This window comes from Citrobacter sp. Cpo109 (assembly GCF_030332565.1).
Classification (GTDB): Bacteria; Pseudomonadota; Gammaproteobacteria; order Enterobacterales; family Enterobacteriaceae; genus Citrobacter; species Citrobacter portucalensis.
In genome coordinates this window covers 172,651-230,321 of sequence record NZ_JAOWHQ010000069.1, presented here as the reverse complement: position 1 = coordinate 230,321, position 57,671 = coordinate 172,651, and the positions used below count along the sequence as shown (strand labels likewise).

Here is a 57,671-nt window from a genome sequence, read left to right as displayed (position 1 = left end):
AAAAGCCTGCGAGCAATTAACGCCGCAGCTTATTGCCGGTTTATATAATGTTGAGCCTGAGTTTATTCACAATATCGTCTGGTTCGATCCAGCGAATGCCGTAAAAATCGTCATGCCACGGGATATTATTTCCGGCAATGTCGGTGACAATGATGTTTATGGTGCGCAGCAACACGCTCCATTATTAAGTATTGAGTTTGACTTGTAACAAAAAAAACACAATAACAACCATTGGAGCACAGAATTCAGCTGTATCACAGTGCTTCGAATTATTCATGCGGTTGGTCACAACAGGCGTGCGTCTGAGCTGCTGTCCAGGTTCAGGCGCACGCCACCCTACACAATTCCAATTACCAGCCTTTATCCGATGGAGTACACATGAAGAAAATTAGTTTAACGAAGATGATCATATTAGGCCTGATACTCGGCATGATTGCCGGGGTGGCCATAAATAATATGGCCGCGGCTGAAACAGCAAAATCTTATGCAGCAGATATTTCCATTTTTACCACTATATTCTTACGTATGGTGAAAATGATTATCGCTCCATTGGTTATTTCAACTCTGGTTGTGGGTATTGCCAAAATGGGCGATGCCAAAACGCTGGGACGTATATTTTCGAAAACCTTCTTCCTGTTTATTTGCGCCTCTCTGGTGTCAATTGCACTGGGTCTGGTTATCGTTAATATCTTCCAGCCAGGCGCAGGTATCAACTTTGTGCCACATGACGTCGGAGCCGTTGCCGCCGTTAAGTCAGAGCCATTCACGCTGAAAGTATTCATCTCACACGCGGTACCGACCAGTATTGTCGATGCGATGGCGCGTAACGAAATTCTGCAGATCGTCGTGTTCTCAATCTTCCTCGGTTGCAGCCTCGCTGCGATTGGTGAAAAAGCCGATCCTATCGTGAAAGTGCTGGATTCACTGGTGCACGTCATGCTGAAGCTGACGGGTTACGTCATGCTGTTTGCACCACTGACCGTTTTTGCCGCTATTTCAGGTCTGATTGCCGAACGTGGTCTGGGTGTGATGGTTAGCGCCGGGATCTTCATGGGTGAGTTCTACCTGACATTGGGTATGCTGTGGGCAATCCTGATTGGCCTGTCTACTATGATCGTCGGGCCTTGCATCGCACGGTTAACTAAATCAATCCTCGAACCCGCTCTGCTGGCCTTTACCACTTCAAGCTCTGAAGCCGCCTTCCCGGGTACGCTGGACAAGCTGGAAAAATTCGGTGTTTCTTCAAAAATCGCCAGCTTCGTTCTGCCTATCGGTTATTCCTTTAACCTGGTCGGTTCCATGGCTTATTGCTCATTTGCCACCGTCTTTATTGCCCAGGCGTGCAACATCGAACTGAGCATGGGCGAGCAAATCACCATGCTGTTGATCCTGATGCTGACCTCAAAAGGAATGGCAGGCGTACCGCGCGCATCAATGGTGGTTATCGCTGCAACCCTGAACCAGTTCAACATTCCAGAAGCTGGCCTGATTCTGCTGATGGGCGTCGATCCGTTCCTCGATATGGGTCGTTCCGCCACCAACGTTATGAGTAACGCAATGGGTGCTGCCATCGTGGGCCGTTGGGAAGGCGAACACTACGGCCAGGGTTGCCGTGGAACTGCGCCGGTGAAGACCCCGGAACAAGAACGTCCAGTTACCGAAACGGAAGTCGCTTTGTCCTGACAGTAGAAGAACGACTAATCGTAGGCCGGATAAAACGCGTCAGCGTTGCCATCCGGCAATTATACCGTGTTAACGCCGGATGGCGGCGTGAACGCCTTATCCGGCCTACAGGATAGTTTTCCCAACAACACCAACAGGAATGCATAATGAATAAAACAATTCTCGGCGTGAGTCTCTTTTCTTTCAGCGTCTTGTTTAGCGCAACCACATTCGCGCAAACCACGCCCGACTACGCCAAGCTGATAGAACAGGCTCATCAGAAGTACAAAAGTAACAATGATGGAAAAGTCGCCGACTACATCCCTGCTCTGGCGACCTATAGCCCGAAAAATTTTGCCATCACCATTGCGACGGTGGACGGCAAGATCTACCAGGTTGGCGATGTTAACAAACCTTTCCCAATGGAATCCCTGAGTAAAGTGTTCACCATGGCGCTCGCCATGGAGCAGCACGGTCCTCAGGTAGTGCTGGATAAACTTGGCGCCAATGCCACCGGTATGCCATTCAACTCAGGTTTAGCCGTTGAACTGACCAAAGGCGCGCCTGAAAACCCGCTGGTAAACGCCGGGGCCATGAGCACCGTTAGCCTGATCGAAGCCAAAGACAAAACCGATCGTTGGAACAAAATTCTCGACAACCTGAACGTCTGGGCCGATGCCACTCTCACCGTGAACGAACCGGTTTTCAAATCTGAAATGGAAACCAACCAGCACAATCAGGCGCTGGCCAAGCTGATGGAATCCTATAACAGCTTCTATGGCAACACTGACGAAGCCGTCGAAATTTATACCCGCCAGTGCTCGGTGGATATCACCGTTGAGCAACTGGCCAAAATGGGTGCCGTACTCGCGAACAAAGGCAAATCTCCGTTCAACGGCAAGCAGTTGCTGAACGAGGAATATGTTCCGCAGGTGCTGGCAGAAATGGCAATCGCCGGGCTTTACGATGGTAGCGGTAAATGGCTGTACACCGTTGGCATCCCGGCGAAAAGCGGCGTCGGCGGCGGCATGGTTGCCGTTGTCCCTGGCGAATATGCGATTGCGGTCTATTCTCCGCCGCTGGATGCAGCCGGTAACAGCGTTCGAGCCCAGCAAACTATCGAATATGTCGCCGAAGCGACAAAAGCCAATGTCTTTTTAGCCAAATAACTTTACGCCGGATGGCGCTTCGCTTATCCGGCCTACGATTAGCGCATTTATTTACGCCGTCATCCGGCAAAATGAAAAGGTGAGAAGTACTATGTCTAAACCATTTGTCTGGCAGGAACTCTTTGTTCAGAGTAAAGATAGTACCGAGTATGAATTACTGAGTAACCAGCACGTTACGGTAACGGAGTTAGACGGAGAGGAAGTGATCAAGGTTGCACCGGAAGCGTTAACCTTGTTAGCACAGCAGGCGTTTTATGAGGCTTCATTTTTCCTGCGCGCCGGACATTTAAAACAGATTGCCAGCATTTTGCACGACCCACAGGCCAGCAGTAACGATAAGTACGTCGCATTGCAGCTGCTGCGCAATGCAGAGGTTTCAGCTAAAGGCGTACTGCCCAACTGCCAGGATACCGGGACGGCAACCATTGTGGCCAGCAAAGGACAACATGTCTGGACCGGCGGCGATGACGCAGAAGCATTAAGCAAAGGCGTGTATTCCACCTTTACCGAAAACAACCTGCGTTACTCGCAAAATGCCCCGCTGGATATGTATACCGAGGTCAATACCCAGACCAACCTGCCCGCACAAATCGATATTAGCGCCACCCCAGGTAACGAATACCGTTTCCTGTTCGTCAATAAAGGTGGCGGCTCAGCTAACAAAGCGGCACTGTACCAGGAAACCAAATCCATTCTACAGCCGGAAAAACTCACTGCGTTCCTGATCGAAAAAATGAAATCACTGGGTACAGCCGCTTGCCCGCCATATCACATCGCTTTTGTGGTTGGGGGCTTATCCGCCGACCAGGCGCTGAAAGTCGCCAAACTGGCTTCAACCAAATATTACGATAATCTGCCCACCAGCGGGAACGAGCTGGGCCAGGCGTTCCGTGATACGGCGCTGGAAGCCGAGTTGCTCAATGCCAGCCGCGAGTTTGGCATCGGGGCGCAGTTTGGCGGCAAATACTTTGCCCACGATATCCGCGTAATTCGCTTACCGCGCCACGGCGGCTCCTGCCCAATCGCGATGGCCCTCTCCTGCTCTGCCGACCGCAACATTAAGGCCAAAATTAATAAACACGGTATCTGGCTGGAAAAACTCGAGCATAATCCGGGCAAATTTATCCCCGATTCTCACCGGGTAGAAAACGGCGCTCAGACCGTACAACTGGATCTGAACCGTCCGCTGCGTGACATCCTGCATGACCTTTCCGCTCTGCCCATTGGTACACGCCTGTCGTTAAGCGGCCCGATTGTTGTCGCTCGCGATATCGCCCACGCGAACATCAAAGCGCGACTGGATAACGGCGAACCTATGCCGGAATACATGAAAAAGCATATCGTTTACTACGCTGGTCCCGCCAAAACCCCGGAAAATCAGGCCTGTGGCTCGATGGGGCCCACCACCGGCGGGCGCATGGATGGGTATGTCGATGCTTTCCAGGCACAAGGCGGCAGCCTCATTATGCTCACCAAGGGTAACCGCAGCCAGCAGGTCACTGATGCCTGTCACAAACACGGTGGATTTAGCCTCGGCAGCATTGGCGGTGCCGCAGCCCTGCTGGCTCAGCAGTACGTGAAAAGCCTGCAGTGCCTTGAATATCCCGAACTGGGAATGGAAGCCGTATGGATGATGGAAGTTAAAAATATGCCGGCCTTCGTATTAGTGGATGACAAAGGCAATAACTTCTTTAGCCAGTTCGAGCAGCAGCATCGCTGCGCAACTTGTCCGGCAGGGCATTAAGGAGTTTCCATGGAAGCGCGCGCCAATAACGACAGACACCGCCAGCGTCAGCAGAAACTGAAAGAACAGGTTGATACCCGCGTAGCGGCTGCAACGGAGAAGAAAGGGATCCTGATTGTCTTCACCGGCAACGGAAAAGGAAAATCAACCGCAGCCTTTGGCACGGCAACGCGCGCAGTGGGTCACGGAAAAACCGTTGGCATCGCGCAGTTTATTAAAGGTCAGTGGGATAATGGCGAGTACAACACACTGCACCCCCTCGGTGTCGAGTTCCATATTATGGGCACCGGATTTACCTGGGAAACCCAAAATCGGCAAGCAGATATCGAGGCGGCAACGGTCGTATGGCAGGAAAGTAAGCGCATGCTGGCTGATGCGCATTACGATTTAGTGATACTTGATGAGCTTACTTACATGTTGGCTTACCACTACCTTGATACGCAGGAGGTTATCAACGCCATCGAAAATCGCCCTGCGGAGCAAAGCGTCATCGTTACCGGACGCGGATGCCATACGCTGCTACTGGAACTGGCCGATACGGTCAGTGAAATTCGTCCGGTCAAGCACGCGTTTGACAGCGGGATTCAGGCGCAGGTTGGGATCGACTGGTAATCACTCGGCCTACAGTTCGCAGAGCTGTAGGCCGGTTCCAATGTTATGCCATCGCCATCAAACAGGCGACACCACCGATTTATTCAACAGCCAGTTACGAAAGATCTGTAAATGTTCGGACTCTGATTTCTCTTCACGCCACGTCATAATAAATCGATTCCCGGTACGCATTGGAACATCGCAAGGAATGACCATATCACCACTGTCCAGATCGTGCTGAATGGCAAAACGCGGGAGCAGCGCAACGCCCAGATTAGAACGGACCGCCGCGATCAGCATCGATAACAAATCAAATCTCGGACCTTTATTCACCAGCGGACTGCTGATATCTGACAGCGCAAACCACTCCTGCCACCCTTTGATGCGCGTACTTTGGTGCAAGAGCGGAAATTCGTTTAGTAATTCGTTCACCGCCAGTTTTCGTTCCGGTTCGGCCAGCAAACAGCGGCTGCATACCGGCAGAATTTCCTCTTCAAACAGGTACTCAACCCCTGACCATGGCGAATAAAAGTCTTCACGCATAATTGCCGCGTCATACTCTCGATTGAGAAAATCACCAATATTCGCCAGGGAATGAATGTTCACGATAATATCAGGATTAAGTTTGTTAAATTCACGCAGGTTTGGGATCAGCCAGTGCGTGCTGAACGTCGGATTCACCGCCAGCTCAATAACCTGTACCGTTGGCTGCCAGGTCATTATCGTCGTCGTATCTCGTTCAAGTTTATTTAACGTTTCTTTAACGATACTTAAATAGTGTTTGCCAGCCGCATTTAAAAAAATGCGTTTTTTGGCATGATTAAATAGCGCGGTATTGAGAAAATCCTCCAGTGCATTTACCTGGCGGAAAACAGCACTTTGTGTTAAAGCCAGCTCTTCAGCTGCCCGGGTATAACTTTCGTGACGCGCAACAACTTCAAAAGTTACCAGCAACTCCGTCTTAGGTATTTTTCCTCTCATAACCTCTTCCATATGCAGCGTGCAAAAATAGTTTAATTTATAAAAAATAATTCAAGATACCCAGATAAGCACCGAGAGTTATATTTTATTTCATCCATTAATGTCATTGATCCAATCCATGATTTGCTCACACTGATGGCGGATAAATATTAACCGATAATACTCAAGGGCAACAATAAACACAATTTAAATAAGGTTAAACCCAAGCAAATAGTGCCAATAAGTTCTTAATAATTTTTCAAGTTATCTTGTTTATTGAAGAAAAAACTTTGCGAGATTAATCAATATTATCAGTGCGATAATTTTGGATAATTTCACGTTATAACTTACGGGCAAACGACTGCTTTTTATCATTCCTTGATGTAGTTTCTGCCTTTTTTTGAATGATGTGATAAAGGACACAATGTGAAAGCTTTCGGAAAGGTCTGGCTCGTTGGGGCAGGTCCCGGTGATATTTCATTACTTACCCTCAAAGCAATGATGTGCATTAAACAGGCTGATGTCATTATTTACGATCGGCTGGTCAATCCTAAAATTTTGGAATGGGCATTACCTGATTGTCTGCTTATCAATGTCGGCAAAAACCCAGGCTTCCATTGTGTACCGCAGGATGAAATCAATGCACTGCTTGTCCGGTATGCCCAAACGCACAATAATATTGTGCGTCTGAAAGGCGGCGATCCGTATGTTTTTGGACGTGGGGCTGAAGAAGTTGAGGATCTTGTCGAGACGGGAATCCCGTTTGAAGTGGTGCCGGGTATCAGCTCAACTATTGGTGGCCTGACCTATGCCGGGATTCCGGTAACACACCGCGATTTCGCCTCGGGATTTCACGTGGTAACCGGTCATACGCGGGAGGGCAACCAACAGCAGGACTGGCGTCAGCTGGCCAAACTGAATGGTACGCTGGTTATCGTCATGGGTATCGCCAATCTGGCGTTTATCTGTGAGGAATTATTGATGGGTGGAAAATCGGCAGATACACCTGCAGCGCTAATTATGTCCGCCACCCGGGATAACCAACGCCGACTGACCTGTACGCTCGGTTCACTACTGAGCAAGGCGCAGGAAGCTAACATTCTCCCCCCTGCGCTGATAGTGATTGGTGATGTGGTAACCCTGAGCGATCGGCTCTCTTTTATCCCTGAAGCCATCACGCTGCCAGAAAACCTTTACTGCGACAGTCTGGCATGACGAAAAGACTGGGGCGACGTTTGATGCGCCGCCCGGAAAACGCGGCAAAAGTAACTGGTTTGTGCGTATTGGAGTTTCCGGGCAATGCTGTCTATTGAATGAATGGGATCGTGCAATAACTCCCCCGCTTTTTGCATTTTTTTCTGATTCACCCAGGTTTTAAAGTTAACGCCCTGCCGTTTCTTAAAAAAACGGCTGAAATAGTTTGCGCTTAAGCAGACATGAGCCGCTACGGATTCCAGAGATAATTCACTATATAAATTCTCATCAATATAACGCAACGCTGCCAGAAGCTTTTTTTCGTGTCGGGAAGGTTCTGTAAAATAATGACGCGTGTAACTGGTCGGCGGAATAACAAACTCATCCGATTGCTGCTGTTCTGTCTCGAAATTATCAATAATAAAACTTAATAAATTAGCTGATGCCACCAGCGCATTATTATCTACTACCGCTACCTGACTCCATTCAGCTTTTATTTTTGGTTCATCCATCCATGAGCATTCATTATCAATAACGATAGTTTTATATTCCTGATATTTTGCCCGCACCTGCCCACAGAGCATAAAACCGTACAGATGCCCCTCACGAATTAATGGCATAGAAAACAGACTTAGCCCTGCGTGACAGCTGAGTATTCTGGGTTTAAGGTGTTTTAATCCTTCAAAAGCACAATACTTGTCGCACTTTTGGCAACTCACACAATAGCGTTCATCCGCCCGCATTAATGTGCAGAACGAATTAAAGTTATGGCAATCCGAGAGAGTTTTTCCGCTAACATCAACCACAACAGTGGCTAATCCAGTCGCACTGGAGAATACTTTTGCTATCGAGAAAAAACGTTGTAGGTAATCATCCTGGATTTTCAACGACACGGTATCCTCCGGCATTAATGAAATTAAAGCCGGTAATATGCAGAATTTCATCAGGAGAAAGAATGATGCTCACCGCAAAAAATAATCTCATTTATGCAGATGATTATGATCAAATTGCAAGATAAATATTGAATGCCATGATGGTTATTACCTACAGAAGAAAAATCGTATAGCTTTAAGCAGGTTATAAAAATAACGCACAGACAAAAGATGAATTGCAGACATAAAAAAGGCCATCATCAGATGGCCAACCATGTCGAAACGGGACCAGCCCTTAACTATGCAGAGAGTCAGGGCTGTTTTTTTATTTCTTACTTAATAACGGTTTTCAGCGCTTCGCCGATATCGGCCAGGCTACGAACAGTTTTCACGCCTGCAGCTTCCAGCGCAGCGAATTTCTCATCCGCTGTACCTTTACCACCCGCGATGATCGCACCCGCGTGCCCCATACGCTTACCTTTCGGCGCAGTCACACCCGCGATGTAACCTACAACCGGCTTGGTTACATGATCTTTGATGTAAGCAGCCGCTTCTTCTTCCGCGCTACCGCCGATCTCACCGATCATGACGATCGCTTCAGTCTGCGGATCTTCCTGGAACAGCTTCAGGATGTCGATGAAGTTAGAGCCTGGGATCGGGTCACCACCGATGCCTACACAGGTAGACTGGCCGAAACCATAGTCGGTAGTCTGCTTAACCGCTTCATAGGTCAGGGTACCTGAACGGGAAACGATACCCACTTTACCCGGCTTGTGAATGTGGCCCGGCATGATACCGATTTTACATTCACCCGGAGTGATAACGCCTGGGCAGTTCGGGCCGATCATGCGTACGCCAGCTTCATCCAGCTTCACTTTCACGGTCAGCATATCCAGCGTTGGGATACCTTCGGTGATGGTGATAATCAGTTTGATGCCTGCATCGATTGCTTCCAGAATGGAGTCTTTGCAGAACGGGGCCGGAACGTAGATAACGGTGGCGGTTGCGCCGGTCGCTTCTACCGCTTCACGTACGGTGTTGAACACTGGCAGACCCAGATGCGTGGTGCCGCCTTTGCCCGGCGTAACGCCACCGACCATTTGCGTACCGTAAGCGATCGCTTGTTCAGAGTGGAATGTCCCCTGGCTACCGGTGAAGCCCTGGCAGATAACCTTGGTATCTTTATTAATTAAAACTGACATTATTTCCCCTCCACTGCGGCAACAACCTGCTGAGCTGCATCCGTCAGACTTTTCGCTGCAATAATATTCAGGCCGCTATCAGCCAGTTTTTTCGCGCCGAGTTCAGCGTTGTTACCTTCCAGACGTACCACGACCGGAACGTTTACACCTACTTCTGCTACCGCGCCGATGATACCGTCAGCGATCAGGTCACAACGTACGATACCGCCGAAGATGTTAACCAGTACGGCTTTAACATTGTCATCAGAGAGGATAATTTTGAACGCTTCGGTTACACGCTCTTTGGTCGCACCGCCGCCAACGTCGAGGAAGTTAGCCGGTTCGCCGCCGTGCAGCTTAACGATGTCCATGGTGCCCATTGCCAGGCCCGCACCGTTAACCATACAACCGATGTTGCCGTCCAGCGCAACGTAGTTCAGTTCCCACTGTGCAGCCTGCGCTTCACGCGGATCTTCCTGAGACTGGTCGCGCATTTCGCGCAGGTCAGCCTGGCGGAACAGTGCGTTGCCGTCAGCGCCCAGTTTGCCGTCGAGGCAGATCAGGTCACCCTGCTTGGTCACAACCAGCGGGTTGATTTCGATCAGCGCCAGATCGCGCTCCAGGAAGATAGTCGCCAGACCCATGAAGATCTTGGTGAACTGCTGAACCTGTTTACCTTCCAGACCCAGTTTGAACGCCAGCTCACGCCCCTGGTAAGGCATCGGGCCTGCCAGCGGATCGAGCGCCACTTTGTGGATCAGATGCGGGGTTTCTTCCGCCACTTTTTCGATTTCCACGCCGCCTTCGGTAGAGGCCATGAAGACCACGCGACGGGAGCTACGGTCAACAACTGCGCCGAGGTAGAGTTCTTTACCAATGTCGGTCGCGGCTTCAACCAGAATCTGATTTACCGGTTGACCATGGGCGTCTGTCTGGTAAGTAACCAGACGTTTACCCAGCCAGTGCTCAGCAAAAGCGCGAATGTCTTCTTTGCTGTTTACCACCTTCACACCGCCCGCTTTACCACGGCCACCAGCGTGAACCTGACATTTCACTACCCACGGGCCAGCACCGATTTTAGATGCAGCTTCTTCGGCTTCACGCGGAGTAGTACAGGCATAACCCACCGGTGCCGGTAAGCCATAGCGGGCAAAAAGTTGTTTTGCCTGATATTCATGTAAGTTCATGTGTTCTGTCCATCCTTCAGGTAATCGTTATCTTTTACCCGTAGGTCTGATAAGCGTCCAGACCTACGGGGCAGGTGATACTCTTATTAACTACACGTCCAGCAGCAGACGCGTTGGATCTTCCAGCAACTCTTTAATGGTTACCAGGAAGCCTACTGACTCACGACCATCGATCAGACGGTGGTCATAAGACAGCGCCAGATACATCATCGGCAGGATTTCAACCTTGCCGTCTACCGCCATCGGACGATCTTTGATGGCATGCATACCCAGGATGGCGCTCTGCGGTGGGTTGATGATCGGCGTAGACATCAGGGAACCGAACACACCACCGTTAGTGATGGTGAAGTTACCACCCGTCAGATCTTCGACCGTCAACTTGCCGTCGCGACCTTTAACTGCCAGTTCTTTAATATTCTTCTCAATGTCAGCCATACCCAGCAGATCCACATCACGCAGGACCGGCGTGACCAGGCCACGCGGCGTGGAGACCGCCATGCTGACATCAAAGTAGTTGTGGTAAACCACGTCATCGCCGTCGATGGACGCGTTCACTTCCGGATAGCGTTTCAGCGCTTCAACAACCGCTTTCACGTAGAAAGACATAAAGCCCAGACGGATACCGTGGCGTTTCTCGAACGCATCACCGTATTGCTTACGCAGGTCCATGATTGGCTTCATGTTGACTTCGTTGAACGTGGTCAGCATGGCGGTAGAATTTTTCGCTTCCAGCAGACGCTCTGCTACGCGTTTGCGCAGACGAGTCATCGGAACACGTTTTTCGCCACGCGCGCCCAGTTGAGCCTGCGGTGCAGGTGCTGCAGCCGGGGCTTTTGCTTCGGCTTTCGCAGCCGGAGCTTTCGCCAGATGTTTTTCAACATCTTCACGGGTGATACGACCGCCGACACCGGTGCCGTTGATAGCGCTGGCTTCGAGGTTATGCTCACCCAGCAGGCGACGGATCGCCGGACTCAGGGCATCGTTGTTCTGCTCAGCAAGAGACGCCTGCTGGCGCTGTGCCGGAGTAGAATCTTTCTCTTCAGACTTAGCACTGGTTTCTTTACCGGTGCTATTGCCTTCACGCAGGCGACCGAGGATCTGGCGAGAAGTGACGGTTGTCCCTTCATCTTCCAGAACCGCATCAAGAATACCGTCCGCTGATGCCGGTACTTCCAGTACCACTTTGTCAGTTTCGATTTCTACCAGTACTTCATCACGACGTACTGCATCGCCCGGTTTTTTGTGCCAGGTTGCAACCGTTGCATCCGCTACGGATTCAGGCAGGTCGGGAACAAGAATATCTACGCTACTCATTATTTATCCTTTATTTAATCGACGTTCAGCGCGTCATTTACCAGATCTTGTTGCTGCTTCTGGTGAACGGACATATACCCTACTGCCGGAGAGGCAGAGGCCGGGCGACCTGCATAACGCAGAGCTGACCCAAATGGAATTACTTCACGGAAATGATGCTGGCTGCAGTACCATGCGCCCTGGTTGAGCGGCTCTTCCTGGCACCAGACAAAATCATGTACGTGAGCAAATGGTTTCAGCGCTTCCTGCACCGCTTTATGCGGGAACGGATAGAGCTGTTCGATGCGCACAATGGCGACATCTTTTTGGTCGTTCTTGCGGCGTTGCTCCAGCAGGTCGTAATAAACCTTACCAGAACACATCACGACACGCTTCACGCCTTTAGGATCAAGTTCATCTACTTCGCCAATGGCTGGCAGGAAAGTACCATTTGCCAGTTCGTCCAGCGTAGACACCGCCAGCGGATGACGCAGCAGCGACTTCGGTGACATCACCACCAGCGGACGACGCATACCTCGCAGCGCCTGACGACGCAGCATGTGGTAAACCTGCGCCGGGGTAGACGGGACGCAAACCTGCATGTTTTGCTCAGCGCAAAGTTGCAGATAACGTTCCAGACGCGCGGAGGAGTGCTCCGGACCCTGACCTTCATAGCCGTGCGGCAGCAGCATAACCAGACCGCACATACGGCCCCATTTCTGCTCACCGGAAGAGATGAACTGGTCGATAACGACCTGCGCACCGTTGGCGAAGTCGCCGAACTGTGCTTCCCAGATGGTTAGCGTGCGCGGTTCTGCTGTGGCATAACCATACTCGAACGCCAGCACGGCTTCTTCAGACAGTACGGAGTCCCATACGCGGAAGGTGCCTTGTCCGTTATGCACATGCTGCAGCGGAGTGTAGGTTGAACCGTTGGCCTGGTTATGAATTACCGCGTGACGGTGGAAGAAGGTTCCGCGACCGGAGTCTTCACCAGACAGACGGACCGGAATGCCTTCGTCAACCAGCGTGGCGTAAGCCAGATTCTCTGCACCACCCCAGTCAAACAGCTTCTCGCCTGCGGCCATGGCCTGACGGTCGCCGTAAATCTTGGCAACACGCGACTGCATTTCAACCGCTTCAGGTACAGTGCTGATGCGTTTTGCCAGCTCCTGCAGACGCTTCATCTCAACTTTGTTCGGGTAGTTTTCATCCCACTCGTGGTTGAGGTACGGCGACCAGGTGAAGGAGTGCATGTTCATTGGACGCCACTCTTTCACTACGCATTCGCCAGCATCCAGCGCGTCACGGTACAGATTGACCATTTCAGTCGCATCTTCCAGCGTGGCGACCTTGTCCGCTTCCAGCTTATCAGCGTAGATTTTGCGCGGGGTCGGATGCTTTTTGATTTTCTGATACATCAGCGGCTGGGTTGCGCTCGGCTCGTCGGCTTCGTTGTGGCCGTGACGGCGGTAGCACACCAGATCGATGAAGACATCGCGTTTAAAGGTATTACGGAAATCCAGCGCCAGGCGGGTCACGAAAGCGACCGCTTCCGGGTCATCCGCGTTCACGTGGAAAATCGGCGCCTGAACCATCTTACCGATGTCGGTACAGTACGGTGTAGAACGCGCATCCAGCGGGTTAGACGTAGTGAAGCCCACCTGGTTGTTGATAACGATGCGAACGGTACCGCCCACTTCGTAACCACGCGCTTTCGACATGTTCAGGGTTTCCTGAACCACGCCCTGCCCGGTAACTGCCGCATCACCGTGAATGGTGATTGGCAGGACTTTATTGCTGCTCGGCTCGTCCAGACGATCCAGACGTGCACGTACGGAACCGATAACTACCGGGCTAACGATTTCCAGGTGCGACGGGTTAAACGCCAGCGCCAGGTGTACCAGGCCGCCTTCGGTTTCGATATCAGACGAGAAGCCCATATGGTACTTCACGTCACCGGTGCCGAGGTGTTCTTTATGTTTGCCCGCAAATTCGTCGAACAGTTCCTGCGGGCGTTTGCCCAGTACGTTAACCAGAACGTTCAGACGACCACGGTGCGCCATGCCCAGTACCACTTCACGGGTACCGCTGTTACCGGCGTGGCGGATCATCTCTTTGAGCATTGGGATTAACGCATCACCGCCTTCCAGCGAGAAGCGTTTTGCACCCGGGAACTTAGCGCCCAGGTAGCGTTCCAGACCTTCTGCTGCAGTCAGTTCGCTAAGGAAGCGTTTCTTCTCTTCGCTACTGAATGCGGCACGGCCAGACTCGATACGCTGCTGAAGCCAGCGTTTTTCTTCGGTGCTGGTGATGTGCATATACTCGGCGCCAATTGGGCCGCAGTAGGTTTGTTTCAGCGCGACAACCAGGTCGCTCAGCTTCATCGTGTCTTTGCCGCCGGCAAAAGAACCTACGTTAAAGCTTTCCTGGAAATCCGCATCGGTCAGATCGTGGAAAGACGGGTCCAGATCGGCCACATTTTCTTGTTGCCACAGTCCCAGCGGATCGAGATTCGCATGCTGATGACCGCGGAAACGATAGGCGTTAATGAGCTGCAGGACTTTAACCTGCTTCACATTGGCATCAGGGTCGGAAATAGAAGAAGAGTAACGTGGGGTAATCAACGCCTGTCGACGGAAATAATCACGTGTTTTTGAGTGGAGTTGATCCGGTTTGACTCCGGTACCAGGTAACTGCTGGAACGTCGAACGCCAGTTAGCATCTACCGAGTCAGGGTCGGTTAAGAAGTCTTCATAGAGCTGTTCTATCCAGCTCTGGTTAGAACCAGAGAGGTAAGAAGAGTCCAACCAGGCTTTCAAAGCGCTGTTCTGCATCGTGATCCCTTAAGCATTTGTATGCTTACTTCGCCGTGGATACTACCACGCACACCGATGTGCGTGCCGGGGTTCACTTGTTGCGGACTGTCGTGTTTTCTGCGTCCGCTAAGGAACCTTTAAAAACTGTCTAATAATGTGGCAGTTTTTAGAGGTTTCCTGCACTTATATTGCCTGATGGCGCTTCACTTATCAGGCCTACAAGGTACATAACCCGTAGGCCGGATAAGACGCTACGTCGCCATCCGGCAACCACTACAACAACTTACGCACTACGTTTGAGCAGCATCGACTTAATATGGCCGATGGCACGCGTCGGGTTCAGTCCTTTCGGACATACGCTGACGCAGTTCATGATGCTATGGCAGCGGAATACGCTGAAAGCATCGCTTAAACCTTCCAGGCGGCTGTCGGTCTCGGTATCGCGGCTATCAATTAAGAAGCGATACGCTGCCAGCAGGCCTGCCGGGCCAATAAACTTGTCCGGGTTCCACCAGAATGATGGGCAGGACGTTGAGCAGCATGCACACAAAATACATTCATACAGCCCATCGAGCTTCTCACGCTGCTCTGGCATTTGTAAATGCTCACGAGCTGGCGGATTTTTCCCATTATTCAACAAGTAAGGCTTAATCTTCTCATACTGTGCGTAGAATTGCCCCATGTCTACCACCAAATCGCGCACAACCGGTAAACCCGGCAGCGGGCGAATGACAATTTTTTTGCCCGGCTGATTCAGCGCAGAAATAGGAGTGATACAGGCCAGTCCATTTTTGCCGTTCATATTCAGACCGTCGGAGCCACAAACCCCTTCACGGCAGGAGCGACGAAACGACAGCGACGGATCTTTTTCTTTCAGCTGCATCAAGGCATCCAGCAGCATCATGTCACGCCCTTCTTCCGCCTCCAGGGTGTAATCCTGCATGCGCGGAGCGTCGTCAACATCCGGGTTATAGCGATAAACTGAAAACTCGAGTTTCATTGTCCTGTCTCCGCATTAATAAGTACGAATCTTCGGCGGGAATGCCGGGCGCAGCTTCGGTTCCATATTGACTTGACGTCGCGTCATGGATTCCGATTCTGGCAGGTACAGGGAATGGCACAGCCAGTTTTCATCATCACGTTCCGGGAAGTCGAAGCGGCTATGCGCGCCACGGCTTTCGGTACGGAAGTTTGCAGATACTGCAGTGGCGTACGCGGTCTCCATCAGGTTATCCAACTCCAGACACTCAACGCGCTGGGTGTTGAACTCGCTGGAGGTATCGTCCAGACGGGCATTTTTCAGGCGTTCGCGGATCGCTTTCAGCTCTTCCAGACCTTTCGCCATCGCATCGCCTTCGCGGAATACCGAGAAGTTATGCTGCATACATTCTTGCAGCGCTTTGCGAATCGCCACCGGGTCTTCACCGTTACGGTTACCGTTCCAGCGGTTCAGACGCGCCAGAGAAGCGTCGATTTCATCTTCGGTCGCATCCAGCAGGTCACCCTGCTCAGCGATAGATTCCTGCAGGTGCAGACCAACCGCACGACCAAATACGACCAGGTCCAGCAGCGAGTTGCCGCCAAGACGGTTGGCGCCGTGAACCGATACGCAGGCGATTTCGCCGACGGCAAACAGCCCAGGGATCACCACATCTTCACCCTGCTCATTCACGGTCAGCGCCTGGCCAGTGACTTTGGTCGGAATACCGCCCATCATATAGTGGCAGGTTGGGATAACCGGAATCGGCTCTTTGACCGGGTCAACGTGAGCAAAGGTACGAGACAGTTCGAGAATGCCCGGCAGACGGGATTCCAGCACTTCTTTACCCAGGTGGTCGAGTTTCAGTTTGGCGTGTGGACCCCACGGGCCGTCGCAGCCGCGACCTTCGCGAATTTCGATCATGATGGAACGCGCCACCACGTCACGACCCGCCAGGTCTTTCGCATTCGGGGCATAACGCTCCATGAAGCGCTCACCGTGTTTGTTCAGCAGGTAGCCACCTTCACCACGGCAGCCTTCTGTTACCAGAACGCCAGCACCGGCGATACCGGTTGGGTGAAACTGCCACATCTCCATATCCTGCACCGGCACGCCAGCGCGGATAGCCATACCAACACCGTCACCGGTATTGATGTGGGCATTAGTAGTGGACTGATAAATACGGCCAGCACCGCCGGTGGCCAGCACGGTCGCACGGGCTTTGAAGTAAACCACTTCACCGGTTTCGATACACAGCGCGGTACAACCGACAACTGCGCCATCGGCGTTTTTCACCAGGTCCAGCGCATACCACTCGGAGAAGATGGTGGTATGGTTTTTCAGGTTCTGCTGATACAGCGTGTGCAATAGTGCATGACCGGTACGGTCGGCCGCTGCCGCTGTACGAGCCGCCTGCTCGCCGCCGAAGTTCTTCGACTGGCCGCCAAACGGACGTTGATAAATTGTGCCATTGTCGAGGCGAGAGAACGGCAGCCCCATGTGGTCCAGCTCCAGAATCGCTTCCGGACCGGTTTTACACATATATTCAATAGCGTCTTGGTCACCAATGTAGTCCGACCCTTTAACGGTGTCGTACATGTGCCATTCCCAGTTATCTTCATGGGTATTACCGAGCGCAACGGTGATGCCACCCTGCGCGGATACGGTATGGGAACGGGTTGGGAACACTTTGGAGAGCAGCGCACAGGTCTGACCGCTCTGGGAAATTTGCAGCGCCGCGCGCATACCTGCGCCGCCGGCACCAATCACAACAGCATCAAATTCTCTGACTGGCAGTTTCATTACACACCCCACACCACAACAAATCCATAAATGACGTAAACCACCAGCGCAACGACGATAGCCAGTTGCAGAATCAGGCGCACAGCCAGAGGTTTAACGTAGTCGGTCAACACCTGCCACATGCCGATCCAGGCATGAATCAAGATGGAGAAAAGTGCCAGCAGGGTGAAGACTTTGGTGAATGCCGATGAGAAGAAACCGGTCCAGACTTCATACGTCAGCTCGCCGCTGGTGGCGAAGAAACCGACCATATAGATGATGTATAACGTCAGAACGATAGCGGTAGCACGGACCAGAATGAAGTCATGTACGCCGTTGCGTCCTAATGCGGAGGCGTTGCTTACCATACGAGGACTCCTGCGAGAAGTGAAAGCACGACAATGATAACGAAACAAATTTTGGCGGAGCGTGTCCCTGCTTCGAGGGTTTCTTCGATATAGCCAAAATCCATCAACAGATGGCGAATGCCCATTACGGCGTGATATGCCAGCGCAATCAGGATCCCCCACAGAATTAACTCTACAAAGAAGTTATTCATAATGGATGACGCGGTGAGGAAACCTTCAGGGGAGGAAAGGCTGGTACCCAATAACCACAACAGAATCCCGACCGCCACGAAGGTGATCACTCCGGATACGCGATGGAGAATGGACGCTATCGCCGTGATTGGGAACCGGATCGTTTGCAGATCCAGATTGACAGGTCTTTGTTTTTTCACATTTCTTATCATGAATAACGCCCACATGCTGTTCTTATTATTCCCTTTAGACTTCGGGTACAGAAGATGAAGACACCTGTAGCCTGAAAGACGACGGGATTTCCTTCCTCCGGTCTGCGTGCGGGTCAGACAGCGTCCTTACTATAACTACGCGTCATATAAAACACTGCTTCCAGATGCTAAAACGACACGTTACAACGCTGGTTGGCTCGGGATTGCAGGGTATTCCGGAGACCTGGCGGCAGTATAGGACGTTCACAAAATCATTACAATTAACCTACATATAGTTTGTCGGGTTTTATCCCGAACAGTGACATAGGTCACGATAACAACATTATTTTAATTTTTAATCATCTGATTTGACAATCATTAAACAAAGTTGTTACAAACGACACCAGAAAAAGCATATAATGCGTAAAAGTTATGGGGTCACTCTTTCACCGGAGATTTAGTTATGTAACAGTGTGGAAGTATTGACCAATACCTTCAGGACAGTTATTAGTGATAGACAGGTTAAATAATTCGGATTGCTAAGTTCTTGATTTGCAGTTTATTCGCCATGAAAAGACCGTTTTACCTGCAAGCGCCCATAGCTCTGTACCCAGGTCATCCCCTCTTTCGCAGAGCGGCGAGCCAAATAACAAACTGGTAACGGTTTATTGATGCACGAAGGCAAATTTAAGTTCCGGCAGTCTTAAGCAATAAGGCGCTAAGGAGACCGTAAATGGCTGATACTAAAGCAAAACTCACTCTAAATGGTGACGCTGCTATTGAACTGGATGTGCTGAAAGGTACGCTCGGTCAAGATGTTATTGATATTCGTAGCCTTGGCTCAAAAGGGATGTTTACTTTTGACCCAGGTTTCACCTCTACCGCATCCTGCGAATCCAAAATTACTTTCATCGACGGTGACGAAGGTGTTTTGCTCCATCGCGGCTTCCCGATTGACCAGTTGGCGACCGAGTCCAACTATCTGGAAGTGTGTTATATCCTGCTGTACGGCGAAAAACCGACGCAGGAAGAGTACGACGAGTTCAAAACCACAGTCACTCGCCATACCATGATCCACGAGCAGATCACCCGTCTGTTCCACGGTTTCCGCCGCGACTCTCACCCGATGGCCGTTATGTGCGGTGTAACCGGAGCGCTGGCAGCGTTCTATCATGACTCGCTGGATGTAAACAACGCGCGTCACCGTGAAATCGCCGCCTTCCGCCTGCTGTCCAAAATGCCAACCATGGCAGCGATGTGCTACAAATATTCCATCGGGCAGCCGTTCGTGTACCCACGTAACGATCTCTCCTACGCCGGTAACTTCCTGAACATGATGTTCTCTACGCCGTGCGAAAAATACGAAGTGAATCCTATCCTGGAACGCGCAATGGACCGTATCTTAATCCTGCACGCTGACCACGAACAGAACGCCTCAACCTCTACCGTACGTACCGCGGGCTCTTCTGGCGCTAACCCGTTTGCCTGCATCGCAGCCGGTATTGCTTCCCTGTGGGGACCGGCTCACGGTGGCGCAAACGAAGCTGCGCTGAAAATGCTGGAAGAAATCAGCTCTGTTAAACACATTCCGGAATTTGTTCGCCGCGCGAAAGACAAGAATGATTCCTTCCGCCTGATGGGCTTTGGTCACCGTGTTTATAAAAACTATGACCCGCGCGCTACCGTCATGCGTGAAACCTGCCACGAAGTGCTGAAAGAACTGGGTACCAAAGATGATCTGCTGGAAGTGGCGATGGAACTTGAGCACATTGCGCTCAACGACCCGTACTTCATCGAGAAGAAACTCTACCCGAACGTAGACTTCTACTCCGGCATCATCCTGAAAGCGATGGGCATTCCGTCCTCCATGTTCACCGTGATCTTCGCCATGGCACGTACCGTTGGCTGGATTGCACACTGGAACGAAATGCACACCGACGGCATGAAAATCGCGCGTCCGCGTCAGCTGTACACCGGCTACGACAAGCGCGATTTTAAGTCTGATATTAAGCGTTAATTGTCTGCCGGATGGCGCTAGCGCTTGTCCGGCTTAAAGTTATAAACGCTCCCAGGCCGGATAAAGCAGTGATACCTATGTCCGGCCTGTTTTTATTTGATCCACATTATTTTATTCTTATCGTGCTTTCTCTATGATTTACTGAGATTTCTCACATTTTACTCAGGAGCATGGGATGCCTGTTTTGCAGTGGAGCCTGTTGTTTGTGCTATCGCTCCTTCTTTCCCTGCTCTTTCTGTTTATCCATCTTCCAGGCCCCTTGCTGCTCGGTTCGATGATCGTCGGCATCATTTTCAGTATGCGCGGCATCTCGCTGCATCCTCCTCGCTGCACATTTCTTGGCGCACAGGCGATTCTCGGCTGCATGATTGCCCAAAATCTGACCGGTTCAATCTTTACAACCCTTGCAGCCCACTGGCCGATGGTGATTGTTATCCTGCTGGCAACCCTTATCAGCAGCGCGATAATCGGCTGGCTGCTGGTTCGCTACAGTAATCTACCGGGGAATACCGGTGCGTGGGGCTCGTCGCCAGGCGGTGCAGCGGCAATGGTCGCAATGGCCCAAGATTATGGAGCCGACATCCGGCTGGTGGCATTTATGCAGTATCTGCGCGTACTGCTGGTGGTCGGCGCGGCTGCGCTGGTCACCCGGCTGGTGATGGGCGACCAGGCCCAAACGATCAGTGAACAAATCATCTGGTTTCCGCCGCTAAGCGGCAATCTTTTCAACACTCTGATGCTGGCCGCCATTGCCGGCACGGCTGGACGCCTACTGCGTATTCCCTCTGGCGTTATGCTATTGCCAATGCTGGTGGGTGCCATGCTGAATGCAAGCGGAGTGATGGTGATTGAACTGCCGGAGTGGCTGCTGGCGATAGCCTACATGTCAATTGGCTGGCAAATCGGTCTTGGCTTTGATAAGCAGATCTTTTTAATGGCATTACGACCACTGCCGCAGATCCTGTTGTCCATTTTTTCACTGATGGCGATCTGCGCCGCCATGGCCTGGGGGCTGGCGCATTACATGCAGATCGACTTTCTCACTGCCTATCTGGCAACCAGTCCTGGAGGAGTGGATTCTGTTGCGGTGATCGCCGCAGGAAGCCACGCTGATATGGCGCTCATCATGGCGATGCAAACCCTGCGACTGTTCAGCATTTTGTTAACTGGCCCCGCAGTCGCGCGCTTTATTTCGGTGCACGCGCCAAAACAGCCCGCTTAGTGCTGACATCCCGGACACCAGTAAAAGGGGCGCGAAGAGAGCATCGTTTTTTCGATGATTCCACCACAGCGCTCACAGGCTTCACCGTCCAGATGAAAGACCTTGAAGCGAAACAACGCACCGTGATGTTTGTTTTCATCGACCAGGCCACGGGTGTTATAAGACAGGCGCGGAATATCAAGCAGCGCATGTGCCAGTTTATCCAGTTGCTCATCACTAAGCTGCGACGCTTTATGCTGCCCGGTCAACCCAACCTGCCAAAGGATCTCTACCCGCAGGTAGTTACCTAATCCCGCCAGAAACGCCTGGTCCAGTAGCAGACCAGAAAACTGGCGATTGCGAAAACGCGGAGATAACAGACGCGCTTTAACCTCATCGGGCGTTAAACGTAAATCCAGTACATCCGGCCCTACCCGTTGCAGGAACGGATGGGTGGTGAGCTGTTCTGGCGTCAGCATTTCGATATCAGATGCGCTATAGAGCAGAATTGTTTTGTCGTGTGTTTGCAGACTGACGCGCAGTACCCGCGAAGTTTGCGGAATTTTGCCGGTATCCACCACTCGCCACACACCATAGAGCTGATTGTGACTGTACAGCGTCAGGCCATTAGAAAAATGGGTCAGCAATGCTTTACCCCGCGTTTCAAGCTGGGTAACACGTTGCCCAATCAGTTGAGATTGATACGGTTTTAACTGCTCAAAGGCAAACCAGACATCCGTCAGGGGTTTGCCTTTGACTGCCGCCTCCAGGTTATCCGCCGCGCGGCGGATCTCCGGGCCTTCAGGCATAATACTTTCCTTTGTTAATGTGTTGCGCCGCCCGTCACTGCGATATCGCTTTCCACCTGCAAGGCGGTGGCAATCGCAATCTCCAGCGCACGGCGCACCGTTTCTGTCGCCATACTTGGCGCCCCGGGATGCTGTGCAGCCTGTTGCGGCAAATAAGGGATATGAATAAAGCCGCCCTTCACCGCCGGTACGTCGCGTAGTTTATGCAGCAGGCCATACATCACGTGGTTACACACGAAAGTGCCCGCAGTCTGGGAAACCGAGGCCGGAATTCCCGCGTTGCGCATGGCGACAACCATCGCTTTGATCGGCAGCGTACTAAACCATGCCGCCGGGCCATCGACTACAATCGGCACATCGACCGGCTGTTGTCCCTGGTTATCTGCAATACGCGCATCGTCAACGTTAATCGCCACGCGTTCCACGGTGATATCCGTGCGACCACCCGCCTGCCCCACCGCCAGCACCAGAGATGGCGACAACGCGTCAATCGCGGCATTGAGTACGGCGAGAGACTCGCCAAAGACGCACGGCAGCTGGCGGGCAATAACGCGGCATCCGCCGATAATAGCATTGTCGAGGCTCGAGACCACTTCCCAGGAAGGGTTAACTGACTCGCCGCCAAAGGGTTCAAATCCCGTGATGAGTACTGTTTTCATCCTTCCTCCTTACAGGAACATCAGGAAATACATCAGGAACACGTTGACCAGTAGCAGCAGTACGCCGGTTGGCACCTGCGCTTTAATCACCGCGTTTTTGTCCGGTAGCTCCAGCAGCGCTGCTGGAACAATATTAAAGTTCGCCGCCATTGGCGTCATCAACGTCCCGCAATAGCCAGAGAACATACCAATCGCCGCCATTACCGCTGGATTGCCGCCGTGTTGCAGTACGAGGATCGGAATACCAATCCCAGCAGTCACGATTGGGAAAGCAGCAAACGCATTACCCATGACCATGGTCAGCAATGCCATGCCGATGGTGTACACCGCCACCGCGATAAAGCGACTATCCACCGCCAGATATTCCTGCGTCAGATATGAAATGCCGCTACCCACACCGGCCGCTGTAAACAGCAGCCCGAGCGTAGCCAGAATCTGCGGCAGAATGAACGCCCAGCCAATGGAGTCCAGCAGACGGCGCGCCTCCTGAATCGGTTGATGCACCCGCTCATGGGTCATTTTTATCGCCATCGCCAGACCAATCAACGAGCCCGCTGTCATTGAAAAGAGCGTCACCAGCGTGGCGTGATTACCCGGCCCGAACAGCGCATCCTGTAAGCCCGGAATATGGTTGAACATCAGTACGCCAATGACCGTTACCACCGGGATCGCTAATGCCGGGAAAAACAGGCGGTTGCCCAGGCGGCTGGCGCTTTCTTCGCGCTGTTGCTGCGTGCGTTGATGGTAGCTTCCCAGCTTCACACCGCCAAAACCCGCGATCAGGGCCAGCACGACCACCGCAACGCCAACGGCAATATGCACTGCGCGTTTATCGCCAAACAGCGAGTATGTCCAGTCACCAAGCAGAAACAGTACGCCATATATGCCCCAAAACAGGCCTGTGGTAAAGCGGCGCGGGTTTGCTTTGTCCTGCCAGGACATCAGCGCCACAATCAGTAATACCGCACCTGCCAGCCAGTAGAGATAGCTTTGTTGAAAATTCATTTCGCTTCCCCTTTCGCTGCGGCATTCGCTTTCGCCACCTCACGTTGCAAATAGCTATCCAGACGCCACAAACGCGTGCCGTGGATCAGGAAAGCACAAATTGCCGTTGGGATCCCCCACAAGGCGATATGCAGCGGTTCGGTCTGGATCCCACCAGACTCCAGCATAAAGTTGTGCATGAATATGATCGCGCCGAAGGCAACAAAGATATCTTCACCGAAAAACAGCCCAACGTTATCGGTCGCAGCTGACATTGCGCGCAGGCGATAGCGAACCGCGCCGGGTATCTCGCCGTGATTTTTCTCGGCGGCCCCTTCCGCCATTGGCGCCAGCAGCGGGCGCACCATCTGCGGATGCCCCCCCAGACTGGTCAACCCTAACGCAGCAGTCGCTTCGCGAATGAACAGATAGACAATAAGCAGACGGCCACTGGTGGCACTGCGGATTTTAGCAATCCACGCCTGAGCACGCTCTTTGAGTCCGTGGCGTTCCAGCAGGCCAATAACCGCCAGCGGGATCAGCAGGATAAACGGCAGGTTGCGGGTGTTAAGAAAACCTTCACCCAGCTTCTCGAGGATGGTGGCGATCGGCATATGCGCCGCCAGTCCCGTGACGATCCCGGCAATAATAACCACCAATACCGGATTAAAACGTAAAAAAAATCCGACCACGATGACGGCGATCCCCGTCAATGGCCAGAGAGATATCACCTCTCCCATAATTCATTCCCGTATATGTTGTTGTGTAATATATTGTTGTTTTATATGGTAAATCTTATGCACCAATTTCAATATTGCATGCATTAAAGGCGCTACGCAAGCGACGGGCAAAAGCGAGTGCGTGCTCGCCATCCCCATGAATGCATACCGTCTGGGCGGTCACGCTTGCCCATGTTCCACTTTGGCTTTTTACTCTGCCGGATTGCACCATTTCTAACGTTTGCGCCAGCGCCTGCTCTTCATCCTCAATCAGTGCGCCCGGCTGGTTACGTGGCACCAGACTGCCATCGGCCTGATAACCCCGATCGGCAAAAACCTCCTGACGCGTTATCAAGCCATAGTGTTCTCCAGCGCGAATCAGTTCGCTTCCCGCCAGCCCGACCAGAACCAGCGACGGATCGCAGGCATGAACCGCTTTCGCAATCGCATCGGCCAATTGAGGATCTTTCGCCGCCTGGTTATAGAGCATGCCATGCGGTTTGACATGGCGCATCACGCCACCTTCTGCCCTCGTGATGGCAGCCAGCGCGCCAATTTGATACAGCGTCTGTGCATACACCGTTTGTGCAGGCAGAGTCATGGCGATACGACCAAAATTTTCCCGATCCGGAAAGCTGGGATGCGCGCCTACCGCCACACCATTTTTTAACGCATCACGCACGCTTGAGAGCATAGTTTGCGCATCGCCGGCGTGAAACCCACAGGCGATGTTGGCCGATGACACCAATTGCAGCAACGCTGCATCGTTCGCACATCCCTCACCGAGGTCTGCATTGAGATCAATTTTCATTGTTAAGTCGCCATGCTAACTGTTCCAGATAACGCTGCTGGTCGTACCGCGCCTTCAGCGCTTCCTCCAGCGAACACTGCACAAAATGAATCGGCTGACCGAGCGGGATCTGCGCCAGATGATACATATCTGCCTCGATAATACAGGCGATGCGCGGATAGCCACCCGTCGTCTGAGCATCGTTCATCAGCACGATTGGCTGGCCATTATGCGGAACCTGCAACACGCCGGGGAGCAAACCATGCGACAGCAACTCGCGATCGGTCGTGCGCGTCAGCGGCTGCCCCTGAAGACGATACCCCATACGGTTACTTTGTGGGCTAAGCTGCCACGGCGAGCGCCAGAAAGAGGCCTGCGATACCTCATCAAACTCCTGATACTCAGGGCCGGGCAGTGCGCGAATGAGATTACCCCACATCAGTTGTTTTACACCTTGTGGCCCGCTGAATTGCCGGGTCGATACGCCAATCGCCAGTCGATCGCCATCACGCAGCAGACGCCCTTCAAACCCACCAATGCCCACTTTCAGATCGGTACTACGCGAGCCCATCACTTCGGGAACATCAATACCGCCCGCTACCGCCAGATAACTGCGCATGCCATGAAGCGGGCGTTTTAGCGTCAGGCGCTGCCCGGCTTTTACCGGTAACCGCCATCCGCTCCATACGGGAGTTCGATCCAGATGCGCTTCGCATCCGGCACCGGTCAGGGCAAACCAGCCATCGGCTTCAAACTCCACCACCAGTTGCCCCAGCGTGATTTCCAGCGCTGCGGCATTCGCATCATTACCCACCAGCAGGTTAGCCACGTTCAGCGCCGGTTTATCCAGCGCGCCGCAGTGACTAATTCCGGATTGACGAAAACTATGGCGTCCCCCGTCCTGTACTGAGGTGTACATGCCAGCGCGGATGATGTTTAACATATCCCCTCCTTCTGCGGGACAAAACGCACGGTATCGCCAGCCCGTAACAGAATCGGCTCCTCCCGTTTTGGATCAAATAACGAAACGGAGGTACGCCCAATCAATTGCCACCCACCGGGTGTTGCAAGCGGGTAGATCCCCGTTTGAGATCCACCGATACCGACAGAACCTGCCGGAACAAGCAAACGCGGTTCCGCACGTCTGGGGGTATGCAGCTGTTCAGGTAAGCTCCCGAGATAGGGAAATCCCGGCTGAAAACCGATAAACCACACCACATAGTCAACTGACGCATGAAGTTCGACGACCTGCTTGTCGCTTAATCCACTGTGTCGGGCGACCTCTGCCAGATCAGGGCCAAACTCACCACCATAGGTCACAGGTATTTCAATAAAGCGTGAATCCGGCTCCAGTGCTTCACTCTCTTCCCACCAGCGCTGCAGGCGTTCAATCGCATCCAGCGCCAGTGTTTGCGGGTCGCGCAGGGTAACCGTGATATTGTTCATTCCCGGAATAGCTTCAAGCACATTCGGGGCGTCAACTAAACGCTGAGCCAGACGCCAGATGCGTTTCTGAGTCGCCAGCGTGATGGGGGGCTCCAGTTCAAGAACCACCGCCGTTTCACCTAACAGATAACAACGCGCTCGCTGCACTTTCATCCCTCTTTTATTACGCTGGATTAGGAATATCGATAAAGGTTACGTCCAGATCGGTATTTTCATTCAGCCATTCGCTTAATGCGCGAATGCCGCCGCGTTCGGTCGCATGGTGACCGGCAGCATAAAAATGCAGCCCCTGCTCGCGGGCTGAGTGAATGGTTTGCTCAGAGACTTCACCGGTAATAAAGGCGTCGACACCAAATCGGGCTGCGCTATCAATAAAACTTTGCCCCCCCCCGGTACACCAGGCAACGCGCTGAACTTTCTCCGGCCCGGTATCACCGCACCATAACGGTTTACGACCTAAACGCGCTTCAATCCACGATGCCAGCTCCAGCCCCGGAACCGGCATGGAGAGTTCGCCCCATGGCACCAGCGGTTCAATTTCACCCATCACGGTGATTCCTAACAGCGCGGCCAACTGCGCGTTATTCCCCAATTCCGGGTGTGCATCCAGCGGCAAGTGCCAGCCATACAGGTTGATATCATTTTCTAACAGCGTTTTCAGACGATTGCGCTTCATGCCGCGAATAACCGGAGATTCGCCTTTCCAGAAATAACCGTGGTGAACGATAACCGCATCCGCTTGCTGGCGTACCGCCTCGTCCAGCAATGCCTGGCTTGCAGTCACACCGGTCACGATTTTATGCACCGTCTCTTTGCCCTCAACCTGCAAACCATTCGGCGCATAATCGCTAATGGCGGCGCTGTTTAGTTTGTCGTTGATCAGTTGTTCCAGTTCGGTGTTTTTCATCATCGTCCTCGTAGTCATCATTTCTGCCTGCCCAATCAGCAACACAGCTTAGGTTAAAATAGCGTCCCCGCCTGCGTTCGTCGATAGCCATTTCACTGACACATAAAGAAACAATCACACCCGCTTTGAACGTGATTTGCTTACCACTACGCGATCTAATTCATGTATATTTATGCAATCAGACAGCATATTGCAAAAATAATCAGATCTGTATCAAAGTTACAACTTTAAGGAAACACACTCGCGCAGCACGTTCAGCCAGTCGCGAGGCATTTACTTCGAGAAAATAATGAATAAACAAGCATCTCAACCACGGGCGATATACTACGTTGTCGCGCTACAAATCTGGGAATACTTCAGTTTTTACGGCATGCGTGCGCTGCTGATCCTGTATCTCACTAACCAGCTTAAGTACGACGATAATCACGCATATGAACTGTTCAGCGCCTACTGCTCGCTGGTCTATGTCACCCCTATTCTCGGGGGATACCTGGCCGATAAAGTGCTCGGCAATCGAATGGCGGTGATGATCGGCGCATTTTTAATGGCGGTGGGACATCTGGTTTTGGGTGCCAGTGAAATGGCCCCGGCGTTCCTCTATTTGTCGCTGGCGATAATTGTCTGCGGTTACGGTCTGTTTAAATCAAATATCAGTTGCCTGCTTGGCGAGTTATATCAACCTGAAGACCCACGTCGCGATGGTGGATTCTCTCTGCTCTACGCCGCCGGTAACATCGGTTCGATCATCGCACCAATTGCCTGCGGATACGTGCAGGAAGAGTACAGTTGGGCGATGGGCTTTGCGCTGGCTGCCATCGGCATGCTGGCAGGGCTGGTGATATTCTTATGTGGTAATCGCCATTTCGCCCACACCACCGGCGTCAACAAGGCCGTTCTGTGTGCTAAAACCTTTATTCTGCCAAACTGGGCCTGGCTGTTAGTTTTGTTGGTTGCCGCACCGCTGCTGATTACCGTGCTGTTCTGGAAAGAGTGGTCCGTTTACGCACTGATTGTTGCCACCATTATTGGTCTGGCAGTTCTGGCGAAGATTTATCGCCAGGCACAGACGCAGAAACAACGCAAAGAGCTGGGGCTTATCGTCACGCTGACCTTCTTCAGCCTGTTGTTTTGGGCCTTTGCTCAACAGGGCGGCAGTTCGATCAGCCTGTATATCGACCGCTTCGTTAACCGCGATATTCTGGGGTATTCCGTCCCTACCGCGATGTTCCAGTCGGTTAACGCTTTTGCCGTTATGCTGTGCGGTATCGTACTGGCGTGGGTAGTCAAAGAAAGCGTGAGTGGCAATCGTACCGTACGTATCTGGGGTAAATTTGCCCTTGGCCTCGGCTTAATGAGCGCTGGGTTCTGTATTCTAACCTTGAGCGCTCGCTGGTCCGCTGCTTACGGCCACTCTTCGATGCCGCTGATGGTACTTGGGTTGGCGGTCATGGGCTTTGCCGAACTGTTTATCGATCCGGTGGCAATGTCACAAATTACGCGTATTGAGATCCCTGGTGTTACCGGCGTATTAACCGGCATTTATATGCTGCTTTCCGGTGCCATCGCCAACTACCTGGCAGGCGTTATCGCCGATCAGACCTCACAAGGCTCGTTTGATGCTGCGGGCGCTATCAACTACTCCATCAATGCCTATATTGATGTCTTTAGTGAAATTACCTGGGGCGCGCTGGCCTGTGTGGTGCTGGTGCTGATGATTTGGCTGTACCAGTCGCTTAAGTTCAGAAACCGTTCACTGGCGGTAGAATCCTGAGTGTAGGGGCCCGATGATGTAATCTGATTCGGGCTTTTTTCAGGAATTACGCATGACTGGCAGTCAACTCCTCTTCAGAAAGACCTGTAACCAGAAGCACCATGTTGCGATCTATTCCCTGCTCCAACATAGTTTGCGCTATACGTAATGCGGCTTCTCGTTTGCCTCGCTGCAACCCTTCCTGTAATCCATCTAAGCGTAACCGCTCGGCAATCGTCATCAGCTTCTCCTTGTGTTGGGGGATCCGTTGCGCCATCTCTTGTATAAATTCATTAAAGTGAGATTCATCGCCGGATTGCAGGATGTAATTAAACATCGCCTGTAGTTGTGTGTCATTAGCGCACCCTGTAAGTAACAGCGTGGCAAGCTGATCTACCAGTCCCAGCAAATCCCGCTGACGGATATGTTTTTGCAGATCTGCTGGAAGGTATTACGCAGAAATCCGCTGCGCGCTTATCCCTTACGCGCCGCCTCATATGCCGCCAGCGTCGCCAGCCTCGCCTGTTTATGATCCACAATCGGGCGAGGATAACTTAGTGTCACCTGCGCTTTTTCAGCCCACGACCACGGTTCATGAATGGCTTTACCCGGCACGTCGCGCAGTTCCGGCACCCACTGGCGGATAAACTCACCGTCACGGTCGAATTTTTCGCCCTGCGTCGTGGGGTTAAAGATACGGAAATACGGTGCGGCGTCGGTTCCGGTTGAGGCTGCCCATTGCCAGCCGCCGTTATTGGCCGCCAGGTCGCCATCGATCAGTTGCGACATAAAATACTGTTCGCCTTTACGCCAGTCGATCAGCAGGTCTTTCACTAAAAAACTGGCGGTAATCATGCGTAAACGATTATGCATCCAGCCCGTTGCGTTAAGCTGACGCATGGCCGCATCCACAATGGGGTAGCCCGTATTCCCTGTTTTCCAGGCCTGCAAATGCGTCGGATTATTCTGCCATTGCACGCGATCGGTCCAGCGAATAAAAGGTTGATACCGACACAGCGACGGATGGTAAGTCATTAGATGACGATAAAATTCACGCCAGATAAGCTCATTCAACCAAACGCTACCTGCCCCATCCTCAAGCGCCTGCGGCTGCTCCACGAGCAGTCGATTCAGGCACTGGCGCGGTGATAGTCCTCCTGTCGCCAGGCTTGCGGATAATCGACTGGTTCCGTCAATCGCCGGAAAGTCACGCAGTTGTTCATATTCTCCGGCGGCCTGCTGGCAAAAATGGCGTAACTGCGCGATGGCCAATTTTTCTTCTGCCGGAAATTGCTGCGTATCAAAATCCTGCTGCGGGTAGCTCAACGAGATGGATGTTAATGGAGAGTCAAGAGCACCGCTTTCTCTCACCTTCGGCGCACTGACACATTCTGGGATCCCGTCTTTTATCCGCTTCAGCCAGGCATTTTTAAACGGCGTAAAGACTTTATACATCTCGTGATTACCGGTCATGACCGCCCCCGGAGGCAGGATCACGCTGTCGTCAAACCCTTCGCACACCACCTGAGGTAATAACTTTTCGACGGCAACATCACGCTGGCGTTCGTTTATTTCATATTGATAGTTATAAAATATTCGACTGACGCCATGCTGTACGCAGACGTTTTTGACGGTTTCCACACTGGTCGCAAAATCAGCAACTTCATGAAACAGAAGCGGGATGCCCTTTTCTGCCAGCGCCGTTTGCAACGCGTTCAGCTGCGCATTAACCAATGCCGCCTGACGTGGGGCCATATCATGCGCCTTCCACTGTTCAGGCGTGGAAATATAGAGCGCGAGTACATGTGCAGAACGATCCCGACAAGCCGCCGCCAGCGCGAGATTGTCGTGCAGACGCAAATCACGCCGAAACCAGACCAGATGCGTGGTCATAACACTCCCTGATAAAATTAATCATTGCCCTGTAAACGCCAAATCGCAGGCCAGAGTTCAAAATAACGTTGCCCGGACAACCAGGTGTTCGGGTGCTCAGCCATATAGTGTTTGAGGAGCATTAAGGGTGCAAGTAGCGGCTGCGCCTCGCGTCGATAGTTATCGATTATCGAGGTCAATTCCTGACGTTGACGCAGATCGAGCTGATTACGGAAATAGCCCTGTACGTGCATCAATACATTGGTATGGTTACGCCGGGTAGCAGGATTTAATAACAGATGGGTCAATCGTAGGCGATACTCGGTAAAAAAAGCATCGAGATCTTGCCATTCATGGATTGCGGCAACGAAGGGGCCAAGCTCCCGATACTCTGGCTGGGAATGCGCCAGTAGTACCAGTTTGTAGCGAGTATGATAGTCAATTAATGCGCCCCGCGTTAATTTTCGCTGACGCAGGCGGTGCAATTCATGCAAAGCGTAAACACGTATTAATGTATTTTCGTCGAACTGAGGTGCCTCACTCGCTTCTGTGGTCAGACAGGTGCGGATACCAACAGGAATTCTCGTGCTCATCGCCACTCCTTATCCGTTACTCAGATAAGTGTAGACGTCGGCGTATAAAAAAACCGCCACATTGCTGTTAGCGGTTTTCTTGAACAATAACGACAACTTAATAGAAGTCGCAGGTGGCTTTTTCAGCCTGCTCCATCCACACCGGTTTATCACTGGTTTTGGACCAGACGCGGTGCAGATAGCTGTAAAAACGGGCGCGGTCTTTCCAGAACAACATGACCGGCAGCGCCAGCACGCCCGCCACAACGGCAAAGGTACGGCGCAAGAAAACAATGTGTGCTGGATATTCTTTATAAAAGTCCATAATCCTCTCCCATATATCTGTTCGGTGAATCGCACCGGAAAAATAAACTTGGTTAACTGATGAAAATAATACCGCCTTGTGTGTAATTTTGCTACTCATCCGACCACTTATTTTTATCTATTGATGCTCCGTTTAGCTAAAAACCGTAATTAAGTTACATAAAAGTTAAATTAATACTAATCATTAGTTAAATAATGGTCTTTGCCATTTTTATACTTTTTTTACACCCCTCCCACTGATTTTTGCGAAATCTTTGCAAGCAAAAATCTACGCTCTGGTTATCACATTTATGCCACTGGAGGTGCACCGTGAGTGCAGGCGTGATAACCGGCATTGTGCTGGTCTTTTTATTATTAGGTTATCTGGTGTATGCCCTGATTAATGCGGAGGCGTTCTGATGGCGGCCCAAGGATTTTTACTCATTGCCAGTTTCTTGCTGGTACTGTTTATCATCGCCAGACCGCTGGGTTTTGGCTTGGTTCGGCTGATCAATAATACGTCCCTGCCGGGCCTGGCTGGCGTGGAACATCTGCTCTGGCGCGGTCTGGGCATCTCGCAGCAGGAGATGAACTGGCGGCAGTATCTGTTGGCGATCCTCGCGCTCAATGTGCTGGGGTTGCTGGTCCTGTTTTCAATGCTGATGGCGCAAAACCTGCTGCCGCTAAATCCGCAACAGCTACCTGGGCTTTCGTGGGATTTAGCGCTCAACACGGCGGTAAGTTTTGTCACCAACACCAACTGGCAATCCTATGCTGGCGAAACCACCTTAAGCTACTTCAGCCAGATGGTCGGGCTGACCGTGCAGAACTTCCTGTCAGCGGCAACCGGGATTGCGGTGATTTTTGCCCTGGCTCGTGCCTTTACTCGCCAGAGTATGAACACGCTGGGCAACGCCTGGGTCGATCTGGTTCGCATTACGCTGTGGATCCTGCTCCCCATTGCATTGCTCATTGCGTTGTTCTTCATTCAGCAAGGTGTGCTGCAAAACGTGTTGCCCTATCAGCCCATTACTACCCTTGAAGGGGTGAAACAGCTGCTGCCGATGGGGCCCGTCGCCTCACAGGAAGCGATTAAGATGCTTGGCACTAACGGGGGCGGGTTCTTTAACGCTAACTCATCACATCCGTTTGAAAACCCTACCGCGTTGACCAATCTGGTACAGATGTTGGCCATTTTCTTAATTCCTACCGCGCTGTGTTTTGCCTTTGGTGATGTGGTTGGCGATCGTCGCCAGGGGCGGACCCTGCTGTGGGCCATGTCGCTGATATTTGTGGTCTGCGTAGCCGTGGTGATGTGGGCCGAAGTTCAAGGCAACCCGCACCTGATGGCATTCGGTACAGACAGTAATATCAACATGGAAGGCAAAGAAAGCCGCTTTGGCGTGCTGGCTACGAGTCTTTTTTCCGTCGTGACGACAGCGGCATCTTGCGGCGCTGTCGATGCGATGCATGACTCCTTCACCGCGCTGGGTGGGATGGTGCCGATGTGGCTAATGCAGATTGGCGAAGTGGTCTTCGGTGGTGTCGGTTCGGGCCTGTACGGCATGCTGCTGTTCGTGTTGTTGGCGGTGTTTATCGCGGGCCTGATGATTGGTCGCACGCCGGAATATCTGGGTAAGAAAATAGACGTGCGTGAAATGAAAATGACCGCACTGGCGATTCTGGTCACCCCTGCGCTGGTGCTGCTCGGTACGGCGATAGCGATGATGAGCGATGCCGGACGCAGCGCCATGCTCAACCCTGGTCCACATGGCTTTAGTGAAGTGTTGTACGCCGTATCGTCTGCCGCGAACAACAACGGTAGCGCCTTCGCCGGATTAAGCGCCAACAGCCCGTTCTGGAACTGTCTGTTGGCCCTGTGCATGTTCTTCGGCCGTTTCGGCGTGATCATTCCCGTGATGGCAATTGCCGGATCGCTGGTCAGTAAAAAGATCCAGCCAGCAAGCCCTGGCACGCTGCCTACTCACGGTGCACTGTTTGTCGGGTTGTTAATCGGTACGGTGTTACTGGTTGGCGCCCTCACCTTTGTTCCTGCCCTGGCACTTGGCCCGGTCGCAGAATACCTGTCATTACACTGAGTGATGCGGAGCACATGACTATGAGTCGCAAGCAACTGGCGCTGTTCGAACCCTCTCTGGTCGCACAGGCGCTGATGGACGCCGTGAAAAAATTAAGCCCACATACCCAGTGGCGCAATCCGGTGATGTTTATCGTCTGGCTGGGCAGTCTGCTGACAACCCTGTTAACGCTGGCAATGGCCACAGGCCATATGCAAGGCAATCCGTGGTTTACCGGCGCGATAAGTCTGTGGCTGTGGATTACCGTTCTGTTCGCCAACTTTGCCGAAGCGCTGGCGGAAGGACGCAGTAAGGCTCAGGCTAACAGTCTGAAAGGAGTTAAAAAAACCGCTTTTGCTCGCAAACTCCGCGAACCGAAATACGGTGCCGCCATGGATCACGTTCCGGCGGAGGATTTGCGCAAAGGAGATATCGTGTTAGTAGAAGCGGGCGATATTATCCCGTGTGACGGCGAGGTCATCGAAGGTGGCGCATCGGTGGATGAAAGCGCCATTACCGGTGAATCCGCGCCGGTCATTCGTGAATCCGGTGGTGATTTCGCCTCCGTCACCGGCGGGACCCGCATCCTCTCCGACTGGCTGGTGATCGAATGTAGCGTGAACCCTGGTGAAACGTTCCTCGACCGGATGATCGCCATGGTTGAAGGCGCGCAGCGGCGTAAAACGCCGAATGAAATCGCCCTGACGATCCTGTTGATAGCCCTGACCATCGTTTTTCTGCTGGCGACCGCCACGCTGTGGCCGTTTTCCGCCTGGGGTGGTAGCGCGGTTAGCGTCACGGTACTGGTTGCCCTGCTGGTGTGTCTGATCCCCACCACCATCGGTGGGTTGCTCTCTGCTATTGGCGTCGCCGGGATGAGCCGCATGTTGGGCGCGAACGTCATCGCCACCAGCGGACGTGCAGTGGAAGCGGCGGGTGACGTGGACGTACTGCTGCTGGACAAAACCGGCACCATTACGCTGGGCAACCGCCAGGCTTCAGATTTTCTGCCCGCCCAGGGGGTGGATGAAAAGACGCTGGCCGACGCCGCGCAGCTTTCATCACTGGCCGATGAAACCCCTGAAGGCCGCAGTATCGTGATTCTGGCAAAACAGCGCTTTAATCTGCGTATTCGCGACGTGCAATCGCTGCACGCCACCTTTGTACCGTTTACCGCCCAAAGCCGAATGAGCGGGATCAACATCGACAACCGCATGATCCGCAAAGGGTCGGTCGATGCTATTCGTCGTCACGTCGAAGCCAACGGCGGCCACTTCCCTGCCGACGTGGAGCAGAAGGTCGAAAACGTCGCACGCCTTGGCGCTACGCCGCTGGTGGTTGCCGAAGGCTCCCACGTGCTGGGCGTGATTGCCCTGAAAGATATCGTAAAAGGCGGAACCAAAGAACGTTTTGCCCAACTACGCAAAATGGGCATCAAAACGGTGATGATCACCGGCGATAACCGCCTGACCGCCGCCGCGATTGCGGCAGAAGCCGGGGTAGATGACTTCTTAGCTGAAGCCACGCCGGAAGCCAAGCTGGCGCTGATTCGTCAGTATCAGGCGGAAGGTCGTCTGGTGGCGATGACCGGCGATGGAACCAATGACGCCCCGGCGCTGGCGCAAGCCGACGTGGCGGTCGCCATGAACTCCGGGACCCAAGCGGCGAAAGAAGCAGGCAACATGGTGGATCTCGACTCTAACCCCACCAAGCTGATTGAAGTGGTGCACATTGGTAAACAGATGCTGATGACGCGTGGTTCGCTGACCACCTTCAGTATCGCCAACGACGTGGCGAAGTATTTCGCCATTATCCCGGCCGCGTTTGCCGCCACCTACCCGCAGCTCAATGCGCTTAACGTGATGGGTCTGCATTCGCCGGATTCGGCGATCCTCAGCGCGGTTATCTTTAATGCGCTGGTTATCGTCTTTCTGATCCCGCTGGCGCTTAAAGGCGTGAGCTACAAACCGTTATCCGCATCCGCAATGCTGCGCCGTAATTTGTGGATCTATGGTCTGGGTGGTCTGGTTGTGCCGTTTATCGGTATCAAAGCAATTGATTTACTGCTGACCCTGCTGGGTCTGGTGTGAGGTTTCAGATGAGTGGATTACGTCCTGCATTATCAACATTGATTTTCCTGACGCTTATCACCGGCGGGGCTTACCCGTTGTTGACCACCGCGTTGGGGCAGTGGTGGTTTCCCCACCAGGCTAACGGCTCGCTTCTACGCGAAGATCAAGTCGTTCGCGGCTCTGCGCTCATTGGGCAACATTTTACCGCGGCCGGTTATTTTCAGGGACGTCCGTCAGCTACAGCAGAAATGCCCTATAATCCAATGGCTTCAGGCGGCAGTAACCTGGCAGCCAGCAATCCGGAACTGGATAAACAGCTGCAAAGCCGGATAGCCGCACTGCGTGCTGCTAACCCGCAGGCAAATCCTGTCGTTCCGGTAGAGCTGGTAACGGCTTCTGCCAGCGGGTTGGATAACAATCTGACGCCAGCCGCGGTGGCCTGGCAAATCCCCCGCGTGGCGCAGGCTCGCAATCTCAGCGTTGAAGAGGTCACGCGCCTGGTTGCACAATACACGCAAAAGCCGTTGGTCAGTTTTATCGGCCAGCCGGTGGTGAACCTGGTAGAACTTAATTTAGCGCTGGATAAGCACTGAGAAAAAGGACATGCATAACGAACCCTTACGCCCCGACCCCGATCGCCTGCTGGAGCAGACCGCTGCCCCGCACCGCGGAAAACTGAAAATTTTCTTCGGCGCGTGTGCAGGCGTCGGTAAAACCTGGGCCATGCTGGCAGAGGCCCAACGGTTGCGGGCGCAGGGGTTAGATGTGCTGATTGGGGTGGTGGAAACCCACGGACGCAAAGAGACCGCCGCGTTGCTGGACGGTCTCAGCATCCTGCCGCTAAAGAGACAGGCGCGCCATGGTCGTCATATTAGCGAGTTCGATCTCGACGCGGCGCTGGCCCGCCGTCCGGCGCTCATTTTGATGGATGAACTGGCGCACAGTAATGCGCCTGGCTCACGCCACCCTAAGCGTTGGCAAGACATTGAAGAGCTGCTCGAAGCCGGTATTGACGTTTTTACTACCGTCAACGTGCAGCATCTGGAAAGCCTCAATGATGTGGTCAGCGGCGTCACCGGCATTCAGGTTCGCGAAACCGTCCCCGATCCTTTTTTCGATGCCGCCGACGATGTGGTGCTGGTCGATCTTCCCCCCGATGATTTGCGCCAACGCCTGAACGAAGGCAAGGTCTATATCGCCGGTCAGGCGGAAAGAGCCATCGAGCATTTCTTTCGCAAAGGGAACTTGATCGCGCTACGTGAGCTGGCCCTGCGCCGCACGGCCGATCGGGTTGACGATCAGATGCGTGCCTGGCGAGGGCGTCCGGGGGAAGAAAAAGTCTGGCATACCCGTGACGCCATTTTACTGTGCATTGGACACAATACCGGCAGCGAAAAGCTGGTTCGTGCTGCCGCGCGTCTGGCAGCGCGCCTCGGCAGCGTCTGGCATGCAGTGTATGTCGAAACGCCAGCGCTGCACCGACTGCACGAAAAACAGCGCCGCGCAATTTTAAGCGCTCTGCGGTTAGCCCAGGAGCTGGGTGCAGAAACCGCCACCCTTTCCGATCCCGCTGAAGACAAGGCTGTAATCCGCTACGCCCGTGAGCATAATCTGGGAAAAATTGTCCTCGGACGTCCGGCTACACGACGCTGGTGGCGCAGTGATTCTTTTGCTGACAAACTGGCCCATCGCGCACCGGATCTCGACCTGATGATTGTTGCGCTCGATGAGCCACCTTCGCGCCCTGTGCTACAAACTGCAGATAACCGCACCTTTAAGGATAAATGGCGGGTACAAATTCAGGGTTGTGTGGTTGCCGTCGCGCTGTGCGCCATCATTACGTTGATTGCCATGCAGTGGTTGATGGCCTTTGACGCCGCTAACCTGGTGATGATCTATTTATTGGGCGTGGTGGTTATCGCCCTCTTTTACGGACGCTGGCCGTCGGTGCTGGCAACTTTTATTAACGTCGCCAGCTTCGATCTCTTCTTTATTGCTCCGCGTGGCACGCTGGCCGTTTCCGATGTCCAGTACCTGCTCACCTTCGCCGTGATGCTAACGGTAGGGCTGGTTATTGGTAATCTGACCGCCGGAGTGCGTTATCAGGCGCGGGTGGCCCGTTATCGTGAACAACGTACGCGCCATTTGTATGAGATGTCGAAAGCGCTGGCCGTTGGGCGTAGTCAGCAAGATATCGCCGCCACCAGCGAACAATTTATTGCCTCAACGTTCCAGGCCCGCAGCCAGGTTTTACTGCCCGGTGAGAACGGTAAGCTGGCCCCTCTCACCCATCAACAGGGCATGACGCCGTGGGATGATGCCATTGCCCAATGGAGCTTTGATAAAGGGCAACCGGCTGGCGCAGGTACTGACACGTTGCCAGGAGTGCCGTATCAAATTTTACCGTTAAAAAGTGCCGACAAAACGCATGGGCTGCTGGTTGTGGAACCGGGAAATTTACGCCAGCTGATGATCCCCGAACAGCAACGCCTGCTGGAAACTTTCACTTTACTGGTCGCCAGTGCGCTGGAGCGTCTGACGCTAACCGCCAGCGAAGAGCAGGCCCGGTTTGCCAGCGAGCGCGAAAGCATTCGCAACGCGCTGCTCGCCGCCCTTTCCCACGATTTACGTACGCCGCTAACGGTGCTGTTTGGTCAGGCTGAGATCTTAACGTTGGATCTGGCAAGCGAAGGATCGCCGCACGCGCGCCAGGCCAGTGAGATTCGCCAGCACGTCCTTAATACGACCCGACTGGTTAATAACCTGCTGGATATGGCGCGAATTCAGTCTGGCGGCTTTAATCTTAAGAAGGAGTGGTTAACACTGGAAGAGGTGGTCGGCAGCGCCCTGCAGATGCTGGAGCCAGGACTCTCTGCTCCTATTAATTTATCGCTACCAGCACCGTTGACGCTGATCCACGTCGATGGCCCACTCTTTGAACGGGTGCTAATTAATCTGCTGGAAAATGCCGTTAAATACGCAGGTCCAGCGGCGCAAATCGGTATTGATGCCTGCGTCGATGGCGAGCACCTGCAACTGGACGTCTGGGATAATGGCCCCGGCATTCCATCGGGTATGGAGCAGCGAGTTTTTGACAAGTTTTCCCGGGGAAACAAAGAGTCATCGGTACCGGGCGTTGGGCTGGGGCTGGCAATCTGTCAGGCCATTGTGGACGTGCACGGCGGTACGATTTCCGTCCACAATCGCGCACAGGGAGGAGCATGTTTCCGTGTTACACTGCCCCAGGAAATCCCCCCTGAACTTGAAGATTTTCATGAGGATATGTGACGAACGTACTGATTGTTGAAGATGAACAGGCTATCCGTCGCTTTCTGCGTACCGCGCTGGAAGCCGATGGTCTGCGTGTATATGAAGCAGAAACGCTGCAACGTGGTCTGCTGGAAGCCGCCACGCGAAAACCCGATCTCATCATTCTCGATCTCGGTCTGCCGGACGGTGACGGCATTGATTTTATTCGTGACCTGCGACAATGGAGCGCGATACCGGTAATTGTGCTCTCAGCCCGCAGCGAAGAAAGCGATAAAATCGCCGCCCTGGATGCCGGTGCCGATGACTATCTCAGTAAACCCTTTGGAATTGGCGAACTACAGGCGCGATTGCGTGTGGCATTGCGTCGCCACGCCAGCGGCACGTCTCCCGAGCCGGTGGTGCATTTTTCCAACGTAAAAGTAGATATCGCCGCCCGGCTCGTACATCGCGGTGATGAAGAGATTCATCTGACGCCGATTGAGTTTCGCCTGTTAGCAGTACTGCTAAATAATGCCGGAAAGGTACTAACGCAACGCCAGCTGTTAAATCAGGTTTGGGGACCGAACGCCGTCGAACACAGCCACTATCTGCGAATTTACATGGGACATTTGCGCCAGAAGCTGGAACTGGATCCGGCACGTCCGCGTCATTTTCTGACCGAAACCGGGATTGGTTATCGGTTTATGCCGTGAATCTAAGCCGAATTAAAAAAGCCGGATCAGCATATTAGCTGTCCGGCTTTTTCATTATTCATGCCGGATAGCGACGCTAGCGTCTTATCCGGCCTACGGTTTACGCGTTTTTCAGCACTTCGCTGACGATCTCAACCGCTTCTTTTTCAATCTGCTTGCGATGTTCTTCACCGAGGAAGCTCTCGCAGTAGATTTTATAAGCGTCTTCGGTGCCGGACGGACGAGCGGCAAACCAGCCGTTGTCAGTCATCACTTTCAGACCGCCGATAGAAGCACCGTTGCCCGGTGCCGCCGTCAGACGTGCGGTGATCGGGTCGCCCGCCAGCGTGCTGGCACTCACCATTTCCGGAGACAGCTTAGACAGCGCCGCTTTCTGTGCGGAGGTCGCACTTGCCTGCAGGCGGTTGTAGCTCGGCGCACCAAAGCGGGCAGCCAGTTCGTTGTAGTGCTCCTGCGGATTCTTACCGGTCACTGCGGTAATTTCTGCCGCCAACAAGCACATGATGATGCCGTCTTTGTCGGTCGACCACGGTGTACCGTCGAAACGCAGGAAAGATGCCCCCGCGCTCTCTTCACCACCAAAGCCAAAGCTGCCGTCGAACAGACCGTCAACAAACCATTTAAAGCCAACCGGCACTTCGACCAGTTTACGCCCTAAATCATTCACCACGCGGTCAATCATCGCCGAGGACACCAGCGTCTTACCAACGGCAACATCTTTGCCCCACTGCGGGCGATGCTGGAACAGGTAGTTGATCGCCACCGCCAGATAGTGGTTCGGATTCATCAGCCCCGCCGGGGTGACAATACCGTGACGGTCGTAGTCTGGGTCGTTGGCAAAGGCCAGATCGAACTTGTCGCGCAGCGCCAGCAGGCCTGCCATCGCGCACTCGGAGGAGCAGTCCATGCGGATTGCGCCATCTTTGTCGAGATGCATGAAACGGAAAGTCTGATCAACGTGATCATTAACGATAGTCAGGTTCAGGTTGTAGTGCTTAGCAATACGCTTCCAGTATTCGATACCGGAACCGCCCAGCGGATCGACACCCAGCGTCAGACCCGCTTTTTGGATCGCCGCCATGTCGACGATGTCAGCCAGTCCTTCAACAAACGGCTGAACCAGATCCTGCTCTGTTACATGGCCAGATGCCAGCGCAGCGTCCAGCGACATGCGCTTCACGCCTTGCAAACCGTCAGCCAGCAGCGCGTTGGCTCTGTCTTCCACCACTTTGGTGACGTTGGTATCTGCCGGACCACCGTTTGGCGGGTTATATTTAATGCCGCCATCTTCCGGCGGATTGTGGGACGGCGTGATCACAATGCCGTCAGCCAGCGGGCCGCCTTTTTTGTTGTGGACCAGGATAGCATTCGACACAGCAGGGGTCGGCGTAAAACCGTTACTTTCCTGCACGATGACGTCAACGCCGTTCGCCGCCAGCACTTCCAGTACAGAGATAAAAGCCGGTTCAGACAGCGCGTGGGTATCCTTGCCCACATAGCACGGGCCAGTAATCCCGTTTTTCGCACGTTCTTCAGCAATCGCCTGAGCGATAGCCAGAATATGCGGCTCGTTAAAACTATGACGACCTGCACTGCCGCGATGTCCGGACGTACCGAATTTAACGGCGTGCTCAGCGTTCCCTGCTGTTGGTTTCAGTACATAATACTGTGCCGTCAGTTGGGCGACGTTAATCAAATCACTCTGTTGCGCAGGTTGACCTGCACGGTTGTGGATTGCCATTGCCTGGTCCTTCTAATGCAAGGATTAAATTGTTCCGCAAACCTTTTCAATCAATTCCGCGGGGAATTGCATTGACTGCATGATGTGTTCAACCATGCTGCATTTACGGCCGGTATTGGTGTTGGTGATCACCCAGTACGGCGTGCCTGGCACGTGTTTCGGTTTGGTTTGATTACCATTTTTCAGCAGCGTCTGTTCATCTGCTGCAAAATAAACGCGCGTACGGCCATGCAACGATTCCGTTGCTTCGGCGAACGCGTTTTGATCCAGTGAATAGAGTGTAGACAGCACCAGCATAAAGCGATTTACTGCTTTCTTCTGTTCCGCGTATTCGTCGGACAGCAGCAGTTCACGCATCGCGCGCACTTTATCTTTTACGGGGTTAACCGGCTTAGCTTCCACGACAGGTTGCACAGCGCGGACTTCTTTGACTATCGGAGTGACAGGCTGTGATGCGGCGGAAAATTTCAACATACGCCGTAAAATGTCGGATGCGCTCTCGCCAATATGCTTGGTGTGGCTGGCAATATAGCTATAGAGTTCATCATCAACTTCAATCGTTTTCATCTTAATCCAGTGCAGTGTTTAGCTGAATACAAGTTGTCGGGGTAAACACACGTAGTGTAAAGGCAAATCCCAACAGCGGATAGCGTCAAGCCTGGTGGCCAGCAAAACTCAGAGTAACCGTAGTTGTTGCAGCCATGTGGCAGAATGGTCAACATGATACCCTAACCCGTGAGTGTGAAAAAAAGAACTTTGCCATGAAATTGAATATCCGAGCGCAATCTGCGCAAAACCTGCACAATAATTCTCCCATCGTCCTGGTTCACGGCCTGTTTGGCAGTCTGGATAACCTGGGGATCCTGGCGCGCGATCTGGTGGTCGATCACGATATCATCCAGGTCGATATGCGAAATCATGGCCTCTCCCCTCGTTCCCCTGAGATGAATTATCCGGCCATGGCGCAAGATTTGCTGGATACGCTGGACGCTCAGCAAATAGAAAAGGCGACCTTTATTGGTCACTCGATGGGGGGAAAAGCCGTCATGGCATTAACCGCGCTGGCTCCTGATCGTATCGATCGACTGGTGGCCATTGATATTGCACCGGTCGACTATCAAGTTCGCCGTCACGATGCGATCTTTACCGCTATTAATGCCGTAACCGATGCCCAGGTCACTTCGCGTCAGCAGGCGGCCAGCGTCATGCGTCAGCATCTGCATGAGGAAGGCGTAATCCAGTTTCTGCTGAAATCTTTCGTCGACGGCGAATGGCGTTTTAACGTTCCCGTGCTGTGGGATCAGTATCCTCATATCGTCGGTTGGGAAACCATTCCTGCGTGGGAGCACCCGGCGCTGTTTATCCCTGGCGGCAACTCACCGTATGTTACCGAAGCGTATCGCGAACAGCTGCTGGCGCAATTTCCGCAGGCTCGGGCGCATGTTATTGCTGGAGCCGGTCATTGGGTGCATGCGGAAAAACCGGAGGCGGTGCTGCGCGCCATCCGTCGTTATCTGAACGAACAGGCTAACTGATTAAAAACTCAGCGTCTGCGCGCGATTACGCGCGTGGGCGTTGGCGTGTCCCCCCTGCTGATGTATTATGGCGCGCTATCCATCCGGGCAGACGCCTGGCTGATTGTTTCCCCGAAGTCACCAAGATCATGGCCAAAGAACAAACGGACCGTACGACATTAGATCTGTTCGCGCAGGAGCGTCGCCCGGGACGACCCAAAACTAATCCGCTCTCGCGTGATGAACAGTTACGTATTAATAAACGTAATCAGCTTAAGCGTGACAAAGTTCGCGGGCTTAAGCGTGTCGAACTGAAACTGAACGCTGATGCCGTTGACGCTCTGAACGAGCTGGCTGAGGCGCGCAACATGAGTCGCAGTGAACTCATCGAAGAGATGCTGATGACCCAACTCAGCACATTGCGCGGTCAGGCATAGTCTGAATTTCTGCTCTAAATCATAAATCGTGTAGCACAGAGTGCAGTCCTGCGTGTTTGCTGTTTCCGCATGCCTGACTGTTCTGCTATGATTGCCCTTATCCGTGGGCAATGCGCCACCACCATTTCAATAAGTTTCAAGAGGTTATTTTACTCATGGCAATCACTGGCATCTTTTTCGGCAGCGACACCGGTAATACCGAAAACATCGCAAAAATGATTCAAAAACAGCTTGGTAAAGACGTTGCCGATGTTCATGACATTGCAAAAAGTAGCAAAGAAGACCTCGAAGGTTATGACATTCTGCTGCTCGGCATCCCAACCTGGTACTACGGTGAAGCGCAGTGTGACTGGGATGACTTCTTCCCTACCCTCGAAGACATTGATTTTAACGGCAAACTGGTTGCATTGTTCGGCTGTGGCGACCAGGAAGATTACGCAGAGTATTTCTGCGATGCGTTAGGCACAATTCGCGACATCATCGAACCGCGCGGTGCAACCATCGTTGGTCACTGGCCGACTGCGGGTTATCACTTTGAAGCGTCTAAAGGCCTGGCTGACGACGATCACTTTGTCGGTCTGGCTATCGATGAAGATCGCCAGCCAGAACTGACAGCAGAACGCGTAGAAAAATGGGTTAAGCAGATCTCTGAAGAGCTGCACCTCGACGAAATCATTAATGCCTGATTTCGTGCGGCGTAGATTTCCATCTGCGCCGCATCAATAGATAAAACCAATCAAAATAATTGCTACAAATTTGTAACTTTTTCGTCTGACCCTGTACAATGGCTGGATGCCAATCGGGTGTTGCACAGTGTGTTTGTCGGCGATACCACGTTTTGATTAACAATATATGCCAGAGACTTGCAGTTTTCATTTAGCCATGGCAGTTCTATAATGATACGCATTATCTCAAGTGCAATTTCTGTCACTTCTGTTAATGAAGTGAATCGTTTAGCTACAGGACAGATTCCGCATGACTGACAACAATACCGCATTAAAGAAGGCTGGCCTGAAAGTAACGCTTCCTCGTTTAAAAATTCTGGAAGTTCTTCAGGAACCGGATAACCATCACGTCAGTGCGGAAGACTTATACAAACGCCTGATCGATATGGGTGAAGAAATTGGTCTGGCGACCGTGTATCGCGTGCTGAACCAGTTTGATGATGCCGGTATCGTGACCCGCCATAATTTTGAAGGTGGTAAATCCGTCTTCGAACTGACTCAACAGCATCATCACGATCACCTCATCTGCCTTGACTGCGGCAAAGTGGTCGAGTTCAGCGATGATTCCATCGAAGCGCGCCAGCGTGAGATTGCGGCTAAACATGGCATTCGCTTAACTAACCATAGCCTCTATCTTTACGGTCACTGCGCCGAAGGCGATTGCCGCGAAGATGAGCACGCCCACGACGGCAAATAATGTAATGCTTTCTGAAAAGCCAACCCTACGGTTGGCTTTTTTTATGGGCGTTACCTGCCCTTTTCCCCTTCCCTCCGCTCCTGTGTTGCTTTAATGTAAAAATCAATTGCCCCTTCCGGAGAGTCGAAATGGAACTTCGCCAGCTACGCTATTTTGTGCGCATTGTAGAAACCGGCAGCATGGGTAGCGCGGCGCTCGATCTCAATATCGGGGTTTCGGCACTCAGCCAGCAAATGTCGCGTCTGGAAAACGAACTCGCTATTCGCCTGCTGCAACGCACCTCACGAGGCGTGACACCCACCAGCGCCGGGCTGGCTTTTTACTCCCAGGCGCAGCTGGCGCTTCGTCACGCAGACGACGCGATCCTAGCCGCACGCGAGTCCCGACTTTCCGGGCACGTCAGCGTCGGCATGGCTCCCAGTACCGCTTCCGTTCTCGGAATGCCGTTTATCAACGCCATGCAGGAAAGCTACAGTGATGTCCGTCTGCATGTGGTGGAAAGCCTCTCTGGCAATCTGGAGCGGATGATTAATACCCGCCAGATTGATCTGGCTGTCGTGTTTCAGAAAGAAAAGATCCTGCGCTGGAGCGCCATACCGATTCTCGAAGAGCGGCTGTTTTTGATTGGGACTCATGCCTTACTGGCTGATATTGCCGATGACAATATTGCTCCAGCCCAGCTGGCAAGTATCCCATTGATAATGCCAAGCCCGGGCCACGGTCTGCGCGGCAGGCTGGAAGCGATTTGTCAGGAACACGCGCTGAACATTGAGATCGCCACGGAAATTGATGGTCTGGCGCTACTCATGCGTGCCGTGCGCAGTGGCATTGGTGCCACTCTCCAGCCCGGTGCGGCAATTTCCCATCTCGATAAAGAGACGCTAAGAGTGATCGGCGTCCACAATCCAATACTTAGCCGCCCCAACTTTCTGGTGAGTCTCTCAGACGATGAACTCACCCCGGCAGGCCTCGCGGCCCGCGTAGTGCTGACGAAAGTGATGCATCAACTGGTGGAAGCAGGAAGCTGGCCTGGCGCCATCCTTTACAATAACTAAAGTACCGTTTAGCACTACGTCATAGCGCCCGCACAAGCTGCGCGTATACATTTCAATTACAAATTTAACAAATGGTTAAATGGTGATGGAGTATACGATGGTTGATGTTCTGGTGATTGGTGGTGGCAATGCCGCGTTATGCGCTGCCTTGTCCGCCCGGGAGCAAGGAGCTTCGGTACTTCTGCTCGAAGCGGCTCCCCGGGAATGGCGCGGGGGAAATTCCCAACACACGCGTAATCTGCGCTGTATGCATGATGCGCCGCAGGATGTGCTGGTGGAAAGCTATCCGGAAGAGGAGTTCTGGCAAGACCTGCAGCGCGTAACTGAAGGAAATACCAACGAAGCCCTGGCGCGTCTGGTGATCCGTACCTCATCACAGTGTCGCGACTGGATGCGCCAGCACGGCGTCAATTTTCAGCCCCCACTATCTGGCGCTCTACACGTGGCGCGAACCAACGCTTTTTTTATGGGGGGCGGTAAAGCTCTCGTGAATGCCTATTATCGCAGCGCAGAAAAGCTGGGCGTGCAAATCCGCTATAACACACCGGTGCAGGCGCTTGAACTGCACAACGGCGAGTTCGTGGCGGCGCTGGCAGGCAAAGAGCGTATCACAGCGAAATCCTGCGTGCTTGCCGCTGGCGGATTCGAATCTAACCGGGAGTGGTTGCGCGAAGCCTGGGGGGAAAATGCCCGCGGCGAGTGGCCTGCGGATAACTTTCTGATTCGCGGCACGCGTTTTAATCAGGGCGTACTGCTCAAATTTATGATGGATGCTGGCGCAGACATTATCGGCGATCCCTCCCAGTCACACTGTGTGGCAATTGATGCCAGAGCGCCATTATATGACGGCGGGATTTGCACCCGCGTGGACTGCGTTTCGCTCGGTATTGTGGTGAACCGGGACGCTGAGCGTTTTTATGATGAAGGTGAAGATTTCTGGCCCAAACGCTACGCCATCTGGGGACGTCTGGTCGCTCAACAACCAGGACAGATTGGCTACTCCATCATCGACAGTAAAGCTATCGGACACTTCATGCCTCCGGTCTTTCCTGGCACGCAGGCCAATACGCTGGCTGAACTGGCCTTTCAGTTAGGACTGGATGCCGAACGCTTTACCCACACCGTGACAGAGTACAACAACGCCTGCCAGCCAGGTCAGTTCGACCATACCGTTCTGGATAACTGCGCCACTAAAGATTTGCTACCCGCGAAAACGCATTGGGCGCGACCGCTGGATCAACCGCCTTACTACGGCTACGCCCTGCGGCCAGGAATCACCTTCACTTATCTTGGGTTAAAAGTGAACGAACGCGCCGCTGTACATTTTGCAGGGCTTCCAAGCCGTAACCTGTTCGTCGCCGGAGAGATGATGGCGGGCAACGTGCTGGGCAAGGGTTACACCGCAGGCGTGGGGATGTCGATCGGCACGACCTTTGGCCGCATTGCCGGAAAAGAAGCCGCGCTGGCTGCACGTAAGGAGACACGTCATGAAGCAGCTTGAGAAACTGATCATCGAAGCGCAAATTATCACCGAACCGGAAGCGGAAGTTGAACGCGTGATGCAGGTGTGTAACGCCTGCCGCTATTGCGAAGGCTTTTGCGCCGTGTTCCCGGCCATGACTCAGCGTCTGGAATTCGGTAAAGCGGATATCAATTATCTGGCAAACTTGTGCCATAACTGCGGCGCTTGCCTGCACGCCTGTCAGTATGCCCCGCCTCATGAGTTTGCCATCAACGTGCCGAAGGCGATGGCGGAAGTCCGGCTTGAAACCTATCAGCACTACGCGCAACCCGCCGCTTTTGGAGCGCTATATCGTCGCGCAGGCGTAACCGTGACGCTGGCGCTGGTATTCGGTCTGATCCTGTTTTTACTCCTCGCTATAGGTTTGAAAGGTTCACTATTACATCCACCGCTGGCCGGGGATTTCTATCAAATTTTCCCGCATAACCTGCTGGCCTGGATGTTTGGTTCGGTCTTTGTTCTGGCGATCGGTTTGCTGATGGCAGGCGTGATCCGCTTCTGGCGCGAGATTTCTCCGGGCATGCCGCGTTCCGCCGAGATTGCTGAAGCCTCACACAATGCGCTGACGCTGAAGTATCTCGATGGAGGCCATGGCAAAGGTTGTAACGAAGCGGATGATGCTTTCACCCTGATGCGTCGCCGTTTCCACCACTTCACCTTCTACGGTTTTCTGCTCTGCTTTGCCGCCACCGTGGTGGCAACAGGCTATCACTACTTTGCCGGCATAGAAGCACCCTACCCGTTCTTCAGCGTTCCGGTCATGCTGGGCACGTTGGGTGGCATTGGCCTGGTTGTCGGCCCGGCTGGCTTGCTATGGCTTAATCTCAGGCGCTCACCGCTACACGGCGACGCCCGGCAAAAACCGATGGATCGCGGTTTTATTTTGCTGCTGCTGCTGACCAGTCTGACCGGTCTGGCGCTGCTGGCAGGAAGAGATACCTCATGGATGGCTATTTTACTGGCCATTCATCTCGGCGTGGTCATGGCGCTTTTTCTGACCATTCCTTACGGAAAATTTGCCCACGGATTTTACCGCTGCGCAGCCTTACTCAAATGGGCGATTGAGAAACGGCGCGGCAAACAGGCGGGAGTCTCAGGCGACTAACCCGCAAACTCTTACCTCTATAAATATTATGATAAGACAGTGGAGCAAACCCAATGACACAACAACCATCGCGCACCGGAACTTTCGGCGCAATACTGCGGGTAACCAGCGGTAATTTTCTCGAACAGTTCGACTTTTTTCTGTTCGGGTTTTACGCCACCTATATCGCAAAGACTTTCTTCCCCGCGGAGAGTGAGTTTGCCGGGCTCATGTTGACCTTTGCGGTTTTCGGTTCGGGTTTTTTAATGCGGCCGGTTGGCGCAATCGTGCTGGGTGCTTATATCGACAGAATTGGTCGCCGCAAAGGGCTGATGGTGACGCTGGCGATCATGGGCTGTGGGACCCTGCTGATTGCCCTGGTTCCCGGTTATCAAAGTATTGGCCTGCTGGCTCCTGTGCTGGTATTAGTCGGTCGATTATTGCAGGGCTTCTCTGCGGGCGTAGAGTTGGGCGGCGTTTCGGTTTATCTTTCTGAAATCGCCACGCCTGGCAATAAAGGTTTCTACACCAGCTGGCAGTCCGCCAGCCAACAGGTTGCCATTGTGGTGGCAGCGCTGATTGGCTACGGCCTGAATGCCACGCTGGGGCACGATGAAATCTCTGAATGGGGCTGGCGCATTCCGTTCTTTATTGGTTGTATGATTATTCCGTTGATCTTCGTCCTGCGCCGCTCGCTTCAGGAAACGGACGCATTTTTACAACGTACACACCGTCCCGACACCAGGGAAATTTTCACCACTATCATCAAAAACTGGCGTCTGATCTCAGCGGGTACGCTGCTGGTGGCGATGACCACAACGACGTTTTACTTTATTACCGTCTATACCCCGACCTATGGCAGGGCTGTACTCCATCTGAGCGCTCGCGACAGCCTGGTTGTCACCATGCTGGTCGGTATTTCTAACTTTATCTGGCTGCCGATTGGCGGAGCGATTTCTGACCGAATTGGTCGCCGCCCGGTATTGATGGGGATTACCGTACTCGCTCTGATCACCACCTGGCCGGTCATGCACTGGCTCACCGCCGCGCCAGATTTTATGCGCATGACGTTGGTCCTGCTTTGGTTCTCGTTCTTTTTTGGTATGTACAATGGGGCAATGGTCGCGGCACTCACCGAGGTGATGCCTGTCTATGTCCGTACGGTGGGTTTTTCACTGGCCTTCAGTCTGGCTACGGCGATTTTTGGCGGTCTGACACCCGTCATATCCACGGCACTGGTTCAGCTAACCGGAGATAAAAGCTCACCGGGATGGTGGCTGATGTGCGCGGCACTTTGCGGACTCGCCGCCACGGCAATGCTGTTTGTCCGGCTGAGTCGGGGTTATCAACCAGTGGAAAATAAGCTCTGAAATGCAAACGGGCGGAAAATTCTCCGCCCGTTGTCTTTTTCATTTTTTGAATTACTGTGCAGCATTCTTGCTGCGAATTTCCTGCCAGACCTTGTCACAATCAGCATTAACGGACTGACCGTTACCCGTGCGCGTGGCCTGGATACACTGCTGATAATCCAGCACACGTACGCTTTCTTCATTGGCAAACTGCTGGTGCTGTTTTTCTTTCTTCAGTACATTCAACACGCTTTGGCAGGCTTCTATTTTTTCCGGCGATCCTTGAGCGGTATTAATACACGCGCTGTAGGCTTCTTTCAGACGGCTGTCCTCTTTCGGCGCAGGAGATTGCGCACACGCCACCAGCCCTGATGCCATAACGGCAATGAGTATCAGTTTTTTCATAGCACTTTCCTCAACGAAGCGGCAGGCCCCTGGCCTGCCGCTGTTGGCATTAGAAGATGGTGAACGGAGCAATAACGATGAACTTCACGTCGCGCTCATCCTGGAACATGTTGCCGTAGCCACCGCCCCAGCTCGGAATGTCTGAATGGTTGTCGTACTGAGTGAAGTGCAGCTTAAACATGGTGCCCTTCGCACGACCATCCTGCAGGGTGTAGACCGCATCCAGGCTGTAAGAAGATTCTTCGATAGTCCGGTTTTTGTCGTAGTACGCATCCGGGTTAAGCTGCCAGGTTGATGGCTTAGCATCCCATGCGTAAACGTAGGACGCGCCTACCGCCCAGCCCGGCAGATTCCAGTTCTTCAGGTCATACATTGCGCCGAAGAAGACCGCCTTTTCACCGTTGGCGTTGAAGTCAGAACGGTTATCCCACCAGACATCCAGACGACCGTTTGAAGAGGCATAGGTTGGGGTCATACGCTGCAGGAAGTAACCCTGCTGGCCGTCCGCTTTAACCCAGGTCCCTTCCAGACGAAGGTCAACGACTTCTGCCACTTTGTAGCCAAAAGTCAACGCCTGCAACCAGGCAGTACCATCATAAATATCGTTCACGGTACGATCATCAACCTTGTCGCGTGCACCGTAGAACTGGTAGCTGGTGGTAAATGGGTTACCGCCTAAATCGAATTTGTAGCTGGCTTTTGCGAAGTACTGATCGACGTAACCTTCAGACTGACCAAATGCCGCTTCCAGCAACAGGTTATTTTTGAAGTCATATTTCGCGCCAATTGAGTGCAAGTAATCAACGCTGGTCTTTTTATCAGCCTGATAGAATTTATCGACTTCGGTATGCCACGGTGCTTTATATTCGTTAGCCCACATATAGGAGAAGCTCAGCGCGCCAGCATCACCATAGTCGAAGTTGGCACCGGCTTCAGCACCCTGATAGGTACCTGGCATAAAGCTCCAATGCGGTGCCAGCAGAGTCTGCCCGGTTGGTTGAATGTAACCGGCACGCGCCCAGGTTGGGCCGTATTTAAATTTAGCTGCTGCTTTATAAAGGCTAATCCCGCTCTTATCTCCGGAGTAATCCTCGTCATAGCCTTTATTTTTGGAAGAGAATGCGATTTCGTTTGGATGGCCGCTTTCGCTACTTTCGTTCATTTCAATAGCGGTAAATGCTGCGATATCAATACCAAACATATCGGCCGCATAACCGGACTGGAAGTCGAGGTTAGCGTTCCAGGTGGAGTGAGAAAGGTTGGTTTTGTATTTGTCATGATCGGTCACATCTTTACGGTCACGCTCACGCTGCCAGTAATAGATGCCGCCGGTTAAGGTTGAGTCATCAATAAATCCTTCGGCGTGTACCTGGGGAGCAACAACAAAACCCGACATTGCTGTGATACCGGCGATAGCCAGCGCCAGCGTACTACGTTTGCCACTAAACGTACGCATATGTTAATCCTCTTTGACGTATAAAATGCTGCCGACAAAAGCGGACAGCGAAAAAACAAAAAATAAAAAAAGTAGCGCTAAGAAAACCTCAGTGACTACAATGAATAGACTATTTTTCGCGACGCGAATTATCAATCTCTTTCTGTAACGAGTATGTAATAGTATGAGCAACCGCACATATTTCATTGCTTTCTGTTACATTTTCATTGGAAGATAAAAAAGCGTTGAAAAATGAAGAAAGCGCTTGTTTTCCATGGAGATGAAATCGGTTTCAGCCCATTTCACATTGAGGTAAGTTATTTAAACGCAAAAACATTCAGCTAAGCCATTATTACAAGCATGTAATTAATTCGCTCCGCAAATGGAGCTCGTTACACGGTTTTTTTGCGGAAAAAAACGCCGCATGAAGCGGCGTTTAGAGAGGATGTGTTGCGGCTTATTCGCCCGCTTTAGCCCACGTATCACGCAGACCAACGGTACGGTTAAACACCAGCTTTTCAGCCGTTGCATAACGGCTGTCCAAGCAGAAGTAACCTTCACGCTCGAACTGGAACGCTTTACCTGCAACCGCTGCCTGCAGCGACGGCTCACCGTAACCCTGCTTAATGACCAGCGATTCAGGGTTAATAACAGACAAGAAGTCTTCCGCCGCACCTGGATTTGGCACGCTAAACAGACGGTCGTACAGACGGATTTCAATCGGTAGCGCATGGGACGCGCTCACCCAGTGAATAACGCCTTTGACTTTACGACCATCGGCCGGGTCTTTGCTCAGGGTGTCGGCATCGTAGGTGCAGAAAATGGTGGTGATATTTCCTTCCGCATCTTTCTCCACACGTTCGGCTTTGATCACATAAGCATTACGCAGGCGTACTTCTTTGCCCATCACCAGACGCTTGTACTGCTTGTTCGCTTCTTCACGGAAGTCTGCGCGATCGATCCAAATTTCACCGCTAAATGGCACTTCGCGGCTGCCCATTTCCGGTTTGTTCGGATGGTTAGGCATGGTGACCAATTCGCTTTCGCCCTGCGGATAGTTTTCGATAACCAGTTTAACCGGGTCGATAACCGCCATCGCGCGCGGGGCGTTTTCGTTCAGATCTTCGCGGATACAGGATTCCAGAGAAGCGATCTCAATGGTGTTGTCTTGCTTGGTCACGCCAATGCGTTTGCAGAACTCACGGATCGCGGCAGCGGTGTAACCGCGACGACGCAGGCCAGAAATCGTCGGCATACGCGGATCGTCCCAGCCTTCAACGTGCTTGTCGGTCACCAGCAGGTTCAGCTTGCGCTTGGACATCACGGTATATTCCAGATTCAGGCGCGAGAATTCGTACTGACGCGGATGAACCGGAATGGTGATGTTGTCCAGCACCCAGTCGTACAGACGACGGTTATCCTGGAACTCAAGCGTACACAGGGAATGCGTAATGCCTTCCAGCGCATCGCTGATGCAGTGGGTAAAGTCGTACATCGGGTAGATGCACCACTTGTTGCCGGTCTGGTGGTGTTCGGCGAACTTAATGCGGTACAGCACCGGATCGCGCATCACGATAAACGGCGACGCCATGTCGATTTTCGCACGCAGGCACGCTTTACCTTCTTCAAAACCACCGGCACGCATTTTTTCGAACAGCGCCAGGTTCTCTTCGACGCTACGATCGCGGTACGGGCTGTTTTTGCCTGGCTGAGTCAGCGTGCCGCGGTATTCGCGGATTTCGTCCGCTGACAGTTCGTCAACGTACGCCAGTCCTTTATTAATAAGCTCTACCGCATAGGCGTGAAGCTGATCGAAGTAATCCGAAGAGTAGCGAATATCGCCAGTCCAGTGGAAACCTAACCATTCAACGTCGTTTTTAATCGACTCAACGTACTCGATATCTTCTTTAACCGGGTTCGTATCATCAAAACGCAGGTTGCACTGGCCCTGGTAATCTTGCGCAATGCCAAAGTTCAGACAAATGGATTTCGCGTGGCCAATGTGCAGATAGCCATTTGGCTCCGGCGGAAAACGGGTATGGATAGTGGTGTGCTTACCACTGGCCAGATCTTCATCGATGATCTGACGAATAAAGTTACTCGGGCGGGCTTCAGCCTCACTCATCGTGGATTCCTCAAAGCGTAAACAACGTATAACGGAGTATGATCTTATAAGCGACGTCAGGAGACAACTATTAGTTGCACAAAAAAGGTGTTTCAACAGGATATATGAGGGCATTTGCTGCAAAAAAAAGCGGCGGAGGAATATCCCCCGCCGCTTAAGGCACTTAACTCACTTTACTCAGGAGCAGTTATTTACCTTTAATCTCATATAGTGGTGTTTGACCGGCAACCACATGACCTTCGGCTTTAATAACCAGAGCGCCGAAATCATCGCTGTTGCTGCACACAACCGGGCTTATCATGGAACGTGCGTTAGCGTTCAGGAACTCCAGATCCATTTCCAGAATCGGTTGGCCTGCAGTAACTTCCGCACCTTCTTCGACCAGACGCTTGAAGCCTTTGCCTTCCAGCGCTACGGTGTCGATGCCCATATGGACCACGATTTCCGCGCCTTTAACCGTTTCCAGGCAGAACGCATGGTTAGTGTTGAAGATTTTCACGATGGTGCCCGCAGCCGGAGCAACCACGATTTTATCCGTTGGTTTCACTGCCACGCCGTCGCCTACAGCTTTACTGGCGAAGGCTTCATCAGGAACCTGTTCCAGCGCAACTACGTCACCAGTAATCGGAGAAACCAGCGCTTCAACGGTGACTGCATTCGCTACAGCCTGCGGTTTTGCTACTGGGGCCGCTGCTGCTGGCGCACTTTCACCAGATGCTGCTGCCACCGGGCCACGCGCGACAACTTTCTTCATTTCGTCGCCGATGGATTCGGCTTTCGCACCCACGATGACCTGGATAGTTTGCTTGTTCAGCTTAACTACTCCAGATGCACCTAAACGCTTACACATCGCATCGTTTACGCGACCGGAGTCGGCAACAGTCAGACGCAGACGAGTGATACAGGCATCAATCGCTTTCAGGTTATCAGTACCGCCAACCGCTGCAATGTAGTTGGTTGCCAGTTGAGCCAAACCTTCTTCAGTGTTGCTGTTGGCTTCTTCAGTAACGATATCGTCTTCTTTATCTTCGCGGCCCGGCGTTTTCAGGTTAAACATACGAATAACCGCGCTGAACAGCACAAAGTAGATAACGAAGAACACCAGCCCCATCACCACCAGCATCCAGACGTTCTGGCTTGCTGCCGGCAGGTTGTACATCAACACGTAGTCGATAGCACCTGCGGAGAAGGAGAAGCCTGCGTGGATCCCCAGCAGTGTTGCAACGAACAGGCTGATACCCGTTAACAGTGCGTGCAGGAGGTACAGCAGTGGAGCCAGGAACATGAACAGGAATTCCAGCGGCTCGGTAACACCGGTCAGGAACGCGGTGATCGCAACGGACAACAGCATACCGCCAACCATCGGACGACGTGCTTTAGGAGCCGCGAAGTACATCGCCAGCGCCGCACCCGGCAGACCAAACATCATGATTGGGAAGAAGCCAGACATGAACATACCCGCAGTGCCGTCACCCGCGTAGAAGCGGTTGATGTCACCGTGGAATACGGTACCTGCAGCGTTAGTAAATTCGCCAATCTGGAACCATGCGATGGTGTTCAGCACCTGATGCAGACCGGTTGGGATCAGCAGACGGTTGATGAAACCAAAGATACCGGAACCCAGCGCACCAGCGCCCACGATCCACTCACCACCCGCATGGATGGCATTCTGTACCGGCGGCCATACGTAACCGAAGATAGCAGCCAGCACCAGACAGAAGAAACCAGTGGCGATCGGCACAAAGCGTTTGCCGCCAAAGAAGCTCAGGAAGTCAGGCAGTTTGATACCAGACCAGCGGTTATACACGGCACCGCCGACCAGACCGGTGATGATACCAGCCAGCACGCCCATATTGATTGCAGGGTTAATGGTAACCATTGCTTTGGTCAATATGAAATAACCGACCGCACCTGCCAGCGCTGCCGCACCTGCGCTGTCTTTTGACCAGCTGGAAGCAACACCGATCGCAAAAATTAACGCGAGGTTATCAAAGATGGCCCCACCCGCTTGCGCGATGAAGGGTACGTTAAGTAAATCTGGTTGGCCGAATCGCAGCAGCAGTGCCGCGACTGGCAGCACAGCGATGGGGAGCTGTAACGCCCTACCCAGCCGCTGGAAAAAACCTAAAATATTCATTTTATTCCCCCTACGAGACCCCGATTAGGCTTCTTTGAAGCCATATTTTTATTGTGCGACCATTCCTGACAGCAAGATTCTGGAACAACGATATTAACCATTCATCTACATTCAGAGTGTGTGAAAAATTAATTCGTATCGCAAATTAAACGCGTGTTTTTTGTGATTCCAGTCACCAAATATCGTTATTAACCCTCCCTTTCACTGGCTAACTACGAAAACTTATTTTATCATTCAAAAAATCGAAACGGATTGATCCTTACCGATGCAAAACCAGGTTACGCTTATTACTGCACAGAGACTCAATCCGCCAATTGCTTACATTTACTTTTGAGGTGAAGAATGAGACTGATCCCCCTGAATACCGCTGAACAAGTCGGCAAATGGGCTGCTCGCCATATCGTTAACCGTATTAACGCGTTCAAACCAACGGCAGATCGTCCGTTCGTTCTGGGCCTGCCGACTGGCGGTACTCCGCTGACAGCTTATAAAGCATTGGTTGAAATGCACAAAGCGGGCCAGGTGAGCTTCAAGCATGTTGTTACTTTCAACATGGACGAATATGTTGGCCTGCCGAAAGAGCATCCGGAAAGCTACCACAGCTTTATGCACCGCAATTTCTTTGATCACGTTGATATTCCAGCAGAAAATATCAACCTCCTCAATGGTAACGCGCCGGATATTGATGCAGAATGCCGTCAGTATGAAGAAAAAATCCGTTCTTACGGTAAAATCCACCTGTTTATGGGCGGTGTAGGTAACGATGGTCACATCGCGTTCAACGAACCAGCTTCCTCTTTGGCTTCCCGTACCCGCATCAAAACGCTGACTCACGACACACGTGTTGCTAACTCACGCTTCTTTGACGGCGACGTAAGCCAGGTGCCTAAATATGCGCTGACCGTTGGCGTGGGTACCCTGCTGGATGCTGAAGAAGTGATGATCCTGGTTCTGGGCCACCAGAAAGCACAGGCGCTGCAAGCCGCCGTTGAAGGCAACGTTAACCACATGTGGACCATCAGCTGCCTGCAGTTGCATCCAAAAGCCGTTGTGGTCTGCGATGAGCCTTCCACCATGGAACTGAAAGTGAAGACGCTGAAATACTTCAACGAGTTAGAAGCGGAAAATATTAAAGGTCTGT

51 protein-coding genes and 3 pseudogenes (2 of these 54 only partly in view) are annotated in these 57,671 nt (G+C 52.7%); 26 read left to right on the top strand and 28 right to left on the bottom strand.

All coding sequences use genetic code 11. The annotated features are described in order from the left end of the window. From OGY71_RS19035 to cobO, 5 genes and pseudogenes are all read left to right on the top strand, one after another. A protein-coding gene (locus tag OGY71_RS19035; protein WP_003831425.1) for a DUF4387 domain-containing protein crosses the window boundary here: on the top strand, positions 1-208 show its 3' portion. Its footprint begins 110 nt before the window's first position; the window shows 208 of its 318 coding nt (coding positions 111-318); its start codon lies off the left edge, out of view; it ends in the stop codon at positions 206-208. Between the two features lie 170 nt (positions 209-378). Then, positions 379-1,660, top strand: a pseudogene (locus OGY71_RS19030) (dicarboxylate/amino acid:cation symporter); the annotation flags it as partial. A gap of 169 nt (positions 1,661-1,829) precedes the next feature. Then, positions 1,830-2,831 (top strand): glutaminase A, encoded by a 1,002-nt coding sequence (gene glsA / locus OGY71_RS19025; RefSeq protein ID WP_286613547.1) that lies wholly within the window; start codon positions 1,830-1,832, stop codon positions 2,829-2,831. A gap of 91 nt (positions 2,832-2,922) precedes the next feature. Further along, positions 2,923-4,575: a class I fumarate hydratase gene (locus OGY71_RS19020; protein ID WP_003831421.1), complete on the top strand. Its 1,653-nt coding sequence runs from the start codon at positions 2,923-2,925 to the stop codon at positions 4,573-4,575. Between the two features lie 9 nt (positions 4,576-4,584). Next, positions 4,585-5,187, top strand: a complete 603-nt coding sequence (gene cobO, locus OGY71_RS19015) for a cob(I)yrinic acid a,c-diamide adenosyltransferase (RefSeq protein ID WP_191221698.1) — start codon at positions 4,585-4,587, stop codon at positions 5,185-5,187. A 57-nt stretch (positions 5,188-5,244) separates the two neighbouring features. On the opposite strand, the gene OGY71_RS19010 is transcribed toward cobO, so the two are convergent. After that, positions 5,245-6,147 carry a LysR substrate-binding domain-containing protein gene (locus OGY71_RS19010; protein ID WP_286613545.1) on the bottom strand — a complete coding sequence of 301 codons (903 nt, stop codon included), beginning with the start codon at positions 6,145-6,147 and terminating at the stop codon, positions 5,245-5,247. 405 nt (positions 6,148-6,552) lie between these two features. On the opposite strand from OGY71_RS19010, the gene cobA reads away from it, so the two are divergent. After that, positions 6,553-7,341, top strand: a complete 789-nt coding sequence (gene cobA, locus OGY71_RS19005) for a uroporphyrinogen-III C-methyltransferase (protein WP_267390786.1) — start codon at positions 6,553-6,555, stop codon at positions 7,339-7,341. On the opposite strand, the gene OGY71_RS19000 is transcribed toward cobA, so the two are convergent. The 9 genes from OGY71_RS19000 to sdhC all read right to left on the bottom strand — a co-directional run bounded on the left by OGY71_RS19000 (position 7,320) and on the right by sdhC (position 18,199). After that, positions 7,320-8,213 (bottom strand): PocR ligand-binding domain-containing protein, encoded by an 894-nt coding sequence (locus tag OGY71_RS19000; protein WP_286613544.1) that lies wholly within the window; start codon positions 8,211-8,213, stop codon positions 7,320-7,322. The two genes, cobA and OGY71_RS19000, sit on opposite strands and share 22 nt — an antisense overlap. 311 nt (positions 8,214-8,524) lie before the next feature. Then, positions 8,525-9,394, bottom strand: a complete 870-nt coding sequence (sucD, locus tag OGY71_RS18995; protein ID WP_003022929.1) for a succinate--CoA ligase subunit alpha — start codon at positions 9,392-9,394, stop codon at positions 8,525-8,527. Continuing rightward, the gene (sucC, locus tag OGY71_RS18990; protein WP_003022927.1) at positions 9,394-10,560 is read right to left on the bottom strand and encodes an ADP-forming succinate--CoA ligase subunit beta; all 1,167 of its coding nucleotides are present in this window, start codon (positions 10,558-10,560) and stop codon (positions 9,394-9,396) included. Before sucC ends, sucD begins: the two co-directional genes overlap by 1 nt. A 90-nt stretch (positions 10,561-10,650) precedes the next feature. Continuing rightward, on the bottom strand, positions 10,651-11,874 hold the full coding sequence (gene odhB, locus OGY71_RS18985) for a 2-oxoglutarate dehydrogenase complex dihydrolipoyllysine-residue succinyltransferase (RefSeq protein WP_003022925.1): 1,224 nt from the start codon (positions 11,872-11,874) through the stop codon (positions 10,651-10,653). 14 nt (positions 11,875-11,888) lie between these two features. After that, complete coding sequence (gene sucA / locus OGY71_RS18980; protein WP_003831411.1) at positions 11,889-14,690, bottom strand: 2-oxoglutarate dehydrogenase E1 component; 2,802 nt, start codon at positions 14,688-14,690, stop codon at positions 11,889-11,891. Positions 14,691-14,955: 265 nt separating this feature from the next. Continuing rightward, a complete protein-coding gene (sdhB, locus tag OGY71_RS18975; RefSeq protein ID WP_003022921.1) occupies positions 14,956-15,672 on the bottom strand; it encodes a succinate dehydrogenase iron-sulfur subunit SdhB in 717 nt (238 codons plus the stop codon). 15 nt (positions 15,673-15,687) lie between these two features. Beyond that, entirely contained in the window at positions 15,688-17,454 is a 1,767-nt protein-coding gene (gene sdhA, locus OGY71_RS18970) for a succinate dehydrogenase flavoprotein subunit (protein ID WP_003831409.1), read from the bottom strand. Then, the gene (sdhD, locus tag OGY71_RS18965) at positions 17,454-17,801 is read right to left on the bottom strand and encodes a succinate dehydrogenase membrane anchor subunit (RefSeq protein WP_003831408.1); all 348 of its coding nucleotides are present in this window, start codon (positions 17,799-17,801) and stop codon (positions 17,454-17,456) included. The genes sdhA and sdhD overlap by 1 nt, the downstream gene beginning before the upstream one ends. Continuing rightward, positions 17,795-18,199 (bottom strand): succinate dehydrogenase cytochrome b556 subunit, encoded by a 405-nt coding sequence (sdhC, locus tag OGY71_RS18960; protein WP_003831406.1) that lies wholly within the window; start codon positions 18,197-18,199, stop codon positions 17,795-17,797. Before sdhC ends, sdhD begins: the two co-directional genes overlap by 7 nt. A gap of 383 nt (positions 18,200-18,582) precedes the next feature. On the opposite strand from sdhC, the pseudogene OGY71_RS18955 reads away from it, so the two are divergent. From OGY71_RS18955 to OGY71_RS18945, 3 genes and pseudogenes are all read left to right on the top strand, one after another. Beyond that, positions 18,583-18,693: pseudogene (locus tag OGY71_RS18955) on the top strand (hypothetical protein). A 203-nt stretch (positions 18,694-18,896) separates the two neighbouring features. Further along, entirely contained in the window at positions 18,897-20,180 is a 1,284-nt protein-coding gene (locus OGY71_RS18950) for a citrate synthase (protein WP_003831404.1), read from the top strand. Between the two features lie 175 nt (positions 20,181-20,355). Then, entirely contained in the window at positions 20,356-21,402 is a 1,047-nt protein-coding gene (locus OGY71_RS18945; RefSeq protein ID WP_191221700.1) for an AbrB family transcriptional regulator, read from the top strand. Here the strand turns inward: OGY71_RS18945 and nei are convergent. Genes nei through ybgI form a run of 8 tightly spaced genes read right to left on the bottom strand, consistent with a single transcriptional unit; the run spans position 21,399 to position 27,695 of the window. Continuing rightward, a complete protein-coding gene (gene nei / locus OGY71_RS18940; protein ID WP_284961799.1) occupies positions 21,399-22,190 on the bottom strand; it encodes an endonuclease VIII in 792 nt (263 codons plus the stop codon). The two genes, OGY71_RS18945 and nei, sit on opposite strands and share 4 nt — an antisense overlap. Positions 22,191-22,204: 14 nt before the next feature. Next, the gene (pcp, locus tag OGY71_RS18935) at positions 22,205-22,849 is read right to left on the bottom strand and encodes a pyroglutamyl-peptidase I (protein ID WP_003831398.1); all 645 of its coding nucleotides are present in this window, start codon (positions 22,847-22,849) and stop codon (positions 22,205-22,207) included. Positions 22,850-22,858: 9 nt separating this feature from the next. Further along, complete coding sequence (locus tag OGY71_RS18930; protein ID WP_008784131.1) at positions 22,859-23,854, bottom strand: DUF979 domain-containing protein; 996 nt, start codon at positions 23,852-23,854, stop codon at positions 22,859-22,861. Next, positions 23,851-24,573 carry a DUF969 domain-containing protein gene (locus OGY71_RS18925; protein WP_286613542.1) on the bottom strand — a complete coding sequence of 241 codons (723 nt, stop codon included), beginning with the start codon at positions 24,571-24,573 and terminating at the stop codon, positions 23,851-23,853. The genes OGY71_RS18930 and OGY71_RS18925 overlap by 4 nt, the downstream gene beginning before the upstream one ends. Before the next feature lie 55 nt (positions 24,574-24,628). After that, on the bottom strand, positions 24,629-25,363 hold the full coding sequence (gene pxpA / locus OGY71_RS18920) for a 5-oxoprolinase subunit PxpA (protein WP_286613541.1): 735 nt from the start codon (positions 25,361-25,363) through the stop codon (positions 24,629-24,631). Continuing rightward, the gene (gene pxpC / locus OGY71_RS18915; RefSeq protein ID WP_286613540.1) at positions 25,353-26,285 is read right to left on the bottom strand and encodes a 5-oxoprolinase subunit PxpC; all 933 of its coding nucleotides are present in this window, start codon (positions 26,283-26,285) and stop codon (positions 25,353-25,355) included. The genes pxpA and pxpC overlap by 11 nt, the downstream gene beginning before the upstream one ends. Beyond that, a complete protein-coding gene (gene pxpB / locus OGY71_RS18910; protein ID WP_003831391.1) occupies positions 26,279-26,935 on the bottom strand; it encodes a 5-oxoprolinase subunit PxpB in 657 nt (218 codons plus the stop codon). Before pxpB ends, pxpC begins: the two co-directional genes overlap by 7 nt. 16 nt (positions 26,936-26,951) lie before the next feature. Continuing rightward, the gene (ybgI, locus tag OGY71_RS18905) at positions 26,952-27,695 is read right to left on the bottom strand and encodes a radiation resistance protein YbgI (protein WP_003831390.1); all 744 of its coding nucleotides are present in this window, start codon (positions 27,693-27,695) and stop codon (positions 26,952-26,954) included. 289 nt (positions 27,696-27,984) lie between these two features. Between ybgI and dtpD the strand changes: the two genes are divergently transcribed. Beyond that, entirely contained in the window at positions 27,985-29,466 is a 1,482-nt protein-coding gene (dtpD, locus tag OGY71_RS18900; protein ID WP_003831389.1) for a dipeptide permease DtpD, read from the top strand. Between the two features lie 46 nt (positions 29,467-29,512). Here the strand turns inward: dtpD and OGY71_RS18895 are convergent. The 4 genes and pseudogenes from OGY71_RS18895 to OGY71_RS18880 form a co-directional block, all read right to left on the bottom strand. Next, positions 29,513-29,881, bottom strand: a pseudogene (locus OGY71_RS18895) (Rpn family recombination-promoting nuclease/putative transposase); the annotation flags it as partial. Between the two features lie 38 nt (positions 29,882-29,919). After that, on the bottom strand, positions 29,920-31,338 hold the full coding sequence (phrB, locus tag OGY71_RS18890; protein ID WP_197385128.1) for a deoxyribodipyrimidine photo-lyase: 1,419 nt from the start codon (positions 31,336-31,338) through the stop codon (positions 29,920-29,922). Between the two features lie 17 nt (positions 31,339-31,355). Then, positions 31,356-31,910, bottom strand: a complete 555-nt coding sequence (locus OGY71_RS18885; RefSeq protein WP_003831377.1) for a DUF1722 domain-containing protein — start codon at positions 31,908-31,910, stop codon at positions 31,356-31,358. A gap of 97 nt (positions 31,911-32,007) precedes the next feature. Beyond that, positions 32,008-32,214, bottom strand: coding sequence for a YbfA family protein (locus tag OGY71_RS18880; protein ID WP_003022870.1), 207 nt, complete (start codon positions 32,212-32,214; stop codon positions 32,008-32,010). A gap of 308 nt (positions 32,215-32,522) precedes the next feature. Here OGY71_RS18880 and kdpF point away from each other — a divergent pair, with 308 nt between their 5' ends. From kdpF to kdpE, 6 genes are read left to right on the top strand one after another with little or no spacing between them, the layout of a single operon-like run. Then, the gene (kdpF, locus tag OGY71_RS18875) at positions 32,523-32,612 is read left to right on the top strand and encodes a K(+)-transporting ATPase subunit F (protein WP_001670793.1); all 90 of its coding nucleotides are present in this window, start codon (positions 32,523-32,525) and stop codon (positions 32,610-32,612) included. Then, positions 32,612-34,291 carry a potassium-transporting ATPase subunit KdpA gene (kdpA, locus tag OGY71_RS18870; RefSeq protein ID WP_286613539.1) on the top strand — a complete coding sequence of 560 codons (1,680 nt, stop codon included), beginning with the start codon at positions 32,612-32,614 and terminating at the stop codon, positions 34,289-34,291. Before kdpF ends, kdpA begins: the two co-directional genes overlap by 1 nt. 20 nt (positions 34,292-34,311) lie before the next feature. Beyond that, a complete protein-coding gene (gene kdpB / locus OGY71_RS18865; protein ID WP_286613538.1) occupies positions 34,312-36,360 on the top strand; it encodes a potassium-transporting ATPase subunit KdpB in 2,049 nt (682 codons plus the stop codon). Between the two features lie 8 nt (positions 36,361-36,368). Next, positions 36,369-36,935 carry a potassium-transporting ATPase subunit KdpC gene (gene kdpC, locus OGY71_RS18860; RefSeq protein ID WP_286613537.1) on the top strand — a complete coding sequence of 189 codons (567 nt, stop codon included), beginning with the start codon at positions 36,369-36,371 and terminating at the stop codon, positions 36,933-36,935. Positions 36,936-36,945: 10 nt separating this feature from the next. Continuing rightward, positions 36,946-39,630 carry a two-component system sensor histidine kinase KdpD gene (kdpD, locus tag OGY71_RS18855; RefSeq protein WP_197385129.1) on the top strand — a complete coding sequence of 895 codons (2,685 nt, stop codon included), beginning with the start codon at positions 36,946-36,948 and terminating at the stop codon, positions 39,628-39,630. After that, on the top strand, positions 39,627-40,304 hold the full coding sequence (gene kdpE / locus OGY71_RS18850; RefSeq protein WP_003022856.1) for a two-component system response regulator KdpE: 678 nt from the start codon (positions 39,627-39,629) through the stop codon (positions 40,302-40,304). Before kdpD ends, kdpE begins: the two co-directional genes overlap by 4 nt. A gap of 100 nt (positions 40,305-40,404) precedes the next feature. Here the strand turns inward: kdpE and pgm are convergent, their stop codons facing one another. Beyond that, positions 40,405-42,045, bottom strand: a complete 1,641-nt coding sequence (gene pgm / locus OGY71_RS18845; RefSeq protein ID WP_126955847.1) for a phosphoglucomutase (alpha-D-glucose-1,6-bisphosphate-dependent) — start codon at positions 42,043-42,045, stop codon at positions 40,405-40,407. Between the two features lie 24 nt (positions 42,046-42,069). Further along, on the bottom strand, positions 42,070-42,612 hold the full coding sequence (gene seqA, locus OGY71_RS18840) for a replication initiation negative regulator SeqA (RefSeq protein ID WP_003022848.1): 543 nt from the start codon (positions 42,610-42,612) through the stop codon (positions 42,070-42,072). A gap of 194 nt (positions 42,613-42,806) precedes the next feature. Between seqA and ybfF the strand changes: the two genes are divergently transcribed. The 9 genes from ybfF (at position 42,807) to OGY71_RS18795 (ending at position 50,449) form a co-directional block, all read left to right on the top strand. Then, positions 42,807-43,580 (top strand): esterase, encoded by a 774-nt coding sequence (gene ybfF, locus OGY71_RS18835; protein ID WP_284969376.1) that lies wholly within the window; start codon positions 42,807-42,809, stop codon positions 43,578-43,580. Between the two features lie 128 nt (positions 43,581-43,708). Then, positions 43,709-43,996: a LexA regulated protein gene (gene ybfE, locus OGY71_RS18830; protein ID WP_003831362.1), complete on the top strand. Its 288-nt coding sequence runs from the start codon at positions 43,709-43,711 to the stop codon at positions 43,994-43,996. Positions 43,997-44,151: 155 nt separating this feature from the next. After that, positions 44,152-44,682 (top strand): flavodoxin FldA, encoded by a 531-nt coding sequence (gene fldA, locus OGY71_RS18825; protein ID WP_003022839.1) that lies wholly within the window; start codon positions 44,152-44,154, stop codon positions 44,680-44,682. 210 nt (positions 44,683-44,892) lie between these two features. Beyond that, on the top strand, positions 44,893-44,979 hold the full coding sequence (locus OGY71_RS18820) for a ryhB-regulated fur leader peptide (RefSeq protein ID WP_100247215.1): 87 nt from the start codon (positions 44,893-44,895) through the stop codon (positions 44,977-44,979). Beyond that, a complete protein-coding gene (gene fur / locus OGY71_RS18815) occupies positions 44,972-45,418 on the top strand; it encodes a ferric iron uptake transcriptional regulator (RefSeq protein WP_003022836.1) in 447 nt (148 codons plus the stop codon). The genes OGY71_RS18820 and fur overlap by 8 nt, the downstream gene beginning before the upstream one ends. A gap of 128 nt (positions 45,419-45,546) precedes the next feature. Continuing rightward, a complete protein-coding gene (tcuR, locus tag OGY71_RS18810; RefSeq protein ID WP_003831357.1) occupies positions 45,547-46,473 on the top strand; it encodes a tricarballylate utilization LysR family transcriptional regulator TcuR in 927 nt (308 codons plus the stop codon). Between the two features lie 97 nt (positions 46,474-46,570). Next, positions 46,571-47,974, top strand: coding sequence for an FAD-dependent tricarballylate dehydrogenase TcuA (gene tcuA, locus OGY71_RS18805; RefSeq protein WP_126955849.1), 1,404 nt, complete (start codon positions 46,571-46,573; stop codon positions 47,972-47,974). Further along, a complete protein-coding gene (gene tcuB, locus OGY71_RS18800) occupies positions 47,961-49,100 on the top strand; it encodes a tricarballylate utilization 4Fe-4S protein TcuB (protein WP_193135159.1) in 1,140 nt (379 codons plus the stop codon). The genes tcuA and tcuB overlap by 14 nt, the downstream gene beginning before the upstream one ends. Before the next feature lie 53 nt (positions 49,101-49,153). Then, positions 49,154-50,449, top strand: coding sequence for an MFS transporter (locus OGY71_RS18795; protein WP_126318831.1), 1,296 nt, complete (start codon positions 49,154-49,156; stop codon positions 50,447-50,449). A 51-nt stretch (positions 50,450-50,500) separates the two neighbouring features. Here the strand turns inward: OGY71_RS18795 and OGY71_RS18790 are convergent, their stop codons facing one another. From OGY71_RS18790 to nagE, 4 genes are all read right to left on the bottom strand, one after another. Further along, positions 50,501-50,833 (bottom strand): ChiQ/YbfN family lipoprotein, encoded by a 333-nt coding sequence (locus OGY71_RS18790; protein WP_063940703.1) that lies wholly within the window; start codon positions 50,831-50,833, stop codon positions 50,501-50,503. Positions 50,834-50,882: 49 nt separating this feature from the next. After that, on the bottom strand, positions 50,883-52,289 hold the full coding sequence (gene chiP, locus OGY71_RS18785) for a chitoporin ChiP (protein WP_003831346.1): 1,407 nt from the start codon (positions 52,287-52,289) through the stop codon (positions 50,883-50,885). 436 nt (positions 52,290-52,725) lie between these two features. Next, positions 52,726-54,393, bottom strand: a complete 1,668-nt coding sequence (glnS, locus tag OGY71_RS18780) for a glutamine--tRNA ligase (RefSeq protein ID WP_063940704.1) — start codon at positions 54,391-54,393, stop codon at positions 52,726-52,728. A gap of 187 nt (positions 54,394-54,580) precedes the next feature. Further along, positions 54,581-56,530, bottom strand: a complete 1,950-nt coding sequence (gene nagE, locus OGY71_RS18775) for a PTS N-acetyl glucosamine transporter subunit IIABC (RefSeq protein WP_003831342.1) — start codon at positions 56,528-56,530, stop codon at positions 54,581-54,583. A 342-nt stretch (positions 56,531-56,872) separates the two neighbouring features. Here nagE and nagB point away from each other — a divergent pair, with 342 nt between their 5' ends. Continuing rightward, a protein-coding gene (gene nagB / locus OGY71_RS18770; protein WP_003022803.1) for a glucosamine-6-phosphate deaminase crosses the window boundary here: on the top strand, positions 56,873-57,671 show its 5' portion. The gene runs 2 nt beyond the window's last position; the window shows 799 of its 801 coding nt (coding positions 1-799); the start codon lies at positions 56,873-56,875; the stop codon is cut by the window's right edge — 1 of its three bases falls inside, at position 57,671.

What these genes read in the sequence shown, in the direction of transcription:
- glsA (WP_286613547.1), top strand. Translation starts at nt 1,830, where the DNA reads ATGAATAAAACAATTCTCGGCGTGAGTCTCTTTTCTTTCAGCGTCTTG.
- OGY71_RS19020 (WP_003831421.1), top strand. Translation starts at nt 2,923, where the DNA reads ATGTCTAAACCATTTGTCTGGCAGGAACTCTTTGTTCAGAGTAAAGAT.
- cobO (WP_191221698.1), top strand. Translation starts at nt 4,585, where the DNA reads ATGGAAGCGCGCGCCAATAACGACAGACACCGCCAGCGTCAGCAGAAA.
- OGY71_RS19010 (WP_286613545.1), bottom strand. Translation starts at nt 6,147, where the DNA reads ATGAGAGGAAAAATACCTAAGACGGAGTTGCTGGTAACTTTTGAAGTT.
- sucD (WP_003022929.1), bottom strand. Translation starts at nt 9,394, where the DNA reads ATGTCAGTTTTAATTAATAAAGATACCAAGGTTATCTGCCAGGGCTTC.
- sucC (WP_003022927.1), bottom strand. Translation starts at nt 10,560, where the DNA reads ATGAACTTACATGAATATCAGGCAAAACAACTTTTTGCCCGCTATGGC.
- odhB (WP_003022925.1), bottom strand. Translation starts at nt 11,874, where the DNA reads ATGAGTAGCGTAGATATTCTTGTTCCCGACCTGCCTGAATCCGTAGCG.
- sucA (WP_003831411.1), bottom strand. Translation starts at nt 14,690, where the DNA reads ATGCAGAACAGCGCTTTGAAAGCCTGGTTGGACTCTTCTTACCTCTCT.
- sdhB (WP_003022921.1), bottom strand. Translation starts at nt 15,672, where the DNA reads ATGAAACTCGAGTTTTCAGTTTATCGCTATAACCCGGATGTTGACGAC.
- sdhA (WP_003831409.1), bottom strand. Translation starts at nt 17,454, where the DNA reads ATGAAACTGCCAGTCAGAGAATTTGATGCTGTTGTGATTGGTGCCGGC.
- sdhD (WP_003831408.1), bottom strand. Translation starts at nt 17,801, where the DNA reads ATGGTAAGCAACGCCTCCGCATTAGGACGCAACGGCGTACATGACTTC.
- sdhC (WP_003831406.1), bottom strand. Translation starts at nt 18,199, where the DNA reads ATGTGGGCGTTATTCATGATAAGAAATGTGAAAAAACAAAGACCTGTC.
- OGY71_RS18950 (WP_003831404.1), top strand. Translation starts at nt 18,897, where the DNA reads ATGGCTGATACTAAAGCAAAACTCACTCTAAATGGTGACGCTGCTATT.
- OGY71_RS18945 (WP_191221700.1), top strand. Translation starts at nt 20,356, where the DNA reads ATGCCTGTTTTGCAGTGGAGCCTGTTGTTTGTGCTATCGCTCCTTCTT.
- nei (WP_284961799.1), bottom strand. Translation starts at nt 22,190, where the DNA reads ATGCCTGAAGGCCCGGAGATCCGCCGCGCGGCGGATAACCTGGAGGCG.
- pcp (WP_003831398.1), bottom strand. Translation starts at nt 22,849, where the DNA reads ATGAAAACAGTACTCATCACGGGATTTGAACCCTTTGGCGGCGAGTCA.
- OGY71_RS18930 (WP_008784131.1), bottom strand. Translation starts at nt 23,854, where the DNA reads ATGAATTTTCAACAAAGCTATCTCTACTGGCTGGCAGGTGCGGTATTA.
- OGY71_RS18925 (WP_286613542.1), bottom strand. Translation starts at nt 24,573, where the DNA reads ATGGGAGAGGTGATATCTCTCTGGCCATTGACGGGGATCGCCGTCATC.
- pxpA (WP_286613541.1), bottom strand. Translation starts at nt 25,363, where the DNA reads ATGAAAATTGATCTCAATGCAGACCTCGGTGAGGGATGTGCGAACGAT.
- pxpC (WP_286613540.1), bottom strand. Translation starts at nt 26,285, where the DNA reads ATGTTAAACATCATCCGCGCTGGCATGTACACCTCAGTACAGGACGGG.
- ybgI (WP_003831390.1), bottom strand. Translation starts at nt 27,695, where the DNA reads ATGAAAAACACCGAACTGGAACAACTGATCAACGACAAACTAAACAGC.
- dtpD (WP_003831389.1), top strand. Translation starts at nt 27,985, where the DNA reads ATGAATAAACAAGCATCTCAACCACGGGCGATATACTACGTTGTCGCG.
- phrB (WP_197385128.1), bottom strand. Translation starts at nt 31,338, where the DNA reads ATGACCACGCATCTGGTCTGGTTTCGGCGTGATTTGCGTCTGCACGAC.
- OGY71_RS18885 (WP_003831377.1), bottom strand. Translation starts at nt 31,910, where the DNA reads ATGAGCACGAGAATTCCTGTTGGTATCCGCACCTGTCTGACCACAGAA.
- OGY71_RS18880 (WP_003022870.1), bottom strand. Translation starts at nt 32,214, where the DNA reads ATGGACTTTTATAAAGAATATCCAGCACACATTGTTTTCTTGCGCCGT.
- kdpA (WP_286613539.1), top strand. Translation starts at nt 32,612, where the DNA reads ATGGCGGCCCAAGGATTTTTACTCATTGCCAGTTTCTTGCTGGTACTG.
- kdpB (WP_286613538.1), top strand. Translation starts at nt 34,312, where the DNA reads ATGAGTCGCAAGCAACTGGCGCTGTTCGAACCCTCTCTGGTCGCACAG.
- kdpC (WP_286613537.1), top strand. Translation starts at nt 36,369, where the DNA reads ATGAGTGGATTACGTCCTGCATTATCAACATTGATTTTCCTGACGCTT.
- kdpD (WP_197385129.1), top strand. Translation starts at nt 36,946, where the DNA reads ATGCATAACGAACCCTTACGCCCCGACCCCGATCGCCTGCTGGAGCAG.
- pgm (WP_126955847.1), bottom strand. Translation starts at nt 42,045, where the DNA reads ATGGCAATCCACAACCGTGCAGGTCAACCTGCGCAACAGAGTGATTTG.
- seqA (WP_003022848.1), bottom strand. Translation starts at nt 42,612, where the DNA reads ATGAAAACGATTGAAGTTGATGATGAACTCTATAGCTATATTGCCAGC.
- ybfF (WP_284969376.1), top strand. Translation starts at nt 42,807, where the DNA reads ATGAAATTGAATATCCGAGCGCAATCTGCGCAAAACCTGCACAATAAT.
- ybfE (WP_003831362.1), top strand. Translation starts at nt 43,709, where the DNA reads ATGGCCAAAGAACAAACGGACCGTACGACATTAGATCTGTTCGCGCAG.
- fldA (WP_003022839.1), top strand. Translation starts at nt 44,152, where the DNA reads ATGGCAATCACTGGCATCTTTTTCGGCAGCGACACCGGTAATACCGAA.
- OGY71_RS18820 (WP_100247215.1), top strand. Translation starts at nt 44,893, where the DNA reads ATGATACGCATTATCTCAAGTGCAATTTCTGTCACTTCTGTTAATGAA.
- fur (WP_003022836.1), top strand. Translation starts at nt 44,972, where the DNA reads ATGACTGACAACAATACCGCATTAAAGAAGGCTGGCCTGAAAGTAACG.
- tcuR (WP_003831357.1), top strand. Translation starts at nt 45,547, where the DNA reads ATGGAACTTCGCCAGCTACGCTATTTTGTGCGCATTGTAGAAACCGGC.
- tcuA (WP_126955849.1), top strand. Translation starts at nt 46,571, where the DNA reads ATGGTTGATGTTCTGGTGATTGGTGGTGGCAATGCCGCGTTATGCGCT.
- tcuB (WP_193135159.1), top strand. Translation starts at nt 47,961, where the DNA reads ATGAAGCAGCTTGAGAAACTGATCATCGAAGCGCAAATTATCACCGAA.
- OGY71_RS18795 (WP_126318831.1), top strand. Translation starts at nt 49,154, where the DNA reads ATGACACAACAACCATCGCGCACCGGAACTTTCGGCGCAATACTGCGG.
- OGY71_RS18790 (WP_063940703.1), bottom strand. Translation starts at nt 50,833, where the DNA reads ATGAAAAAACTGATACTCATTGCCGTTATGGCATCAGGGCTGGTGGCG.
- chiP (WP_003831346.1), bottom strand. Translation starts at nt 52,289, where the DNA reads ATGCGTACGTTTAGTGGCAAACGTAGTACGCTGGCGCTGGCTATCGCC.
- glnS (WP_063940704.1), bottom strand. Translation starts at nt 54,393, where the DNA reads ATGAGTGAGGCTGAAGCCCGCCCGAGTAACTTTATTCGTCAGATCATC.
- nagE (WP_003831342.1), bottom strand. Translation starts at nt 56,530, where the DNA reads ATGAATATTTTAGGTTTTTTCCAGCGGCTGGGTAGGGCGTTACAGCTC.